This is a genomic window from Cellulosilyticum ruminicola JCM 14822, from assembly GCF_001311925.1.
Lineage (GTDB): Bacteria > Bacillota > Clostridia > Lachnospirales > Cellulosilyticaceae > Cellulosilyticum > Cellulosilyticum ruminicola.
In genome coordinates, this window is sequence record NZ_BBCG01000029.1 from 1 (window position 1) to 44561 (window position 44561).

The 44561-nt window shown below is 32.7% G+C and carries 39 protein-coding genes, 5 pseudogenes and 3 riboswitches; of the genes and pseudogenes, 5 read left to right on the forward strand and 39 right to left on the reverse strand.

The window, feature by feature from the left end; translation table 11 throughout:
- Nucleotides 1-150 precede the first annotated feature (150 nt).
- The gene (locus JCM14822_RS10675) at nt 151-747 is read right to left on the reverse strand and encodes a M23 family metallopeptidase (protein WP_054742231.1); all 597 of its coding nucleotides are present in this window, start codon (nt 745-747) and stop codon (nt 151-153) included.
- 332 nt (nt 748-1079) lie between these two features.
- Here JCM14822_RS10675 and JCM14822_RS10680 point away from each other — a divergent pair, with 332 nt between their 5' ends.
- Nucleotides 1080-1358, forward strand: coding sequence for a putative ABC transporter permease (locus tag JCM14822_RS10680; protein ID WP_157047722.1), 279 nt, complete (start codon nt 1080-1082; stop codon nt 1356-1358).
- Between the two features lie 94 nt (nt 1359-1452).
- On the forward strand, nt 1453-2124 hold the full coding sequence (locus JCM14822_RS10685) for a TraX family protein (RefSeq protein ID WP_054742233.1): 672 nt from the start codon (nt 1453-1455) through the stop codon (nt 2122-2124).
- 77 nt (nt 2125-2201) lie between these two features.
- Here the strand turns inward: JCM14822_RS10685 and JCM14822_RS10690 are convergent, their stop codons facing one another.
- The 30 genes and pseudogenes from JCM14822_RS10690 to JCM14822_RS10835 all read right to left on the reverse strand — a co-directional run bounded on the left by JCM14822_RS10690 (nt 2202) and on the right by JCM14822_RS10835 (nt 30108).
- Nucleotides 2202-3548 (reverse strand): MATE family efflux transporter, encoded by a 1347-nt coding sequence (locus JCM14822_RS10690; RefSeq protein ID WP_157047723.1) that lies wholly within the window; start codon nt 3546-3548, stop codon nt 2202-2204.
- A 25-nt stretch (nt 3549-3573) separates the two neighbouring features.
- Entirely contained in the window at nt 3574-5277 is a 1704-nt protein-coding gene (locus tag JCM14822_RS10695) for an ABC-ATPase domain-containing protein (RefSeq protein ID WP_054742236.1), read from the reverse strand.
- 177 nt (nt 5278-5454) lie between these two features.
- Nucleotides 5455-6903: a glycogen synthase GlgA gene (gene glgA, locus JCM14822_RS10700; protein ID WP_054742238.1), complete on the reverse strand. Its 1449-nt coding sequence runs from the start codon at nt 6901-6903 to the stop codon at nt 5455-5457.
- Between the two features lie 251 nt (nt 6904-7154).
- On the reverse strand, nt 7155-8243 hold the full coding sequence (locus JCM14822_RS10705) for a BMP family lipoprotein (protein WP_054742239.1): 1089 nt from the start codon (nt 8241-8243) through the stop codon (nt 7155-7157).
- A gap of 237 nt (nt 8244-8480) precedes the next feature.
- Entirely contained in the window at nt 8481-9350 is an 870-nt protein-coding gene (nudC, locus tag JCM14822_RS10710; RefSeq protein WP_054742240.1) for an NAD(+) diphosphatase, read from the reverse strand.
- 95 nt (nt 9351-9445) lie between these two features.
- A complete protein-coding gene (locus tag JCM14822_RS10715; protein ID WP_054742241.1) occupies nt 9446-10381 on the reverse strand; it encodes a magnesium transporter CorA family protein in 936 nt (311 codons plus the stop codon).
- A gap of 41 nt (nt 10382-10422) precedes the next feature.
- Nucleotides 10423-11388 carry a bifunctional folylpolyglutamate synthase/dihydrofolate synthase gene (locus JCM14822_RS10720; protein WP_172674810.1) on the reverse strand — a complete coding sequence of 322 codons (966 nt, stop codon included), beginning with the start codon at nt 11386-11388 and terminating at the stop codon, nt 10423-10425.
- Nucleotides 11389-11402: 14 nt separating this feature from the next.
- Entirely contained in the window at nt 11403-11690 is a 288-nt protein-coding gene (locus JCM14822_RS10725; protein ID WP_054742244.1) for a folylpolyglutamate synthase/dihydrofolate synthase family protein, read from the reverse strand.
- A 99-nt stretch (nt 11691-11789) separates the two neighbouring features.
- The gene (locus JCM14822_RS10730; RefSeq protein ID WP_054742246.1) at nt 11790-12560 is read right to left on the reverse strand and encodes a folate family ECF transporter S component; all 771 of its coding nucleotides are present in this window, start codon (nt 12558-12560) and stop codon (nt 11790-11792) included.
- Nucleotides 12561-12639: 79 nt separating this feature from the next.
- A riboswitch (THF riboswitch) is annotated at nt 12640-12735 on the reverse strand.
- A gap of 131 nt (nt 12736-12866) precedes the next feature.
- Nucleotides 12867-13331: pseudogene (locus JCM14822_RS10735) on the reverse strand (hypothetical protein); the annotation flags it as partial.
- Between the two features lie 422 nt (nt 13332-13753).
- Complete coding sequence (locus JCM14822_RS10740) at nt 13754-14329, reverse strand: hypothetical protein (protein ID WP_054742251.1); 576 nt, start codon at nt 14327-14329, stop codon at nt 13754-13756.
- Nucleotides 14330-14347: 18 nt separating this feature from the next.
- A complete protein-coding gene (locus JCM14822_RS10745) occupies nt 14348-14773 on the reverse strand; it encodes a DUF3021 family protein (RefSeq protein WP_054742253.1) in 426 nt (141 codons plus the stop codon).
- Nucleotides 14774-14797: 24 nt separating this feature from the next.
- Nucleotides 14798-15235, reverse strand: coding sequence for a LytTR family DNA-binding domain-containing protein (locus JCM14822_RS10750; RefSeq protein ID WP_054742255.1), 438 nt, complete (start codon nt 15233-15235; stop codon nt 14798-14800).
- Between the two features lie 8 nt (nt 15236-15243).
- Nucleotides 15244-16158 (reverse strand): ABC transporter permease, encoded by a 915-nt coding sequence (locus tag JCM14822_RS10755; protein WP_054742257.1) that lies wholly within the window; start codon nt 16156-16158, stop codon nt 15244-15246.
- A gap of 11 nt (nt 16159-16169) precedes the next feature.
- On the reverse strand, nt 16170-17084 hold the full coding sequence (locus JCM14822_RS10760; RefSeq protein WP_054742259.1) for an ABC transporter ATP-binding protein: 915 nt from the start codon (nt 17082-17084) through the stop codon (nt 16170-16172).
- A gap of 150 nt (nt 17085-17234) precedes the next feature.
- The gene (locus tag JCM14822_RS10765) at nt 17235-17747 is read right to left on the reverse strand and encodes a class I SAM-dependent methyltransferase (RefSeq protein ID WP_083461390.1); all 513 of its coding nucleotides are present in this window, start codon (nt 17745-17747) and stop codon (nt 17235-17237) included.
- Nucleotides 17707-18003 (reverse strand): class I SAM-dependent methyltransferase, encoded by a 297-nt coding sequence (locus JCM14822_RS10770; RefSeq protein WP_054742263.1) that lies wholly within the window; start codon nt 18001-18003, stop codon nt 17707-17709. The genes JCM14822_RS10765 and JCM14822_RS10770 overlap by 41 nt, the downstream gene beginning before the upstream one ends.
- Nucleotides 18004-18121: 118 nt before the next feature.
- Nucleotides 18122-18762 (reverse strand): annotated as a pseudogene (locus tag JCM14822_RS10775) (nitroreductase family protein).
- Nucleotides 18763-18793: 31 nt separating this feature from the next.
- A pseudogene (locus tag JCM14822_RS10780) lies at nt 18794-19953 on the reverse strand (iron-containing alcohol dehydrogenase).
- Nucleotides 19954-20029: 76 nt separating this feature from the next.
- A complete protein-coding gene (locus tag JCM14822_RS10785; RefSeq protein WP_054742265.1) occupies nt 20030-21139 on the reverse strand; it encodes an SGNH/GDSL hydrolase family protein in 1110 nt (369 codons plus the stop codon).
- A gap of 57 nt (nt 21140-21196) precedes the next feature.
- On the reverse strand, nt 21197-22312 hold the full coding sequence (locus JCM14822_RS10790) for an Mbeg1-like protein (RefSeq protein ID WP_054742267.1): 1116 nt from the start codon (nt 22310-22312) through the stop codon (nt 21197-21199).
- A 398-nt stretch (nt 22313-22710) separates the two neighbouring features.
- The gene (thiH, locus tag JCM14822_RS10795) at nt 22711-23874 is read right to left on the reverse strand and encodes a 2-iminoacetate synthase ThiH (protein ID WP_054742269.1); all 1164 of its coding nucleotides are present in this window, start codon (nt 23872-23874) and stop codon (nt 22711-22713) included.
- Nucleotides 23875-23957: 83 nt separating this feature from the next.
- Nucleotides 23958-24746, reverse strand: a complete 789-nt coding sequence (locus JCM14822_RS10800; protein ID WP_054742271.1) for a thiazole synthase — start codon at nt 24744-24746, stop codon at nt 23958-23960.
- 119 nt (nt 24747-24865) lie between these two features.
- Entirely contained in the window at nt 24866-25624 is a 759-nt protein-coding gene (gene thiF, locus JCM14822_RS10805; RefSeq protein ID WP_330377461.1) for a sulfur carrier protein ThiS adenylyltransferase ThiF, read from the reverse strand.
- Between the two features lie 21 nt (nt 25625-25645).
- On the reverse strand, nt 25646-25840 hold the full coding sequence (thiS, locus tag JCM14822_RS10810; protein WP_054742273.1) for a sulfur carrier protein ThiS: 195 nt from the start codon (nt 25838-25840) through the stop codon (nt 25646-25648).
- 192 nt (nt 25841-26032) lie between these two features.
- Nucleotides 26033-27207 (reverse strand): annotated as a pseudogene (locus JCM14822_RS10815) (phosphoribosylaminoimidazolecarboxamide formyltransferase).
- A gap of 391 nt (nt 27208-27598) precedes the next feature.
- Nucleotides 27599-28312, reverse strand: coding sequence for an IMP cyclohydrolase (locus tag JCM14822_RS10820; RefSeq protein WP_054742275.1), 714 nt, complete (start codon nt 28310-28312; stop codon nt 27599-27601).
- 115 nt (nt 28313-28427) lie between these two features.
- Nucleotides 28428-28509: riboswitch (ZMP/ZTP riboswitch) on the reverse strand.
- A 92-nt stretch (nt 28510-28601) separates the two neighbouring features.
- Nucleotides 28602-28913: an AzlD domain-containing protein gene (locus JCM14822_RS10825; protein WP_054742277.1), complete on the reverse strand. Its 312-nt coding sequence runs from the start codon at nt 28911-28913 to the stop codon at nt 28602-28604.
- Nucleotides 28903-29628, reverse strand: coding sequence for an AzlC family ABC transporter permease (locus JCM14822_RS10830; protein WP_054742282.1), 726 nt, complete (start codon nt 29626-29628; stop codon nt 28903-28905). Before JCM14822_RS10830 ends, JCM14822_RS10825 begins: the two co-directional genes overlap by 11 nt.
- An 81-nt stretch (nt 29629-29709) precedes the next feature.
- Nucleotides 29710-30108, reverse strand: a complete 399-nt coding sequence (locus tag JCM14822_RS10835) for a hypothetical protein (protein ID WP_054742283.1) — start codon at nt 30106-30108, stop codon at nt 29710-29712.
- Nucleotides 30109-30342: 234 nt separating this feature from the next.
- On the opposite strand from JCM14822_RS10835, the gene JCM14822_RS19350 reads away from it, so the two are divergent.
- A complete protein-coding gene (locus JCM14822_RS19350; RefSeq protein ID WP_172674811.1) occupies nt 30343-30705 on the forward strand; it encodes an MATE family efflux transporter in 363 nt (120 codons plus the stop codon).
- Between the two features lie 51 nt (nt 30706-30756).
- Nucleotides 30757-30990: an MATE family efflux transporter gene (locus JCM14822_RS10845; RefSeq protein ID WP_054742286.1), complete on the forward strand. Its 234-nt coding sequence runs from the start codon at nt 30757-30759 to the stop codon at nt 30988-30990.
- Between the two features lie 135 nt (nt 30991-31125).
- On the opposite strand, the gene JCM14822_RS23890 is transcribed toward JCM14822_RS10845, so the two are convergent.
- From JCM14822_RS23890 to JCM14822_RS10875, 7 genes and pseudogenes are all read right to left on the reverse strand, one after another.
- Nucleotides 31126-31647 (reverse strand): hypothetical protein, encoded by a 522-nt coding sequence (locus JCM14822_RS23890; protein WP_330377464.1) that lies wholly within the window; start codon nt 31645-31647, stop codon nt 31126-31128.
- Nucleotides 31648-31682: 35 nt separating this feature from the next.
- Nucleotides 31683-32369: a hypothetical protein gene (locus tag JCM14822_RS23895; RefSeq protein ID WP_330377465.1), complete on the reverse strand. Its 687-nt coding sequence runs from the start codon at nt 32367-32369 to the stop codon at nt 31683-31685.
- 150 nt (nt 32370-32519) lie between these two features.
- Nucleotides 32520-34649 (reverse strand): RICIN domain-containing protein, encoded by a 2130-nt coding sequence (locus JCM14822_RS10855; protein WP_054742288.1) that lies wholly within the window; start codon nt 34647-34649, stop codon nt 32520-32522.
- 205 nt (nt 34650-34854) lie between these two features.
- Nucleotides 34855-37356 (reverse strand): beta-xylosidase family glycoside hydrolase, encoded by a 2502-nt coding sequence (locus JCM14822_RS19355; protein WP_083461392.1) that lies wholly within the window; start codon nt 37354-37356, stop codon nt 34855-34857.
- A gap of 297 nt (nt 37357-37653) precedes the next feature.
- Nucleotides 37654-38246: pseudogene (locus JCM14822_RS24530) on the reverse strand (helix-turn-helix domain-containing protein).
- A 239-nt stretch (nt 38247-38485) separates the two neighbouring features.
- Complete coding sequence (locus JCM14822_RS10870) at nt 38486-39577, reverse strand: BMP family lipoprotein (protein WP_054742290.1); 1092 nt, start codon at nt 39575-39577, stop codon at nt 38486-38488.
- A 98-nt stretch (nt 39578-39675) separates the two neighbouring features.
- Nucleotides 39676-39777, reverse strand: a riboswitch (purine riboswitch).
- Nucleotides 39778-40023: 246 nt separating this feature from the next.
- Nucleotides 40024-41409, reverse strand: coding sequence for an MATE family efflux transporter (locus tag JCM14822_RS10875; protein ID WP_054742296.1), 1386 nt, complete (start codon nt 41407-41409; stop codon nt 40024-40026).
- Between the two features lie 252 nt (nt 41410-41661).
- On the opposite strand from JCM14822_RS10875, the gene JCM14822_RS10880 reads away from it, so the two are divergent.
- Nucleotides 41662-41961 carry a ferritin-like domain-containing protein gene (locus JCM14822_RS10880; protein WP_172674812.1) on the forward strand — a complete coding sequence of 100 codons (300 nt, stop codon included), beginning with the start codon at nt 41662-41664 and terminating at the stop codon, nt 41959-41961.
- A 156-nt stretch (nt 41962-42117) separates the two neighbouring features.
- Here JCM14822_RS10880 and JCM14822_RS10885 read toward each other — a convergent pair whose 3' ends face one another.
- Nucleotides 42118-43974 (reverse strand): polysaccharide biosynthesis protein, encoded by a 1857-nt coding sequence (locus JCM14822_RS10885; RefSeq protein ID WP_054742299.1) that lies wholly within the window; start codon nt 43972-43974, stop codon nt 42118-42120.
- Between the last annotated feature and the right edge of the window lie 587 nt (nt 43975-44561).

Sequence of the window (44561 nt, forward strand, 5' to 3'; positions counted from 1 at the left end):
GAAGCTTATTCTACTTGTAAATTTAACTAGCACAACTCGTTAATTTATAGCTTTTCTTAAGCTATTTCTCTATCATAAACTATCTTTTTCTAGAAGTCTAGGGGTAATTCCTTTTTTTCTACTTTTTTTACTAGGAATTATTTTTTTGTATTATGATTGTACAACAATAAATGGCTCATCTAATTTAATTAAGGATACGCTTTTATCTACGTATTGTTTATTCTCTATAATAAATCTAGGATCTAATGGTATACCATTAACGCGGTATTCTAGATGTAAGTGTGGCGCACTGCTATCTCCTGTGTTTCCTGAAAAGCCTATGATTTGTCCTTGTTTGACATTATTCCCTAAATTAACAGCATATGCGTCTAAATGCATATACCAAGTCTGAGAACCATCTGCATGTACTAACATGATAATGTTTCCACCACCTGCATTAATGCCCTTTGAATCTGGTGCTGCTTTAATAACTTTTCCATCCGCCGCTGCATATACAGGAGTCCCTATTGGCATTTTTAAATCAATCCCTTGATGACTATAGCTTGTCCTATCTTGATCAAATGGTGCAGTTAATTCTGCTTCCACCTTTATAGGACTTATAAACTTAATCTCTTCTTTAGCTTTCTCTACATTTGGGCTTACTGTAACTGCTGACGATGTACTTTGCGTTATATTTGCTGCATAGATCATACCTGGCACTGCTGCTACAATCAACATACCACATAAATGCTTTTTCCATTGTTTCATCTTTTTTCCTCCTCGTTTCTCTTATGTCCTGCTACACCTTATAGCCCTTTATATAAAATGCTATATTTAATGCCTCTGCTTCTATAGTTTTTCTATAGAACATTTATCTACTATGGACTCTCTTATATGTTATCGACATTCTTATACATAAGTTCAAGTTTTATAGCGCATAAATCTTATATTTGGGCACATAATAAATTTACTTGAACACTAAAATTTACAGGAAAGGACTTTTATATGAGATAACTAGGAAAATATCTTGTACTTTTTTGTATTGGTGGTATAAGCTATTTACTTATTGAAATTCTTTATCGTGGCCTACCCATTGGACTATGGGAATTTTAGATGGAATCTATTTTATATTGATTGGCCTTATTAATAATATATTTAGTTTTGATTTCTCTTCTATTTTACAAATGCTGATCTCAGCCTTCATTATTACAATACTAGAATTTTTAAGTGGCATGCTTTTAAATATTTATCTTGGGCTTCATATTTTGGATTATAGCCATTTACCTTGTAATATTTTAGGACAAGTTTGTTTATCATTCTTTGTTATTTGGTTCTTCCTTTCTCCTATTGCTATTTTAGCTGATGATTTTATTAGGTAGAAACTCTTTCATGAAGATAAACTTCATTACCATTTTTATACATTTTTATATCTAGTACTGTATAATATGAATATAATTTAATAGGAGGTGTACTATGCATACACAAAAAATTAGTTTAAGCGGTAGTAATTTAAAAATCATTGCTATTACAACAATGCTTATTGATCATATTGGTGCTGTTTTATTTCCTACATGTTATCTCTTACGTTGTATAGGACGTCTTGCATTTCCTATATTTTGTTTTTTACTTGTAGAAGGTTTTCTTCATACTCACAATGTTAGAAATTATGCTATTCGTCTAGGTATTTTTGCATTTATATCAGAAATTCCTTTCAATTTAGCTATATCTGAAAGAATTTTTAATTTTTCTCATCAAAATGTATTTTTCACACTACTTATTGGACTCCTCGTACTTATAGGGTTGGATAAGTTTAAATATAAAAATTGGATGCAATACTTCATCTTTGTATCTGGCATGATTATTGCAGAATTGGCAAGAGTAGACTATGGATGTTTTGGTGTTATTTTTATTATATTATTTTACCTTTATCATAAACATCATAAGCTCCTTCCTCTAACTATCAGCTTTTTCTTTTTCAGCTTTCTTGCAAATCCTATGGAATCCCTTGCTACCTTAGCGATTCTTCCAATTGCCTGCTACAATGGCAAACGTGGTCTATCTCTTAAATATGTATTTTATGCTTTTTATCCAACTCACTTATTTATACTTTATCTCATTGCACACCTTTTACATATTTACTCATGATGATATAAGATATGTAAAAGGCAAAAGAAGGTTTCGCAAAAAATATTATTTTGCGAAACCTTCTTTTGATTATTGTATTATCTGGTAACATGACAAAGCCATTTCTTTCCTTTATAACGATAGTAGGTTAATGGTAATTTAATAATCTCATCACACATTAATAGTATGTATACAATTGTAACTGGCCATTTAAACACAAATGCAGCAATAGATCCTAGTAAAATAGAACCTCCCCACATAGTAGTCACATCTAAAATGAGTCCAAACTTTGTATCTCCTCCTGCTCTAAACACACCTACAACTAAAGTTGTATTAATGGATTGAGCAAATGTAAAATAGGTCATTACAAACATCATCATTGATAAGTAATTAACTGCTTCCGGTGATAATGTTAATACATTCATTACAATAGGTCTTATAATTAAAACAATAGCTGCACCTAAAAGGCCTGCATAAATACTTAGTTTTAAAAATCTCTTACCATATTCTTCTGCTAACTTCTCATTATTTTCACCAATTGTTTTACCAATGATAATAGCTGTAGCATTGGCTATACCAAAGGCCATAACCATGGCCAATTGTCTTGTAACTTGAGCCACTGAATTAGCTGCTACTACAGAACTTCCTATATGTCCTATAATAACTGCATTCATAGAACATGCTGCTCCCCAAAAAAGTTCATTGGCGATAACTGGTGAAGCATACTTTAAGAAATCTTTAAATAAAAGAGCATCTCTTACAAATAAGTCTTTAGGTTCAAAAGTAATGACTTTATTAATGTATTTTGCATAAGCAATTACAATGATTAACTCTACAATACGTGTTATTAGTGTCGCAATAGCTGCCCCTTTAATTCCTAAAGTAGGAAAAGGCCCTAACCCAAATATTAAAAGTGCGTTAAGAGCTACATTTAATACTAATGAATTAGAATAAACAACTGTTGAAATAAGTACCCTCTCAATACTACGTACAATATTAAGATAAACCATGGTAATTGCAATCGGTATATATGAAAAAGCAATAATTCTTAAATACTGAATTCCTTCATCTATAACTGCCTCTTCATTTGAAAAAATTTGCATAACTGGCCTTGTAAATAATAGTACAATTACAGTAAAAATTAAACTTACGATTAGGGAAATGCGCATTGCAATTCCCATAATCTTTTCAATCGTCTGAGTATCCTGCTTCCCCCAATATTGAGCTGTTAAAACAGCTGCTCCTGACGTAATCCCAAAGAAAATAAGTGATAGAATAAACTGTACTTGTCCAGCTAAAGATGAAGCTGAAAGTACGTTTTCTCCTACCTTTCCTAACATCATAACATCTGCTGAGGTAATCGCTGTATTAATGAGATTCTGCACAGCCATAGGCATGACTAATGCAAATACCATCTTATAAAATGATTTATTTGCTTGCTTCATAGTTTTCTCCATTTATATCTAGTTTTTATTTTATGCGTAATTTACGATAACGATTAATCATACAACATACTTCATAAGCTCTTGGCATAGCTAAGTTACCTGAATAACCACTGCAACTTGAAAGTACTGTAATACCTTCTTTTTTGACTTTTGCTTCAAATATGCTGACACATTCTTCTAAGGTGTGATTGTCATCTATAATATTCTTTACCATATAATCCAAAATGGCACCTAAAGCATTAGTTTGATTTATTTCTACAAGTTGTTCCACATAACTTAAATCAATATTTTCATCTCCGTAAGAGATTGTATCTAGACTTCTCACCTTAATCTTAGAATCTTTATCTCCTTTTGGAAAACTATTTTTCATAAGGATACGATGTGTAATCTCACCAAAAGCTTTATCATTTTGAGCAGCTCTTGTTTCTCCTATTTCGCTAGCAATCTCTTTTGCTCTAGCTGTTACATCCTCTAAATGATAAGAATCTAACATAATGATATGCTCTGCTACATCAAAATAATCCCCACTACCACCTACAACCATAATTGTAGAGACATCTTTTTGTAATTTAAGTTGTGCCACTTTATCAATAAACGGTGTAATAGGTTCTTTTTCTTTGGCAACTAATTTTTGCATACGACCATCACGAATCATAAAGTTAGTGGCTGATGTATCTTCATCAATAAGTAATACTTTACTTCCTGCTTCTAAAGCCTCCATCACATTTGTAGCTTGTGATGTACTTCCACTGGCATTTTCTGTACTAAATTTCACTGTATCCTTACCATTCGGTAAGTTATTAATAAATGGACTGATATTTACTTTAGCTACACTTCTGCCATCTTCTGCACGAATTTTCATAGCATCGTCTCTTGTAATAACAAGTTCTCTACCATCACTTGGAATATGATTATATACCCCTTTTTCAATAGCTTGTAATAAAGTAGATTTTCCGTGATATCCCCCACCTACAATTAATGTAATACCTTTTGGAATACCTAATCCTTTTACTTTTCCTCTATAAGGTAAGTTCATTTCTACTTCTAAGTGAACTGGACTCCTAAATGGTACACCTTTTTTAAGTGGCAGCTCCGATATACCACTTTTTCTAGGTAATATAGACCCATTTGCAATAAAGGTTATTAAATCTCTATTTATAAGTTCCTTGCGTATAAATGCTTGATCTTCCATAAGTTCTACTTGTGCTTGTAACTTACTGCCATCTATATTTTTATAATAAAGAGAAGCTTCTACAATTTTAGGTAAAGCCTCACATAAAATATAAGCTGCTGCCTTTCCTAACACTCTTCTTCCTGCTGCTGGAAGACCCACTTCACATCTTAACTCAATTTGCTTAGCATCAATCATTACTGATGTACGCTCAAGGATTTGTGTACTTGGACGTGCAATGCATATCATCCCACTCTTCCCAGAACCTCTTACTCCATTGTAAAGCTTCTCTATATTTTCAGCGAAAACTCTTGTTAGAAAATCTGCTGCTGCAATACATTTATTTTTAGAATCAATAAATGTATTTGGAACCCCTGCCACATTTATTGGCATAAATACACGCACCTTAGATGGACTAGCAAAAGGATCTCCTTGTACATGTTGTATTTCTATTACATAATCTTTAAAGCTATAACTCCCCTTAATTTCTTTATAAGCACCATAACTTTTTCCATCTAGACTCATAAGCAGCCTTTGTAAATCTTTATTGTTCTTCATCTTTTCACCTACTAATTTTTATATTCTTATTAAGCATAATATATATTAATTAAAACTTCAAATGCATAGCTTATAAAGCTACTGCCCTACTTATTTTTAGTCATAAAAAAGGGGTGTCGCAAGATTTTAATAATAATTTTGCAGCATCCCCTTATTTATATAGTCTAGATTCTCTTCTTACCAGATGAGCCTATCATATAATTCCTCATACTTTTTAGCTGATATATGCCATGAGAAGTTAGCCCTCATACCGCGATGTACAATACCGCGCCATGCCTCTTGATTTTCATAATAAATCTTCTTAGCATAATTAATGATGCCTAACATTTCATGAGCATTATAGTTAGCAAATGAGAAACCTGTACCTGTATTTTCTACTTCATTATACGCTTGTACAGTATCTTTTAAACCACCTGTTTCTCTGACAATAGGTACTGTACCATAACGTAATGACATAAGTTGTGACAAACCACATGGTTCAAACCTAGATGGCATTAAAAATGCATCAGCTGCTGCATAAAGTTTATGCGCTAAATCATCTGAGTAATAGATATTGGCAGATACATTTTGAGGTTTAATCCACTGATAATGTTTAAACATATTTTCATATTGTCCTTCTCCCGTACCAAGGACTACGAGTTGTGTATTGTCATCACAGATTTGATTCATTACCCAGTCTACAAGATCCAGACCTTTTTGATCTGTAAGCCTTGAGATAATTGCTAACATGAATTTATTTTTATCTACAGGTAAGCCTAGTTGTTTTTGAAGTGCTAACTTATTTTGTACCTTAAGTGTATCTACAGTGCTGATATCATAGTTTTTATAAATATGTGCATCCTTTTCAGGATTATATTCATCATAATCAATACCATTTAAGATACCACATAATGAATTGTTTCTCGCTCTAAGAAGTCCGTCTAAACCTTCCCCATAGTAAGGCATCTGGATTTCTCTAGCATATGTATCACTTACTGTTGTAATGTAGTCTGAATAAACAAGACCACCTTTTAACATATTGGCGTCCTTATTAAACTCTAATTTATCTGGTGTAAATAAGTCTGCTGGTAATCCACTGATTCCCCTTATAGTTTTCAAATCCCATATACCTTGGAATTTTAAGTTATGAATGGTCATAATTGTTTTAATTCCCCAGAAGAATGGATTACTTGCAAAAATTGTTTTTAAATAAACAGGTACTAATGCTGATTGCCAATCATGACAATGAATAATATCTGGTTTAAAATCAATGACAGGTAAGATTGCAAGTACTGCCTTGCAGAAGAATGTGAACTTTTCAATATCAAAGCGTGTGGTACCATAAGGCGCCCAACCGCTAAAGTAGTATTCATTATCTACAAAGTAAAAAGTAACTCCTTCATATTCCGTGGTCATAATTCCTACATGTAATTTTTCCTTTTGCCAGCCAATATCCATATAGAAATGATGCCTATATGTAAAACTATTACGGTACTGCGCTGGAATGCAAGTATAATATGGCATAATAACACGTACATCATATTTTTCTTTATCAAACATTTTAGGAAGTGTTCCCACTACATCAGCTAACCCTCCAGTTTTTATAAAGGGTACACATTCTGAAGCTACAAATAATACTTTTTTCATTTTCTTCCCCCATTTCCTATAAACATTGGTTTTTCATATTAATTATTATACTAATTTATTTTATAATTTTCAATTTTTACCACCATGCAAATTAACAGAAATTTTAAATTTTATTTCATTTTAAATTAGTAAATAATTATATTTAGTATGAGCGAGACATATCATATTATTTATTCTTAATACATTTTTCTCGGCTTAGAAAAATGTAAAAAAGGTGTAACGCAAATTGTTACACCTTTTTAATTTATCTATTATACAGTTCCATCAACTACGATTTCACCAGTTTTTACTTTGTTATATACTTCATTTACTACAATGATTGTTTCTTCACTTAAGTTTGGATTTTCAGCTGGGATTCCTACACCATCATTTGCGATTGAAAATACAATTACTTCACCACCTTGGAAGTTTCCATTAACTTGTGCTACAATCATATCATGTGTTGCTTGATCTAAATATTTAATAGCTGATGTTAAGACTACAGATTGTTTAGTATCTTCATTGTAAATACCATCTGTATATTGATCTGAATCTACACCAATAACCCATACTTCTTGTCCATTACTAGTTCTTTGTTTAGCTTCTGTAATTGCACCAATACCTGTACCACCTGCTGCTGTGAAAATTACTTTTACACCACGGTCATACATTTGAGCTGCAATTTGTTGTCCTGCTGCTTTGTCATCGAATGTTCCTTGGTATACAGAGTTTTCATCTTTAAATGAAATATTTGTACCTAAGTTTGTATTTGCGTAGTCAATACCTTGTCTAAATCCTTTTTCAAATCTTTGTACAGCTGGAAGTGCCATACCTCCTAAGAATCCAAATTCACCATCTTTGATTTGTGTTGCTGCTGCTACACCTGCAATGAAACTTGCTTCTTGTTCAGCAAATGTAATTGATACTGTTTTGTCACCAATTTTTGTTGTTCCTTGTCCATCATTTGGTTCTCCATCTAAGATTACAAAGCTTGCATCTGTGTATTTATCTTGTGCTTTGAATAATGCTGTTTCAAAGTAGTAACCTGGTAACATAATGCTTTTGAATCCAGCATCATAAAGGTTACCGATTTCTTTTGTATAATCTGCTTCAGTTTCACCAGCAGGTTTTAAATATTTACAATTCTTAACAGTTCCAGAGATTCCTTCCCATGTTCCTTGGTTGAATGAACGGTCATCAATTGTACCTTTTCCAACAACCATACCAACCTTAAGGTCTGTATCTAATTTTTCAAATTTTGATGTAGTTTCAGTTTGACCACCATTTGCACTACCACCACATCCTGCTAATACGCTCATTGCTAAAATACTGCTAAGTCCTAATGCTAAAAATTTCTTCATATTCTACTCCCTGATTCTTATTTTATTTAACCACCAAATTTTTCCGTTTTCAGGCTAAACCTTCTATATAATAATTTAATTTTCAAAAAAACACAATACGAATGCAAAATGTTTATATAGTAAAATTTTTTCCTATTTAAACTAAAATTATCCAATATTTAATCATTCATTTAACAATCATATCCAGGTAATTTTTAACATATAATATCTTAGCATCATATTCATTTTGTTTAATTTCTATTTTCTGCTTCCAGCTATGGTATTGTCAATGCCTATTAGACGATTAATAATTTCTCTTGCAGTTGTAATTGGTAATGGCAATACAGGTGGCAATTTTTCTTTGTTATACCAACCCGCATCTAAAATCTCTTTTTCATCTACAGTGATTTCCCCACTCTCATATTCTGCTGTAAAACCTAGCATTAATGAATCTCCTGTAGACCAAGGTTTACTACTCACATATTGAATATTTTTTACCTTAACCCCTACTTCTTCATATACTTCTCTTTTCACTGCTGCTTCAAGGGTTTCTCCTTGTTCTACGAACCCTGCAATAATACTATATAATCCTTCTGCAAAATTTGCATTATGCGCTAATAAAATCTCTTCTCCTTTTGTTACTCCTACAATAATTGCTGGAGAGATTCTAGGATACTCAATGCGCCCACACTTCTTACACACCTTTGCTCTTTCGTCTTCCTTACGCGTATATAAGTTGCCACATCTCCCACAATATTTCGTATTATTATCCCATTCTAAAAGTTGCATTGCTTTAATAGCTACAAAGTAGATTTCTTGATTTAATTCCCATAACTGACTTTTAAGCGGTATGAGCCTATATTCACTTTCAAATCCCCTTAAATCTTTAACATTTATACAGATACAAATTTGCCCTTTCAATTCACCTAAATAATAACTTTCTGCTAAATTAATATTTAATTTTTCTACTGTTTCATAAATAGGCATTTGAAGTTTATCTTCATTATTTTTTATTAATACTTTTCTATCACTATAAATAAAATAAATGGCTTCTTTTAATTCTTCCTTAGTTACCTCACTTTTGAATTCAGGCCAAAAGTTTATATAATCTCTATATCCTTCGTTCATCTAATCCCCTCTATTCTTTAGTGTTTATATATTATTTCATTATACACCCCAAAAAGCAATATTAGGGATTCCTAATATCACTTTTTATATGCTATTTAAAGTAACTTTTTCTTTTTAAACCATTTCATACAAATCATAACCACAATGATACTGCCTAAAATCATAGTCGGATAACCATATTCCCATTTTAATTCTGGCATATATTCAAAGTTCATGCCATACCACCCCGTAATCAGTGTTAAGGGTAAAAACAAGGTCGTCATAATCGTTAAAATCTCCATGATTTTATTTTGTTTAATATCAACTTGCGTTTGATAGACTTCTCGTATTTGAATGGCATATTCTCTTAGAAACTTTGTGTTACCTTGAAGATTTATAACTCGCTCATTAAAAAGCTCAAATAATCTCATCCCGTCTTCTTCAAAAAATTCACTTTCATTTTCTTTTAGCTTTCGCCCGATTTCTAAAAGCTGTAAATAATAATGATGCCATGTGGCAATTTCTTTGCGAAAGGCCATCATTTTATGGTTAAAATTTGGACTTCCGCCATTTACAATACTATCTTCTACCTTTCTAAGCTTATTTTCAAATTCATATAGATAAATATAATCCTTATCAATAAGCGCTTCTAAAAATGTATATAAAAAACTTTCAATACAAGGCTTCTTCCAAACTTTAACCTTTGCTATTTGTGCCAATATATGTGCTACAAATTCTTCGTGTTCTATAAAAGTAACCTTTTTCTTTTCTATAATGAAAAAAAACACACGTCTTTTATGCACATCATTTTTTGTAGGAATCATAAAACTTCCCCATAAATAATCTATGCCTTCTATAATCTTTGAGCAGTCAATACGCTCAAAATCTCTAATCTCTTCTATTAAGAAATCTCCTACTCGCTTTTGCCATTCCTGCATAGAAATAACTTCTATATAACCTCTTGCCTTACTATATTCTATCTCATCTTGAGGCATCTTTTCTCTTACAATGAGCCTTTCTTGAATCTCATAAATCATCTTTTTATCACCCATCTTATTGTGCCTCATTCAGGCTAGAAATATAAACAACTTATTTAGCAATTTTCTTTAAGTTCTCCAATCATATAAAGTGAGCCAAAGCCTATGACTTGGCTATCTTCATGTGATTTTGCTACTTCTAATGCTTTTTCTTTCGCTTCATGTACATTATTTACAATATATACTTCTTTACCATAAGCTCTTATTTTATCACCTAAACACTGCGCTGTCATAGCTCTTGGATTATGTGGCAACGTAACAACTAAGGTATCAAAGCATGGTATAATCACCTCTAGCATTTCTTCTACTTCTTTATCTTTTAACATACCTACAATGCCTATTGTATAACGTTTTTTTAAAGCATTAATTGTATTTCTGAGGGCCATAATACCATCTACATTATGTGCCCCATCGATAAAGAATAAAGGTTCATCTCCGATTTTTTCAAAGCGTCCTTCCCACTTTGTTTCAAGTAAAGCCTTCTTAATAAGTACCTTATCCATTGTAATACCCATCTCTTGTAATTTCTCAATGACTGCTAAAGCAATTGTACAGTTATAAGCTTGATGACCACCAATTAAACTTATTGCATAGTCTTCATCTTGTAATTTAAAAGCCGTACCCTTTTCAGAAACGCTTTCTACAATTGCTTGATCACAAGGGGCTACTATAAGCTGAGCTTCTTTTTCCTTACAAACCTTTTTAAATACCTCTAAAACTTCTGGTCCTTGAGTCCCCGTAATGACTAAACCTTCTTGCTTAATAATCCCTGCTTTTTGTGTTGCAATACTTGTAAGGGTATCTCCTAAAAAGTCTTTATGGTCAATAGAGATTTTAGTAATAACAGATACAAGAGATTTTTTAATTACATTAGTGCCATCTAAAGCGCCACCTAAACCTACTTCTAAAACAACGAAATCTACTTGTTGTTCATAGAAATATGTAAATGCTACACCTACCATAATTTCAAAATAAGAAGGTTCATGTCCTTCTTCTCTGAGTTTTGCCCCAATTTCAGTCACTTTTTTTACACGGGTCAAAAATCTGAAGTACTAATATCCACATTATTGATGCGGATATTCTCTCTAGGTGTGATTAAGTATGGTGAATTAAAGACGCCTACCTTATAACCATTTTCTTTTAAAGCATTACTAATAAATGCACTTGTTGATCCTTTACCATTTGTGCCACCTATATGAATAATTTTTAAATGGGCTTCTGGATTTCCAAGAGCATTCATAAGACGTGTAATATTATCAAGACCTAAACGTATACCTCCCCCATTAAATGCTTCTAAATATTCTAATGCTAACTTTTCTTCCATTCTTAATTCTCCTCTTCTCTATCCTATACTTATACATAAAGGGAGCATACACCTTTACTTAACTACTAACAGTTAGTAAAGACCTCTACTCCCTCCTTCTTATACTAAATATTTATTTCTTAAATTAACTGGAATCACCTTTATAATGAGATAAACAAGCATAACTTGTAATGGAATATCAATAAGCGTTTTAAAAACACGTACCATTACTGATGCTACCACTGGAATATTATAAAGCTGACTGAGCCATATTGGTGTACAAATAAGTTGAACTACAATATAATTTAAAATCTTAACAAAGATAATCTTATCAATAGAATAAACACTATCTCCATCTGTAAACTTATTTTGTACATACATTGTAAGACCTACTAAAGTAATGAAAATCACTACCATAATTACACTTAATACAATATTTGTTGGTGTGCCCATAAATGAACCTAATTCTTCAATTTCATGAATACCAATAAAGTTAATATAAACAATTGCACCTACTGCTGCAACTAACCCTAAAATAAAGTTAATCCTATTAAATGATGCGGTAATTCCTTTCTTTCTAATCTGTGAGAAAATAATTCCTGGAATAAGTCCTACTAATATAGAATTAATCGTAAAACCTGGATGATATGGTGCACCACCACTTGAAAACATAAAGCCAATAATATCACTTAAGAAACCTGCTATAGCGCCATATGCACCACCAAATAAACTACCTGCTAAAAATATTGGAATACCTGTGACAGAAAACCTTACAGAAGGGAATCCAAGAAGTGGGATATAAAAAACAAGTCCACTTAAAGCAATACTAATTGCAGCAAAAATGGCTGTTGCCGCCATAGGAAAAAGATTTGTTTTGTTACTTTTTTGCATAAAAATGCCTCCTTAAAAAAATTAATAAGGAGCCGGTTTTCACGAAAAACAACGTTATTATAAATTGATATAATAATATTGCAGTGAATGCGAGTAATGAACCGCAACCTAAGGTTTTCGTCTATGTTCAACATTCCGTAACAATAGCACTTAACGCTCAATACTCTACCCTGCTCTGTAATCACATTATAGCATACTATACATTAATAAGCCTATGTTCATGTTATATAAACATTCTACATTTTTCACGTCTCTCATCAGCATATAGCCCTATAAATAAAATCCTTTATGTAATCCTCTACTTATTTATTCAAAATATTTCTTCAATTCATTCGCTAGATCAAGAAGTTCTTTTACATATTCACTAGCTTCCTCTGATAATTTTGTACTCTTAACAGCCATTGTTGTTACTTCTTCAGAACTCGCCGTTGTCTCTTCACTTACAGCAGATATATCATGAATTCCTTCCACAATACCATTATTTCCATCTACAATAATGTCCATTTTCTTATTAATGCCTTCAGTTTTATCATATAGTACATTAATTACTTCAATCATTTTATCAAAGGTTGCTCTTGTATCTATAATTAATTTACCTTGTTCTATAGCAACTTTGCTTAGCTCAGCTACATTTTGAACCACATTCTCTGTACATGTTTGTAGTTCTTTAATAATCGTTGTAATATTGGCTGTAGCATCTTTACTTTGAAATGCTAACTTACCTACTTCTCCTGCCCTAGCACTTTCAATAGAAATATTTAAAGCTAATAAGTTTGTTCTGAAATAGAGGTAATTATTTCAACAATCTCATTAATTTGCTTTGACTTCTCTTTGAATTCTACCATAACATCTTTAGTTGCTTTACTAATTTCATTAGTTATTTTTGCCTTCTTATCAAGGTCACTTACAAGTGTTGTCCCATTTTTAAAGTAATCCTTTGATTCTTCAAATACACGCTTCAGATAATATACTCAGTACTATAGCACATATCAGTCCTATCGTTACTGTTAATTTGTTAAGTTTAATAATTGTTTGTTCTCCCATAATTTCTCCTTATATCTTAAACTTAATAAATAATATCGGTTTTACATAAATTCTTTTTATATTCTAATTTTGTTATTTTTATCAAACATCTCTATCTCTATCTTTTTTTAGTTTTCTTCATTTTTAAAGCTTTTTTTATATTACTTTATTTAGTTATTTAATTCATTAAAAAAGTTTCCTACAATATTTACATCTTTCTTGAACTGTTTTAGGAGCTGCTCATAGTTTTCCGGTTTAGACATAAGGGCTATATCTATACCAAGTGCAGTTTTATACATCCCCTTAAAAACCTGCTCTGCACTGATTACTGCTTCTAAGAATTTATCTTCTGGCAAAATAGTATAAAGCTGTTCCAGCTGTTCCAGTGTAGTCACAATACTATAACTAAAGGTTTTCACAATGCCTTCATCTATTTGTTTTGTAAGCTCAATATATGAAAAAACATGATTATAAAGTGACACTAATGCCTGGGGTGAAATATTTCTAAATTCCACGCGCAAATAGTCCTTCTTAGGCTTTCTAAATCTACGTTTAATTTCTGGCTTCTCTACAACATAATAATTATTAAAACTTGTAAAATACGTTTTATAATCACTTTCCAGAATATTAAAGTAAGGTTTAAATCCCTTAAAATAATGTACATTGCCATTGAAACCATACCATGCATTAATGATCTCTCCTTTTTTCATCCCCTTATAACTTTTAATACAAATAGCCTTTACCATAGCCCCTCCTCAAATGTTTTATTTCTTCTTTTTTTGATATTCTGCTAATTTTTTATTCATTTCATTTGCCAATTTCTGGCCCTTATATACAGAGATACACCAAACTACTATAAATACTATTGCTACTAAGAAACTTAATATAATTATTCTTCCCCAATCCTGTAAATCAAACCACTCAAATACAATGCCACAACCTATTACAATCATATTAACATAGATATAGTTTATTACAGCTAGTATAACTGTCTGTTTTTTAGATAACTCTTTATTAGGATAAATAATACTGCCTAATGTACATAAAAAGGCACATACAATAAGCTGCCACAATATCCTAGCTAAACTTCCCAGACTTCCTCCTGAAGCACTTAGAAATATGGCTGATGAAATTAAAATCCCTGTTGCAATATTAGGAAATAGTGATGCTAAATATTTGATACGTTGCATTTTTTCCTCCTTATAAACTTAGATTTAAAGTCCTAATTTCTTCTTTAGTTCACTGACATATTGTCTAGAAATAATTACCTTTTCCCCATTATATAACAATGCTTCAAATCTACCATTAAAAGCCGGTGTTAAGCTTTTAATCTTACTTAAATTAATAATAGAAGACTTGGAGGATCTGAAAAAATCAGTTCCCTCAAAGTCTTTTTCTAACTCATAAAGTTTAACTTTCATTTCATATACTTCTTGCTCCCCATAAGCAAACACCTTATTATCGACTGTATCAAAATAGTAAATTTCTTTAGGATCTAGCATAACAATACTGCCATCTTTAAAAGCCATCATTCTTTTACTACCCATTTTCACACTATAAATAAGCTGTAAAAGTTCCTTGTCAATATTTTTGCACTTTATAATGATTGTATCTTCCTCATCATCCTTACAATCCTCTATTATAATTCTCACCTGTAACTCTACCCCTCATAAACTTTATTTTTTCTGATTATTAAGATACTTAGTATTAAGGCTATTATACCACATCCTATAATGAATGCTATTTGCCACAAAGTATTTGCCTTATGATTACCTACTTGTATAGTAATTCCCATAGCTTTCTTACATTCTTCTATAACTTCTACAGGCATCCCCTCAAAAGTTTTCTCTATAGCTTTTCTCGTACATACTACTCTCAACATAGCTGTACCATGTAGAACTGGTAAACATTTTAATACGCTTTGCACCCCCTCTGGTAACATCCCCATACTCAAATAAATACCACCTGCAAAACCTACTAATGTGCTAATAACTGTATTTAATCCGCTCCAAGCACTATTGCTATGGACAAATAAAGCTACTAAAAACATGATGCATGCTGATGCAAATACATTGACTACTATAAGTCCTATAGTTCTTAAAGTATCTCCCAACGTTAAAAGCTCTCCGCCACCTAACTTAATATACACCTCTCCTATAGCTAAAGTAATGCTACACATAATAGTACCTACAACAAGTGCTGATATAACATATCCCATAGCTATTTTTATGCGGCTTACAGGTGCTACATAAAAGCTATTTAGTTTATTCTCCTCCTCGTCCCTTACCATAAAACCAATCATCATTACAGTAACCGTTACTGCATTGACCACTAAAATACCTGCTAATGTCCAAGTTTGTATAAAGTATAATGCATTAGCCTTATCTAATTCATAATTTCTATTGGTACCATATTGCTTTAAAACATCCACTATATTTTTACTATTAGATTCTCCCAAAAATGCTACCATCAGTAAAATAACAATCATCATAGATAAAAGTGAAAAAAACACTGCACTTCGATCTCTTATATAAAGCAAAATATTTCTTTTTACTAGGTTTCTTACAGTTCCCATTTTGCTCCCCCTTAGCCTACTAAAACCTTACCAGTTACCTTTAAAAACACATCATCCATAGACCCTTGAACCACCTCAAAACCACTTATTTCTTGCCTAAAATCAGCTACTAAATCAATGGCTGCCAATGTGTTACTTAGTTTAATCTTTAAACTCTTATCTTCTACTTCAAACTCTATTTTTTTATCCTTTAATAGTGTTTCTATCTTTCCTAACTCTTTAGGTATTAATCTCAAACTATCATTTGCAAAATCTTCTTTTAACGAAAAAGGTGTACCATATTGTTTTAGCTTTCCACTATCCATAATGGCAATATGTGTCGCTGTAGCTGCCTCCTCCATATAATGAGTAGTTAAAAATACTGTCATCTGCATTTCTTCTCTAAGCTTTTTAACACACTCCCATACATCCTTTCTAGTAGCTGGGTCAAGTCCTGTAGTTGGTTCATCTAAAAATAATATTTCCGGCTTATGCATTAAAGCTCTTGCAATTTCACAGCGTCTTTTCTGCCCTCCTGAAAGTCTCTTAAAACGTCTATTTAATATATCCTCAAGTCCTAAAAGCTCTATAACTTCATTCATTTGCTGTTTGAGACATTTTCTACTACTTTCATATAAGCTGCCGCGTATCATGAGATTTTCTGCTACAGTTAATTTATCATCTAAACTATTTTCCTGATAAACTACCCCTATCAATCTTCTAATAGCTTCATCTTCTTTTCCTAGCTTATAGCCTCCTAAATAAACTTCGCCTTCTGTTGGTTTTAATAATGTACAAAGCATATTAATCGTAGTTGATTTACCTGCTCCATTGACTCCTAAAAATCCAAAGAGTTCACCTTTTTCTACGTTAAAGCTTATATCATCTACTGCCTTTACTGTCTTATAATATTTCTTCAAATGATTTACCTCTATAATTTCACTCATATCCTCTCCCCTTTCTAGCTCTTCTTGTTAATTACACTATATGCCTTTAATTTTTTTATTCAATAATCCTCCTAGTAAGTTGCATAATCCATATTTCAAGTTGCAAAAACAGCAGATAAGTTGCGCACCTATCTGCTGTCTTATTTTGATTTATCGCTTTTCAAAAGTTAAATTTAGTACGTTTTGAGTGATATAAATATACTGATTATCTTCTGTAACATATACCTTATATTTCTCTATAATCTCCTTTGAATGTCTTTTTATAAGTTCCTTATAACCACTTTCATTAATCCTTGGAAAACATATTGGTGTTTCAAATGCTGCCTTTAGCTCCATATTCACCTGAGCTGCTAACTCTATAAACTCTCCTTTTGTATAATACTTAATATGTCCATCTTTTTTCATCTGCATATATTGATCTACAAACCTTTCGTTATCTTCTTTACAAGGCGTAGGGTCTGCTATAAAAAGCTGTCCCTTAGGCTTTAAAATGCGTCCTATTTCTTTAAAGGTTTCCTCAATCTTTGGGAAGTGATGTAATGCATACCTTGTCACCACATAATTAAAGCTTCCCTCTTCAAAAGGAAAATGAATACCATCATAGGTTACAAAACTTATATTTTTAAGTCCTTTTTGAATAGCTGCCTCCTGCCTCCTTATCAGCTTCTAATGTCTCCCCCACTATATCTAATCCTACAACTTCACACCCTGTAAACTGCTTAGCTATTTCAAAGGCTAAATAGCCACTTCCAGTTCCTAAGTCTAATATTTTGCTGCCAGGTTTTATATTTAATGCTCCTAATATTTGTCTTAAATGTGCATCATTTTGAGTTTGTTTATTATATAAACTTCCTTCTTTAAAGCTTTGCTCAAACCCCTTACGTGTGGCATCTATACTACTTTTAATATTTTCCTCCATATTATATATCCCCCTATTTTATAAAAAGGCGGATAGTCTCCTTATTAATCTCTACTTAAATAAATGATTAATTATGAATTCTATCCGCCTAGTAAATCATCTAGCTTATAAATAAACTCTATATAAATGTTACGACATCTTCTAATGGTTTACGTCTTGGTTGCTTTGGTGTTTCATCTTGTGGTACACCTAATGCAATAATTGACATCATTGAGTATTCTGGTTTATTAAATCCAATAATCTCTTCAATCTCGCTTTTCGCATGAGCTGGTCCTGTCATATAACATGTCCCATAACCCATATTAGCTGCTGCTAATAAAAGTTTTCTACTGCTGCCCCTATTCCTTGTGCTGCTGATTGTGGTGAACGTAATACTTCAAGTACATCTTCACTTACATTATTGGCCATTAAAACTTTTTCTTCAATCATATCATATGGTTTAGAATAAACAACAACTGCTACTGTTCCCCTTTGGAAAGTTACATAATATGGTAAGAATTTCATATATTTCTTTTGTTCTTCTTCTGTTTCCATCATATTAGCAATAGCCGTATGACTTTTGGCAACTACATCTGCCATTTGTTTGATTTTTTCCTGATCTTGTACAACTACGAAATGCCAGTTTTGTTGATGTTTTGGTGATGGTGCATAAGTTGCAGCTTCTAACATTTTTAAAATATCCTCTTTTGGTACTGGAGCATCTTTAAAATCTCTAATGCTTTTTCTTTTATAAATAAAATCTAACTCTGACATATTCATCTCCTATTATCTTTCTATTAACTTAATTATTCTACTTGCACATTTTAAGAATGTTTAAAACATCTTCTTTATTAAGTGGTACATAAGCATTTTGAAGATCACCAATTCTTACAGCTTTTTCAGCCATAGCTTCAAAATGGGTTTCATCAATACCAAGCTCTGTAAGCGTCATAGGCAAGTGGCAGCTTCTAAAGAAGTTTTCTGTAGCATCAATAGCTTTATTAGCATAAGCCATTTTATCAGCTTCTTCTGGCAGATGCCATACATTCTTAGCATACTCTATAAATTTATCTACTGTGTCCTCACTTAAGATATAACGCATCCATCTTGGTGTCACAATAGCCAGACCTACACCATGTGTAATATCATAAAAAGCACTTAACTCATGTTCTATTGGATGGCAAGTCCATGGGCCTGATTTACCTGCACCCACAAGTCCATTAAGGCTAAAGTACTTGCCCACATTAAATTAGCTCTTGCTTCATAATTTGTAGGTTCTTCTAAAGCTATAGGACAATATTTGATGCATGTTTCTAATAGATTTTCTGCTAATCTATTTTGAATAAATGTATCTGTTTCTTTTTTAAAATAGTTTTCGAAAATATGAGACATAATGTCAGCTGTACCTGCTGCTGTTTGGCGAGCTGGTAAAGTATATAAATACTCTGGGTCTAAAATAGATGCTTGTGGAATCATCTTCATAGATGCTGTGCCTAACTTTTCATTAAGCTCCATATTTGAAATAACAGCATTTTTATTCATTTCTGAACCTGTAGCTGCTAATGTAAGTACAGTTACAATTGGTAATACTTCTGTGATTTTGCTAGGGTCTGCAACAATATCCCATGCATCGCCTTCATAATAATATCCAGCCCCAATAGCCTTAGAGCAGTCAATAACACTACCTCCGCCAATGGCTAAAATCACTTCTACATTATACTTGCGGCAAAGCTGCACCCCTTCTCTAACTGTTTCAATTTTAGGATTAGGATCTACGCCTGGTAATTCAATAATATTACAATCTGAAAGTAAACTTTTTGCTTTATCATATATGCCATTCTTTTTAATACTTCCTCCACCATATACAAGCAATACGTTTTTCCCATGTTTACGAATAGCTTCTGGTAAGTTTTCAATCATACCTTTACCGAAATAAATCTTTGTATAAGCATTAAAAATAAAGTTGTCCATATTTCCTCCACTATTTCTTATTATTTTTATTTTAATTTATTTTATCATTAGATAGGTACTTCCTACAACTAATTATTTAAGAGTTCAAAAGTTTACTTAAATACTCTTTAAGTACCTTGGCTGCTGCTTCATGTGCTTTAATGCCTGGATGACATCTTGCGCCTACTGTTTCATCTGTTGTATCTGGTAATCTTAAATAACTTACAGCTTCATCATGGGTTTGCTCCTTATATTCTTTAATAGCCACTAAAATAGTCTCTTCCATAGGTATCCCTATCATCCCATATACCCATACAATCTGTGATTTTGGATTACATGTTCTAAGTTGTCTTAAGAAAGCTGTCATGGCATTTTGAATGGCATTTAAGTCTTCTTGATTATAAGTACCATCTGCATTTAGGCGGTTTTTATATACTTTGCCCGTTACTTCATCTTTCCACTCAGGAGAATTGAAAGCACCACTATCATTTGTACCTAAATTGATTACAATGGCATCGGGCTGCCAACTTGCAAAATCATACTTTTCATATGCACCTAAAGCCTTATTCTTCTCACCATTTAAAACGCCACATACCCTATCATAATAAAGCGGTAAGGCGCTATAAGGATTGTTATCCCATCCTGAAAGTACGCCCCAGCCACTTTGAGAAATAATATGATAATCTGCATTTAAAGCATTAGCTGTCATAACTGCATAGTTATTAGAGGTGCTAAACCACATTGAAATCCAATCTTGTTCTTGTAATGCGCCTATACTCCCTTCTCCTGAAGTAATGCTATCACCAATGAACTCAATTTTACACTTCTTATCCTCTAACTGCTCAAATGTCCCATCTGTTTTAAAGCGATGAATCTGTATGCAGTGAGCTGAATCTACTGGCATAGCCTGCACTTCTTTTAAAACTTTCACATTTTTAATTACTTCTGAATTCATATTTCTAAAAAGACAAATCCATTTTCTTCCCTTTTCAAGCATTTGTCTTGATATATAAGCTCCATTAATGACTACACTAATCCAAGGTTCATATATGTCATAGTCTGCTTCAATCTCTATCCAAAGTTCACCACCCTTAACATTACATTCAATCCCGCTTCCTGTCCAAAATAGTGTAAGCGGCATTCTATTTTTTGTAGTTCTTCCTAAAATTCTTAAATTTGAAACCTCGTTTACCCCAAAATTTTTCATCTCTCTGCTCCTTTATATCAATATGAATGTTATGAAATATCGTAACTGATTTAAATACTAACCTTGCCTTTGTGTAATGGCCTGCACATAATACTTGGAATATTCTCCTGCGAGAAACATAATGGTCTTAGTCACCATATCTTTCGTTTTTTCATCCATAGTATTTAAAGTCTTTAATATCACACTTATATTTTTAATCTTTTCTACCATTAATTCATTTACAGTTCTAGCGCCTGTTGCTTCTAAAGCTTCAAAAACAGTTTCTATAAACTTTTGCTTCTCATTTGCTTCTAACTTACCTAATAAAGCTGTAAGTGAATCATTTAACCTTTTACTATTCTCACTAATACCTTCTAAATAAATGAGGCTATTTCCCATGACTTCCCATTCCATAATGTCATGTTGTAAGATGCCTTTATTCCCACTTTTAATCACCAGATATTCTTCTTCATGCTCTAATAGCATGCCTACCACAGAAGATTCTGGCACAATGGTTTTAATCTTATGAAGCATTTCTCTATAATTTTTACTTTCAATTATTTCTTTATTAAAACCTGGGCCATCATTATTATAAATCTTAAGAATACGACGCTTGAGCCTTGAATGGCACATAATGCCTGCATACATAGCGAGATTACCTCCCTTTGAATGCCCTCCTAAACGTATAATTCTTCTACTTCGCTTAGTTGTTTCCTCTAAATAAGCTAGTGCATCTATTTGTGCTGGCACAGGTGTAATATACGTCATTTTTAAATCTTCTTTCCAGCCCACCAAAGTATCATCAGTGCCTCTATAGGAAATATAAGTTGTACCATCTCCTAATAAAATATGCAGTGCTGCAAATTGTTTTTCATCTGTATAATCTATCGTACTTACATATTTGCACAAACCTATATGCCTAAATCTTTCAGTAGCCGCTACTTTCTTTAATATAAAAGGCACTAACTTAGTGGATATGGTCTGTACTTTTAATTCTTCTTCTGAATACATTTTAAAAAACAGCTTACTCGCATCTTCTAGTGTGATAATATCACGGTACATAGGTCCTGGTACAATTCCATCAAAGTTAATATATGAGACTAATGATAATATTAAGTTATCAATTTCGTTAAAAGGTGCTTGTGCAAATGTTAAGTCGCCACGCCATATTAAATAATCTACTATATTGGCCATAGCACTCCCCCCTATTGCAACTTATTATATTTCCCCTATTCACGATTATTATACTACAGTTCAAATGAAATGTAGTCTGATAAATAAATTATTTCATATAGCTTCTAAAAATATCTCATCATAAGGCTTATCAACTGTTACAATATATTCTTTTTCATGTTCATGCTCTGCTGCCAATATACTATGGGCCAAATCTCCGTCATTTGTTCTAAAGTTCTCTGCATCCCTTTATTTATTATGGCATAAACACCTTCAAAAGAGGATCGCCACGCAAAAAAGAACTACCTTGAAATTATCCCTAACTCCCGATAGTCCTCTTTTATTATTTATATATTACCAATCCCAGTAATTCATACACTATATTTATTATTTATCAAATTAAAACAGTTAATCTTTCTCTATACAAATACATATTCATTTGTTACAGGTTGTAATCCTCTAGATTTAATAGCTGCATAAACCTCTTCAAAGCTGCGGTTATCTGCTATCTCAAATTGATTATCACCTTTATCTGCAATCTCTTCTTCCGTATGACTGCCTATACCTGTACTTACCCCAGCAGATATTTTTGTGGCTGCAAGGCCAATCACATTATCTCTAAACTCTGCACGTTCTCTAGTAGATATTGTGATACTTGCAAATGGCATAAATAAACGATAAGCTATGATGACCTGTAAAAGCTGCATCTCATGAACATCTTTAGGATTAATTTGAGCATTATTAATGATTGGTCTTAATCTTGGACAAGAAAAGGCTATCTCTGCATGAGGATATTTTCTTTGAATAAGATAAGCATGCATTCCTGTAGCAAAGGCATCTTTTCTAAAATCATCAAGCCCTAATAAAGCAGCAAAGCCTACGCCTCTCATCCCACCTTTAAGGGCACGTTCCTGAGCACACATACGATATGGAAAAACACGTTTATGTCCTGCCAGATGTAATGTTTCATATTTATCCGCATTATAAGTTTCTTGAAATACGGTAACAAAGTCTGCCCCACATTCATGTAAATAGGCATATTCATCACTATTCATTGGATAAACTTCAAGTCCTACCATTTTAAAGTATTTACGTGCAATTTTGCAGGCTTCTCCTATGTATTTAACATCACTCATCTTTCGGCTTTCCCCTGTTAGCATCAAAATCTCTTCAATGCCTGTTGCCGCAATAGCAGCCATTTCCTTTTCCATCTCCTGTACATTAAGCTTAGCACGTTTAATTTTGTTATGGCAGTTAAAACCACAGTAAATACAATAATTTTCACAGTAATTGGCTAGATATAGTGGTGTAAACATATACACACTATTTCCAAAGTGCTTTCTTGTCTCCTTTTGTGCTGCTTGTGCCATTTCTTCTAAAAAAGGCATAGCCGCCGGTGAAAGAAGGGCTGCAAAATCCCTTGGGTTACGCATCTCCTTCTCTAAAGCTCTCTTTACATCTTCTGCCGTATAACTATTATAATCATAGGCATTCATTGCCTTAATTACTTCTTCCATAATACCTGGTTCTAAAACTTCCATGCCTTCCATATATGCCATATGATCTGTTCTTGTTTCACTCATATTATTTATAGCAGTTGCTGTATTTTTACTGCTTTCTCCCTTCTACTTTTCTCTTTAACCCTATTTTTACTTCTAGTCTCTAATTAATCTTGTAAAAAACCAGTTAAAGGAGAGGAAGCACTTGCCCCACTTGCTAAAACACGACCAAGTCCAGAAAGATAAGCAAGTCTTCCTGCTTCTATGGCATTTTTAAAGGCTCTTGCCATCATTGTAATATTGCCGGCTGTAGCTATAGCCGTATTGGCCATAATAGCTGCTGCCCCCATTTCCATAGCTTCACAAGCCTGACTAGGTGCACCAATCCCTGCATCTACAATAATTGGCAGGTCTATTTCATTAATTAAAATCTTGATAAATTCCTTTGTACAAAGTCCTCTATTTGAACCAATAGGTGAAGCTAGAGGCATAATTGCTGCTGCTCCTGCATTTACTAAATCTCTTGCTACATTTAAATCTGGATACATATAAGGCATGACAATGAAGCCTTCTTTTGCTAAAAGCTCTGTAGCTTTAATAGTCTCTGTATTATCAGGTAATAAATATTTGCTATCTCTCATAATCTCAATTTTTACAAAATCCCCACAGCCTACTTCTCTTGCAAGTCTTGCAATACGTACAGCTTCTTTAGCATTTCTAGCTCCTGATGTATTTGGTAAAAGGGTGACATCTTTAGGAATATAATCTAAAATATTTTCCCCACTTCCAGTATTGGCTCGGCGTACTGCCATAGTCACCATTTGTGCCCCTGCATCTTCTATAGCCGCTTTAATCAGTTCTAAACTATATTTCCCTGAACCTAATATAAATCTAGACTCAAATTCATGCCCACCAATTACTAATTTGTCTAATCCATTTACTTTCTTTTCATCCATGCCTATTCTCCTTATCTCTATTTTCTATTTATAACTAGTCGTAACATCTGTTTATTAAACTTCTTCTATATTTAAAATAAGCCTTAAAATCATATTAGCTTGATGCCCTGCACAAATGCTTACTCTAGGCGCCATAAGCCCCATTCCTGCTTTGCCCCATTATAGAGGTCCCCACAAATATAAAGGCGCTTATTAATCTTCTTAGTCTGAATCTCATTACTACTTTCATAACCAGCCATCCCAGAAGCTGCTACAATTTTAATATCTCCTCGCGCCTCTAATAAAGCGTTAACAATCATTGCTTTAGCTTCTGGCTTATCAAAAGCTTCACAGACTATTTCCTCCTCTTTAAAAAGGTCTAACACATTTTCTTGTGTTACTTTAAAGGTATCGATTTCCACAGTGATATAAGGATTAATTTCTTGAATCTCTTGTTTTAAAGCTTCTGTTTTATACATACCTAAATGCTTAATCTTATACATCTGACGATTTAAATTACTTGGTTCTACAATATCAAAGTCAACTAAATGTAAATGCCCTACACCAGTTCTTGCAAGTTCTATAGCAATATGAGATCCTAGCCCCCCAAGTCCTGCAATAGCGACTTTGGCTTTCTTAACCTTTTCATGAACACTTGGCGTATGTCTTGCACACATTAACGCTTCTAGTTCTTCCTTGCTAGGCATCTCTCCTTTTACAATAAAGGCCACTTCGTCCCCTTCATCAAGCTTTAAGTCTTCATCTGTTTGGAACCCATTATAAATTGTAATAAGTGGCCCCTTAATTGCTCGAGTTGCTCCATATAGGAATTCTTCTTTAAGTGTCCATAAAGACTTACTTTTTACCTCTTGCTGTTTACCATTTATGCTTACTTTCAAATTAATGCCCCCTAACTTTTATCAGCCTCCACCTACAAAGTGAATAATTTCAATTTTATCTTCATCACATAGATAAGTTGTCTCATAAGTACGTTTAGACACAATCTCCTCATTAATTTCAACAGCTACAGTTTCTAAGCGATAACCCGCTGTCTTTAAAAATTCTAAAACTGTTACTTTTTTATACTCTTGTTTTTCACCATTTACTGTAATCATTTTTTCACCCCCAAAGCTTTAAATTTAATTAAAAAGCAAAAAAGGCCGCACGAAAGAATACTACACCCGCGGTGGTGTACCCCTTCATGCGACCTTTGTCACACTCTTATTCAATAAGCATTTGCCTACTGGTCTTAAATGTTATATGCAATTTTTAATTACTAATATTATAGTCAATTATTTGCGTATTGTCTAGTGGTGGAATAAACGAATACCTGTAAAGCACATTGCCATATTGTGTTTATTACATGTATCAATAACTTGATCATCACGAATAGAACCACCTGGTTGTGCTACATATTTTACACCACTCTTATAAGCACGTTCAATATTATCACCAAATGGGAAGAAAGCATCTGAACCTAAAGCTACTTCTGTCATACCATCAAGCCATGCACGTTTTTCTTCTTTTGTGAATACTGCTGGTTTAACTTTGAAGATTTTTTCCCATTCGCCATCAGCTAAAACGTCCATATAATCTTCTCCAATGTACAGGTCAATTGCATTATCTCTATCCATACGACGAATAGAATCTACGAATTGTAAACCGAGTACTTGTGGAGATTGACGAAGATACCAGTTATCAGCTTTACTTCCTGCAAGACGTGTACAGTGGATACGAGATTGTTGACCAGCACCAATACCAATCGCTTGACCGCCTTTAGCGAAACATACTGAGTTAGATTGTGTATATTTTAATGTGATTAAAGAAATGATAAGGTCAATTTTAGCAAGCTCTGGAATTTCTTTGTTTTCTGTTACCATATTGCTAATGAATTCTTTATCAATTTTAAGTTCATTACGTCCTTGTTCAAAAGTAATACCAAATACTTCTTTATGTTCAATAGGTACTGGTTTATAATTTTCATCGATTTTAATAATGTTGTAAGTACCTTTTTTCTTAGCTTTTAAGATTTCTAAAGCTTCTGCTGTATATCCTGGAGCAATGACACCATCAGATACTTCTCTACCAATGATTTTAGCAGTACTTTCATCACATACATCTGATAAAGCAATGAAATCACCAAATGAAGACATTCTATCGGCACCTCTAGCTCTTGCATAAGCACTAGCAAGTGGAGAAAGTTCTCCAAGATCATCTACCCAATAAATTTTGCTTTCAACTTCACTAAGAGGTAATCCAACAGCAGCCCCAGCAGGAGATACATGTTTAAAAGAAGTAGCAGCAGGAAGCCCTGTAGCTTCTTTTAATTCCTTAACAAGCTGCCAACATTGAAAGCATCAAGGAAGTTAATATAACCAGGTTTACCATTTAAAACTTCAATAGGTAAATCTCCATCATTCATAAAAATTCTAGATGGTTTTTGATTTGGGTTACAACCATATTTTAATTCTAATTCTTTCATGTAAAAATCCTCCATATCACTTATATGTTATTAACTCACGAACATCTCTATTTCCAAATCACACAAATACTCATTTTTTCTTCATCAAATTATACGTTTTTCAAATCTTACTCTTTCGTTTCTCATATAACTCACTATTCAAACATTCTCGTTCATCTCAAATTCACTACTCCAATTAGAAAAGTGGCTTCATTCACTTCTCACATCCACTCTAGCTAGCATTTGTGCCGTGGGCTCGCTGCTGCAACCGACCTCTCGTGGGGTGTGGTTAAGTGATTACATTTTATCTAACATTCAATCGAAGGGAGTGTTAAGGAAAATGTAATATGCCACTTAACCATGCTCCTCAATGACTAATCTACGGTTACCCACCCACCGGCACAACCCAATACTATTTATTTTTATTAATGATACGTGTTTCATATTCGCCACTTTCAATATCAATATATCTTACGAATAAAGAAACTTTATTTTCTTCATTTAAACTTTCCCATAACATATTTGTGAACTCATCGATTTCTTTATCGATTGCTACAAGTTTTGGTTCTCCTTCGAAGCTTGGAAGTGGATTTTCATTGCATTTATAAGTGTGGATGAAACGTCCTTCTCCAGCTTTTACATTATCATATGTAAATGTATAACGATTACAACAAGATGGATCACCGTTATTGCTCTTTAAAATAGACATTGCATAATCATATTTTCCGTTTTCAATATGCATAATACCTGAAATTCTAGGTGTATAGTTAGGACCATCTGGTTCAAATTCACGTGTTTTAAGTGCTGCTTCAAATGTAAATTCTTTGTCCATAAGTTCATAAATTGTGTCTGTTTGGTCACCATTTGTTACGATTGTACGATTGCCAAGTACACGTACTGGTGCATAAATGATTAAACTTGGATCACTTAATTTAGATGGGTCAAATGCTTCTGTACGGATGCCTTCACCTTCTGTAACAAAAACGCGATTTCTACTGTTTTCACTTCTACCCATGATAAAGTAAGCTGTTACTGCTTTTTTGCCATCAGCTGATCTACCAATTACAATACCTCTACCTGGATATGGGTTTGCTTTTAATTCTTGTTCTAATGCGATCATTTTCATTCTCCTTTTAATCATTCTTAATATGCATTTCCTTATTAAGTGATATACCTAGGTTGTTTCTTTCAAAGAGCTGCAAATAAGTATACGAAAAGCCGACAACCTGGATACCCTAAATAAATGGTGCCCAGGCGGTCGGCTTCTAATAATCTGTACTCCCTGTGGGTACTCCCACTTATCCGCCAGTCATACAGAACATACTTTTAAAATACACTATTTCACTTTGATTTGCAACTACTTTTATTAAAAAATATGCAATTATTAATAATCTTATGTTAAGACAAGTTATATTCTATAACCCTAAAATTCTTTCCACGATAAATACAACCATGCAGCCACTTGCAGCTACCATTAATAAACTTTTTTCTAAAAAAGCCATAATCAGTGCTACGCCAAATCCAATCCCTGCTGAAATAGGACTTTCCGTAGATGTTAAAATTGTTGGAAAGGTCATAGCTGCTAATGTGGCATAGGGTACATAAAATAAAAATGACTTAATATAAGTATTTGTAATCTCTTTTCGAATGAGTGTTAAAGGTAACATTCGAATCAAGTAAGTTACTCCTGCCATCACAAATATATATAAGTAAACATTATGCTGCATGTGCTGTTTCCTCCTTATATTCTTCATTTACTGGGAAAAGCCAAGCAGCTATACCAGCGATTATTAAAGTTAAAATTATAATTCTAAAGCCAAATGAAATTTCTTTTAAATAAGGTAATATACTAAATAATACGCTGCCTATCATGCTTATTATGACTACACCGCATATCACTTTATTTGTTTTAGAAGGTGGTATGATAATCGCTAAAAACATGCCATATAAAGCAATTCCTAATGCACTACTGATACTTGCTGGTAGAAACTTTCCTGATACTACCCCTAAGAATGTGCCTAGTACCCATCCAAATACAGAAATCACAATTAATCCATAAGAATAATAAGGACTAATCTTTTCCTCTCTACTCACAGATACTCCAAAAATTTCATCTGTTACTCCATAGGCTACAAGTAATCTATGCCCAAGTCCTGCACTCGAATCCAGCTTTTGCGAAAGTGAACAAGACATTAATGAATATCTTAAATTTAAGATAATCTGCGTACAAATTACTTCATAATACCCTGCTCCTATAGCAATTAAATTAAGCCCACCAAATTGTCCCGCTGAAGTAACATTGGTAATAGACAATAAGACAGCTTGAAAAGTACTAAGTCCCATTTCCTTAGCAACCATCCCAAATGCAAAAGATACTGCGAAATATCCCAAACAAATAGGCACACCATCTTTTAAACCATTTTTTAAATAACTCTTCTTCATATATCTACTCCTATCTAAAATATAAGCTATAAAAAAGACCATGGTTTACACCATAGTCTTTTATACCACAAACTCTCACCCTTAGTCCTCTTTTAAAAGCTTTACTAAAAGTACACCCCCATCTGGAATTTGTAAGCTCAGTACATCATCTACACTAATCTCTTCCGATGTAAGTACGCAATATGCTATGTACTTACCTTCTAATTTCATAGCTGATAACGGAATTTCAACAGATGTCTCCTCTGCTTTTTTGTTAAAACAGCTTAAATATGTTCCTGTTTTATCACTACTATATAATAAAATTACATCTTCAGTTTCAAAGAACATCTTTGTATCTTGTGTAATTTCAAAAGCCTTTAATATGAGTTGTTCTTTAATAGATGGTGCTTTGCCACCTGCTTTGAAGTACTCTTCAATTTCTTGTGTTGTAACATTATCCCTAATAATGCTTGCTACCTTAGGCACAATAATAGTCTTCATTTTATGACCTCCATTCTAGTACGAGCTTTTACTTTTCTGCTTATATTATATCATTTTTTAGCATAAAAAAATAGATTTACCATTAAATTATCTTTACATTTATGTACTATTCTACAAATTGACGCATATTCTTTTTGTATGCTACCATATACTATAATTTTATTCATAAGGAGATTGAATCTATGCGTACATATCATGATGATAAACTTGCCACTAGGCAGGCTCATACTTAGCATGGCTATTTCTGTCGCTATTACCCAAATCGTTAACGTTTTATACAACATCGTAGACCGTATGTACATTGGACATATTCTAGAAGTAGTCACCAAGGCTTTAACAGGCGTTGGGATTTGTTTTCCTATTTTAATGCTTGTTTCAGCTTTTAGTTCTTTTATAGGCGGTGGCGGTACACTACTAGCAGCAATTGAACTTGGTAAAGGCAATCGCAAAGAAGCTGAAAAGGTCTTAGGTAATAGTTCTATACTTCTATGTTTTATTTCCATTACTTTAATGACCTTTTTATGCTTTACAAAGCCCCTATTCTCTATGCTTTTGGAGCAAGTGATGAAACCGTTCCTTATGCCCTTGATTATCTAAGTATTTATTTATGGGGGGTACACTTTTATCCTAATTTCTGTAGGACTCAATATGTTCATTACTTGTCAAGGACAAGCTAAAATTGCCATGCTTTCTGTTTTAATTGGTGCAGTTATTAATATTATTTTAGACCCAATCTTTATTTTTATCATGCATCTAGGCGTTAAAGAGGCAACTTTAGCAACTGTTATTTCTCAATGCTGTAGTGCAATATGGGTAATTAAATCTTCTTCTCCCCTTATCATTACACCTTCAATTTCAGTGCAATCTTTACACTTCAATTAGCAAAGTCACTTAATTAACTTTTCTCTTTTTAAGCCTATATGTGATCAAAGAAAGCTAGGGTAGTGGTTGGGTGAAGGCTACCTGTGGAGTAATTTGCGCTCCTCCACTACCCTAACGGCCCCTTTGCATCTCCTCTTATATAGGTCGTCTTCCTACATTTGTATTATCACATTTTCTATCTCGTAAAAGCTCAATAGGATTTTCTTTATCTTCATAACGATAATCCATTTGTTTTTTATCTATATAATCTGCAATGACTTTATGACCTGGTTCTTCTGCTACATTTTTATTCACTATATCTTGGAAATTAAAGAATAGGGCTGTTTGAGGCAATTCTCCGATATTAATATATTCATCTTCTACAGAAGTAAGTTGTACTGTATCTCTTAAGATATTACGTACATATTCTTTATTTTCATGGAGTTTTAGAAGTTCTGGGAAATTGCCATCTGGTATAACTTGTTGCCACTCTTTGCCTTCGTATTGTTTGAGAAGATCAGCTGCTTGGTGTAAATGTGTGATTTCTTCACAAAAATGTTCTTCCCATATTTTTTTAATATAAAGGTCTGTTTCATCTTCATAACAAGAATAATATAAATAACACTCTGTATACTCATGATTTAATAAATTTTCCAACCATGTAAGTTTAGGATCCATTAAACTGCCATAATGACTTACATGCTCTTCTTCTACTAGGCAATTTCTTGATATAAGTTTCTGCCAATATCTGTATCATAGAAACCTGCCACATTCATATAATAATTCATTGTTTGCTGTTCTGCTGCTGTAATGATACCTACATTAAGTTTTGTAATAGGTGCAGCTTTGCAATAATCTACATAAGCTCGAATATTATCTGTTGGATAACGATGGTGGGCAATAGTTGGTCTTCCTGGTGTAATCTCTGTATAATGTCCCACTAAGTTTTCAGCCTTAATGCCACGTTCCATTTCTAGCAAATCCGAATAACGATAGAGATGATCAAAATCTTCAAGTAGTGCAAAATCTAATGCCATTTTTACATGTTTATCAGGTTCCCTTTTAGCAAGAGCTGCAGTTAAATCAACTGCTAACTGTTCATAACTTATAGTTGTTTCAAGAATTGTTTCATCCCTTGGTTTAAGTGTAGCTATAATTTTTTGTTGTTGTTGCTCACTTCTTCTTGTAGCTACAATAGCACGCCTTAAATCATTATTAGTGCAATGACGGGAAAATTGATGTGAAAACCATACAGCTTCAAATTCTGTACCATTCATTAAAATAATACGTGTCTTTGTATATGGGTCTACTTCATTTTTGTTATAAGGTTTTGGATAAATGCTGCACCAATCCTTAAATAATTTATTTAACTTCATTGGTTTTTCTAAAAAGGGATTCATAAATATTCTCTCACTTTCTTTCTAGTTTTGCATCCTTTAAATTAAACAATATTATTAGTATGATTATTTTTATAAATCTCATGCATCCTTATTCACTAACATATAAAAAAGGGATATTGCAAAATAAACTTCTGCAATATCCCTTAATGCTCATGGAATATTATTGTTATTTATTGATACGTTGCTTATTGTTACACTAGCAGGACCACTTCCTAATTGTCCACCTAATGTACAGCTTTCACCTGGAGCTAAACTTGCTTGCCAGCTTGGTGGAGTAACTGTATATGTGTTACCACTTTGATTTGCAATTGTCCCATTCCAGATAGCTGTAATTGGTCTATCTGTTGTAAATGTACATGTCCAGTTATTTAATGTGCTATTTGTTGTATTTGTAATTGTAATCTCAGCTGTAGCACCTGAGCCCCAATCTGATACAACTTTTACAGCAACTGCATTATCACTAACTGGTTTAGTTTCTGTTGTTGTTCCTTCTTGTATATTTTTATCATCGCAGCTTTCTAATACCCATGTCTGATTAGATGCACCACTATAAGCATATTCTAATACATTAGCACCGTCATTTATTGCTCTCTGCTCTACATCTAATCCTTTTGTATCGCTTGAACATCTTGTTAAAATACCATATACTCCATTTTGTGCTGTGCTAACTAATTTATATTGTTGAGCTGTTGCACCATTAGCTGAGTATACTTGCATATTTGTACCATTTTCATCTTTGCCATAAGTTACATCTAACATAAATCCTGTACCATTTTTAAGTGTCACATAACCATTATCTACATTAGTTAAGTACCATTTTTGTCCTGCTACACCTGTTCCAGTACTGATTTCTACATTTTGACCATTTGCACCTTTATTATCTTTTACTTGAAGATATTTTTGTGCATTTGTATTTTTGATATAGTACCAACCATCTTTAACTGTAGCACTTTGTACTGGTGTTGGAGTTTGAATTGGAGTAACTGTTCCTGTTTGTGATTCTGTTCCTAATGAACAAACAAATGTTGATACACTATTTGCAGGAAGTTGTGCCCAGAAACCATTTCCTGATGTTTCAAGATTAGCTGTTTTAGCTAAGTTTTCATTAGCTGAAGTTCTGTAACGATCTACAGTAGCAATATTACCGCCACTTACATTGAATTTTTGAGTAACTGCTGATGAACCTTTATTGATAGCTACAATAACAGCTTTATCATCACCTTTATAAGCAGATACTAAAACATTAGTGTCTGGATTCTTTGTTGCATCAACTCTTACATATCCTGGACGGATGAATTTAGAATATTGTGCCATAGCATAACCACGTTTAGTAACTGCTCCATTTTCATTCATAAGGCTATAGCTTCTACGAATATACCACCATACGTAAGCTTGGAAATTTCCTTCTACTAATGCATTATGAATATTCGTTGAAACTTGTACTGCTTCTGGCCAACGGTCAGCTGAGTTTGCATCACTATTTGGAACATATACTTCTGTCATCCAAAGTTCTTTACCAGCTCCTTTTTGTTGGAAAAGAGGGTATGGCATTTGAGATACTTGTGTACCATAGAAGTGTGCACCTAAAATATCCATATTTGAAAGTGCTTTTGCATCATTTAAGATAGGGTCTGACATATTTTTCAAGTATTGGAATGATTCTGGTGCAATAACACGACAGTTAATTGAATCTGCATAGTTTTTCATGAAATTAAGAATTTCTTGTGGTGTCCACCATGTCCATTCATCTGCATAATCTGGCTCATTTTGAACAGAAATAGCATATAAGTTAACACCATTATTTTTCATATATGTAACGAAATCATTAAGGTGTTGCGCATATGCACCATATTGACTATATTTAAGTCTTTTTTGATTAGGTTTACCATTACGTGTGAATGTCTCTACCATACTACTTGGTGGATTCCAAGGTGAAGCAAATATGATTGCTCCTTTTTGTGCAGCTGCTTTAGCTGTTGCTACTTCTTTAGACCAGTTATTTTTGTTTTCATCCACATGGATTCTTAAAATAGAAAGGCCTAATTGATTAGTTCCATTTCCAAATGCTGTCTCACGTTGTCCTGATGTTAAATCTGATATCCAAACAGGATGATTCATTCCCCCAAAGCCACGAATCACTTGTTTTTGTGATGATAAATTAACATTAACATCACTTGCTGCAAAGAGGTCAATAGACGGTATCATGGTAATAACCATTGCAAGCGCCATTAACCATACAAGAATTTTACTAAAAGTACTTTTTCTTGTGCATGTAAACATAATTTCCATCCCCTTTACTTTTATTTTATATAAAATATTAAGCATTTAATATAATACTTAATATTATATATAACATATTTTATTAATTTTTTCAATATTTGAATTTAATTAAATAATTTCAATTAATAATTATGTATATTTTTTTGTTCTTTTTTGTTTTTTATTTAATTATACTAACATCTTATGTATCCCTTGTATGCTACAACTATTTTAAAGAAACATTTGTAACTTTAACATCTCCATCACCATTACTTAATTGACAACCAAATGTATAACTTTCATCTTTTGCCAAATTTGCCTTCCATGCTGGATTTGTAACAGTATATGTATTTCCTTCCTTACTTACAAGTTCCACATTCCAAATAGATGTAATTGGACGATCTGTTGTAAAAGTACAAGTCCAACCATTTAAATCTTTTCCTGTTGTATTTGTAAGCGTAATATCTCCTACAGCACCACTTCCCCAATCTGAGGTTACTTTCACACTTAAAGTTTCTCCTTGGCTTGGTTTTTGCTCCTCACTAGGATTTGGATTAACTACTTCACTACCGCTTCCTGATACTTCGCAATTTTCTAAAGTCCATATCTGATTTGAGGCTCCATTATATTGATACTGAATAACATTAGCCCCATCTGTTACGCCTCTTCCTTCTACATCCAATCCTCTTACATCTGTTGATGCTTTTGTTACAATACCATAAACATTAGCCTTATCAGTAGGCAATAATTTAAATTGTTGTGCATCCATTCCATTTGGTGAATAAACTTGAATATTAGTCATATCTTCATCTTTTCCATATACTAAATCAAGTGCATAATCATGACCATTTTTTAATGTAAAGTAGCCATTACCTACATTAGTTAAATACCATTTTTGACCTGTACTACCTGTGCCCGTGCCGATTTCTACATTAACACCATTTCCACCTTTATCCCCTGCTACTTGAAGATACTTTCCTGAACCTGTATTTTTAATATAATACCAACCATCTTTTAATGTGGCATAGTTTGTACTTGGTGTTACTACTACTGGTGGCTTTGTTTCTTCTTTTTCTGTATTTGCACCTTTTAATTCATCTGATACTCTAAAGTAATCAAAATCTACATAACCACCCGTTGTTTTGGTAGCATAATTAAAGAGTCCAAAACGATATCCCATAAAGTGGTCTAATGTATATTCCATGCTTAAACTATTTCCAATTTTCTTCCAATTCTCACCATCTACACTATAATAGAAATTAGCACGATTACCACCTTCAAAATTAAAATCAATTTTAAAATAAACCTTATTTGAATTTAAATTTACACTTTCTATTTCCTGTGGTATTGAATTATTTGAAGCATTTACCATAACAATTTTCTTTACACCATTTTCCATCTTAATGCCTACATAACCATATTTATAAGAAAATGCTGCGAGACCTGCTACGTCTCCATTTTTCATATTACTTACATCCACAGCTACTTTTCCTGAACATGTTGGTCCATATGTTCTTTGTGTCAAAGTATTTCTTGCACTTGTAAGTGAATTGGTAATACCACTTGTTTTAAGCCTTAAACAACCTGGTTTTTCTTTTAAAGACCAACTATTATTATCAGGATTATGGTTCCATTGCCATACAAGATCTAATCCTGATTTATATGTCTTTCCACTATCTCCATTAAATTCATCTGATTTTACAATCACTTTTTCACTACTTATACTTGCTGGTTTATTCATTGTCTTTTGTACCCTGCCGTTAGTTCCCATCATAGGCCAACCATTTACCCAATTTACCGGAACTAATATTGGGCAACGTCCAACTGGTCCATGATCTTGGAATAATAATCCATACCATTGGCCATCTTCAGTATCCACAATGCCACCTTGAGCGACACCGCCTACATTATCAAAATTATCTTGTAAAACAATTCTTGATTCCCAAGGGCCATTTAAAGATTTACTACGACTTACATATTGACTACGAGGTTTGCCACTTGGCCACGCAATATTAAACACATAATAATAGCCATTTACTTTAATAGCTTGTGTTCCCTCAAACAAACTATTTCCTACTAAATTTTTTCCACTAAATAATAAACCACTTGCTCCACCCATTTTAATACCTGTGGCATCTGAGTTTAATTCTATGTATCTAATATCTGAACTACCATATAACATATACACTTTACCATTATCATCAAATAATAATGACATATCATGGTAGCAACCATTTATCTCAAATTTCGTCCATTCACCATTTTCAATGTCTTTTGTTTGATAAATATATGTCTTGCCAGTTGTATAAGACATGAAACTTATGTAATAAATTCCTTTATTATATTTTAAACTAGCTGCCCAAGAACCCTTTCCATACATGTTTTTACCATTTTGTAAATTAGTATCTTCTTTACTTGCTAAAGTATCATATACATAATTTACAACTTCCCAGTTAACAAGATCCTTAGATTTCATAATTGGACATCCTGGTGATAAATGCATTGTAGTACTTGCCATATAATACGTATCTCCTACACGAATGATACTATCATCAGGAACATCCGCATAAATCACTGGATTTGTAAATGTACCATTTCCATTATCTGAAGATGCTGATGCCCACACTGTTTCACTTTCTACTCCCATTCCTATTGCAAGACAAATTCCTAAACATCCTGTCTTAACGACACGCCATTTTTTTCCCCTTAACATTTTACTTAATTTCACATTCTTCTCCCCCTTCTTAAGTGCCAAACTACTTTAACTTTTATTAAAAATACTATACACCATCTTATTTTTTATAAATATAAAACGTATAAGATGAATAATTATTATGTATTTCTTGTATTAGTTTAGCATACTTAATTTTATCATCTATACAATTTTAACAGTTTTTTATAAAAAAATATTCTTTATTTGTAATCTTATTTTTTGTAAAAATACTATAAAAATTACTAATACTATCATATAAAACAAGTACAAAAAATGATACCTAAAATAATTTAGATATCACCCTCTTGTACTTTACTTTATTCTAATGTCTTGTTTCCAAAATCCATCATTATTACAATAAAAATAAAGTGTCCCTCTTTGCATTTTAGGAAATCTTACAGCAGGACTTTGTTCTGGATAAAGTTTGATAATTAGCACACGTTCACTGCAAACATAAGCTGCAAATGAAATATAATGTGCTTTTGTCATATCATGATCAAATGTAACATAATAATCATCCTCTATTTCCTCTATTTCTAATGCATGTGCTTCATCTACTTTTTGTGCTTCAAGTGGTATAAGCTTTCTGCCACAACATGAAATTTCACCTTCACCTGTGCTATTAATAATATTGCCACAGTTAGGGCATACATAAAATTTAATTCTTCTCATATTTCCTCCATCTACTTCATTAGGCTTTAAATCTCCTAGTAATATCTTTTCTACATTTACGCCTAATACATTTGAAAGTTCACTAAGCAGAGATACATCTGGACATCCTAGTCCACGCTCCCATTTCGAAATGTTTTATCACTAATTCCCATTGCATCTGCCACTTGTTTTTGTGTCATATTCTTTTCTTTGCGTAAACTATAAATTAATTTACCTACCTTTATGCAATCCATCTTAGTTTCCCTCCCTTATATGTAGCATAACTTGTAAATACCATTTATACAATAAACGCTCCGTAGAGTTTATATGATTAAAGTTCCTGCTATAGTTACAGCAATACTTAATTTATCAATTAAATACTATTTCTAAATTATACTATACTTACTATTCTCCTTAAAACTTAAATATATTTATATCTCATAAAATTAAAAAAGTGCCGCAAGACTTTGCGGCACTTTCATTAATCTATCTATTATGCAATTAAACCTTCACCAGTTGCTGAAATTTTAATTTCACCATTTTGAACTTTTTCATATACTGTATTGATTGCATTAATTGTTTCTTCACTTAAGTTAGGATTTTCGCTTGGAAGACCTACACCATTATTTGCTAAACCATATTCTAATGTTTGTCCACCTGGGAAGTTTCCTTCAACATCAAGTTTGATGGTATCATATACAGCTACACCTACATTTTTAAGTGCAGATGTAAGAACTACTGAGTTTTGGCCTTCATAAATACCATCATTATATTGGTCAGCATCTACACCAATTACCCATACTTTTTGTCCTGCTGCTGCTCTTTCTCTAGCTTCTTTAATTACACCAGCACCAACGCCACCTGCTGCGCTAAAGATTACATCTACACCTCTGTCATACATTTGAGCAGCAAGTTGTTGTCCTGCAGCTGAATCTGTAAATGTTCCTTGATAAATAAAGTTTTTATCTTCTACTTTAATATTTGTTCCTAAATTTTCATTAGCGTATGCAATACCTTGTTGATATCCCCAGTTAAAGCTTTGAATAACATCACTTTCCATACCGCCGATGAAACCAGCATTTGCTTCTTTTAATTGAACTGCTGCTGCAACCCCTGCAAGGAATCCAGCTTCTTGTCCCTTGAATACAACTGCAACTGAATTATCAGCTACTTTTACATCACCTGATGCTGAATAAATAGTTGAGTCTGTAATAACAAATTTAGCATTTGGATATTTTGTTTGTGCTTCATACATTGGTGTTGCAAATTTATATCCAGATCCAACGATGAAATTAAATCCACCATCATAAAGGTTTCCGAGCTCTTTCATTAATTCTGGCTCTGTTGTACCAGTTGGTTTTAAGTATTTAGATTTAACACCAAAATCTTTCCCAGCTTTTTGGATTCCTTCCCATGTTAATTGGTTAAATGATCTATCATCAATTGAACCCATATCTGTTACCATACCAATTTTTACGTTAGATGTAGCGCCACTAGCATTTTCCGAACCTGCACTGCCACATCCTGTAAGGGCTGTTACTGCTACTAATGTTGCTGCTAATACTTTAGTTAGTTTCTTTTTCATGTGCTTATCTCCTATGTCGTCTCTGATGTCTTTAGAATATTTTCCTGCGTCATATAAGTTGCACCGTATCTCAATAGAAATAGTTTAAATACCTGCATTGGTACTGCCAAATCTATCGTAGTCAAATCATTTAAGGTGATTTGGTAGAAACTGTTGAACCATATTTTCAACGTTATACGATGTGCTTATTAATGTATTAATTATATTAATGGAAAGTAGACCTTTTGTCTATACTAAATTTAATGTTCTAATTTTAAATTTAAATATTTATTTTAAAATCTTCTAATTAATCACCTATGTTTACACCTGACAAATACTTTAATATCTCGGTCTTGCGCACCCTACTTTATTTACAGATTATATTCTTTATATAGGTTTTGCAGTTATTTGAAATATTATAATAAAAAAGTACTTTTACAATATAAAATCTGTAAAAGTACTTTTTATTATATGATACTATGTTCCGCCCATTTCCCACTTAAAAATCTAAGTGTAAATAAGATGCCTCTTATAGTCCAATCAGCAAACATGCCAATCCATACTGCAATTGGCCCAAAGCCCCAAACTTTACAGAGGTAAACGCATAGTGCTACCCTACAAAACCACATCGTTAAACTAGATAAAATCATAGAAAATTTCACATCTCCTGCTGCACGCATACCGTAAGCTGGAATAAATGATAATGCCCATGAAATTGGCTTCGTTATTGTAATGAAAACTACCATTTCAAAGCACATTCTAGCACTCTGTGCTTCCATTCTAGCAAGTGCTGTAACCGGCTTTGTAATAATTAATACAACTAAACAAGATATGATAATTGCAACTTCTGCATATCCTGTTAATTTTACTATGTAATATTTGGCTTCTTCTTTACGCCCTGCACCCATACATTGTCCTACAACTGTCATTAAACCTATACCTATACTTGCAGCTGCAATTCCATTTACATTTTCTAAAATATTGGTCATAGCCTGTGCTGCAATAGCTATTGTTCCTAATTCTGACACTGTAGATTGAATCATTAACTTACCAAATTGAAACATACCATTTTCAATACCAGAAGGCACCCCTATGGCTAAAATCGTCGCAATAAGCGTAAAATCAGGCCTGATTTTAAAATAGTCTTTTATTACAATAGCCTGCTTCGGCTTACGTAAAAAATAAAAGATTATAATAGCATTAAAAGCTCTTGATAATAATGTAGATAACGCTGCCCCTGCTACACCCATTTTAAATACAAAGATTAAAATCATATTCCCTATTATATTTAAGATATTAGATAAAATAGAAACCTTCATAGGAAATTTAGAATTACCACTAGCTCTATAAAAAGCTGAGCCTGCATTAAATAACGCCATAAATGGATAAGAAACAACTGAAATCAAGAAATAGATCATAGAGTTATCCATTACATCTGCTTCTATATTTCCAAAAATAATATGTAATAGTGGCTTCCTTGCTCCTATACCAATCAGCATCAAGCTAACTGAAATCACAAGCATCGCTAAAACCACTTGCCTTGCTGCCTTATTACATCTTTTCTCATCGCCTCTGCCTAAGCACTGCGAACATACAATAACTGCCCCTGCTGCCATGGCTGAAAACACTTGTAAAACTAATGCATTGATAGAATCTACTAGTGATACTGCTGAAATGGCTGCGCTGCCTACCGAACTTACCATCATTGTATCCGCCATACCCATAAATGAATTTAAAAGCTGTTCAACCATAATAGGGATTAATAATACCCACAGTGCTTTATTGGTAAACAGTTTATTATTGATATCAATTTGTGAAGCATCATAAAGCTTATTTCTAATTGCTGCTAACATGTTGTTCCTTCTTTCGCTAATTTTTATATTTATTAGTGTCCAATTGGACGACTCCTTAATATATTGTAGTAAAATTACTTTTAAGTGGGGCGCTGAGAGAATAAAATCTCAAAAATGTAATTATAACACAAAAAAATCACCAAAGTAACAATTATGCACCATGCCGTAATACAAAATCTTACACTGAAGATAAATCTAATAATCACTATGCTCATAAATCTAATTATGCAGAAAGCTGTCCTCGTAAAAAATATGATTCACCTTCAAAAACTTGGTGAACTCATTGTCCTTCTTGGTGGCAGACTTGATTTCAAAGCACGTAAACATGGCTGCGGTAAAAATTGGTCACCTAACTATGTTAAAGTACTTTACAATTATGATGAAATCATTAATGCAAATATTGAAGGCGAACATACTACTATTAGACAATATGAAGAACACATCAAATGTATTAAAGACTGTTATATCACAGATATCTTAAAGCGTATTGTTAAAGATGAAAAATACCATATCCGTTTTTTAAAAGATTTATTAAAACATAAATGTAATTAAGTTTTACATTTATGTTTTAATAAATTTGGCACACTCTAAAATATCCCCTTTAATGAGCCTTCACTCATTGCAGAGGGATATTTTTTATACATAAATTTAATTTATTATAACACTTTAATTTTATGTTATCATCTTTATTTTCTATATTTCTTGCACTTATTTACTTGCTGCAACTGTATCATATTCTAATTGCCTATAAGTTGGTACAATACTTTTTAATGCTTTTCGAACATCTTCTTTATTAACTATTACACTTTTTAATTCTTCTAAATAATTGCTTAATTGTTCAAAATCAATTTCTCCAGCTTTACCCACAAAAATCTTATCAGAACTTGTTTTGGTCAAACCTTCTTCTGCCATTAAAAGCTCTTCATAAAGTTTCTCTCCTGGTCTTAAACCAGTAAACTTAATCTTAATATCCTTATCAAGCTCAAGGCCTGAAAGTCTAATAAAGTTCTTAGCTAAATCTAAAATTTTAACTGGCTGCCCCATATCTAATACAAAGATCTCACCACCTGTTGCAAAAGAAGTAGCTTCTAAGATGAGTCTTACAGCTTCAGGAATTGTCATAAAGTAACGGATAATCTCTGGATGAGTAACTGTAATTGGTCCCCCTGCTGCAAGCTGTCTTTTAAACAAAGGAATAACACTGCCATTACTACCTAATACATTACCAAATCTTACAGCCACAAAGTCTGTGGTACTAGTTGTTTCATTAATAGATTGAATAATCATTTCACATAAACGTTTTGTAGCCCCCATTACATTGGTTGGATTAACTGCTTTATCTGTTGAAACAAGTACAAACTTACTTACATTATGTGCCACTGCACACTGTGCTACATTAAAAGTACCAAAAACATTATTTTTAATTGCTTCTTCTGGATTATCTTCCATAAGTGGTACATGTTTATGAGCTGCTGCATGGAATACAATGTTAGGTTTATAAGTTTCAAACACTTCATCAATTCTCTTGCGATCTCTTACAGATGCAATCACTACACGTATAATATCTCTAGGAATACCATTTTGTAAAAGTTCCATTTGTAAATCATAAGCATTATTTTCGTAAATATCTAAGATTACAAGTAAACGTGGTTTAAAACTTACAATCTGACGGCATAATTCGCTGCCAATACTTCCACCACCACCTGTTACTATAATCGTACGGCCTTTTAAGATTTGTCTTAACTTCTTATTGTTAAATTGAATTTCTTCCCTACCTAATAAATCTATTGGCTGTACATCTCTAATAATTGTACTAAACTGTTGAGGCTCATTTAAAAGTGCTTCTATTCCTGGGAAAATCTTAACTACTCGCCTAGTATTCTTACAAATTCTAATAATTTCATTTTTACGTGTATATGTGGCAGATGGAATAGCAATGATAATCTCATCAATCTCATATTCCTCTACAAGTTCTGCTACATCTTCTATTTTACCTCTAATTGGAATACCATTTAAAGTCAATCCTTGTTTTTCAAGATTATCATCTACACAAAGTACTATTCTTTCTTCTGTAATGCCTTTATTGACTTCAAAATCTTTTATAATAAATGTAGCAGCTTCACCTGCTCCCACTAACATAACACGTTTAGTAGCCTTTTCTCTACGTCTTATGCTATCTATCCTTTTATAAACACGATAACTTGAGCGAATTCCTCCTAAAAAAGCAAGTAATACTAATGGATAAATAAGATAAATTGATATTGGAAACATCTTTTGGCCAATTATTCCTAAAAGTATAAACAAAGCATCTCCTATATAGCATGCTATTGCTAGTACACACATCTCTCTAAAACTAATATAGTGCCACAAATTCTTATATACCTTTAAGATATAAAATGTTCCAAATAAAATAATAGTTAGCCCTAATGCACTTTTCATATACAATGACTTATATTCCGCTGAAATACTCCCATTAAAACCCAAAAATAATGTCACTATAAAAGCTACGTTAATCATTACTAAATCCATACCATACATTAGTTTCTTGTAAAAATGTCCTTTCATCTCTTTCCTCCCTACTCCTTTTAATGTCTCATTTATATACAAGTAATTTTTATTCTCTAACAAATCTATTTACTAATGTCCTAAAATATTCACCTTATTTATTTTTTGTCAAACTATTTGATAATAAAAAACAGGCATGATGCACACTTTTTGTGAATATCACACCTCAATAATTCTCCGATCCCTGTGCCTTTAATCTTTTTACGGGCTAATTTTGTTATTAATACCATCATAAACTGCATTCTCTGTAAAATATGTATATCTTTCCCCTTCATTTTTCCATCTCCACACCAAAAAATAAGTTGCATTTAAATAATACATCTTCTCATATCCCTTCTTTATTATTAACCCTTCTTATGTCTTTTCTTTCTCTAACCCTTTAGCTGTCCTTTAATAATGCCTTTAAAGTATTATTGTTTACTTGTTGATAATATTAATTCTTTATATTTTCTTTATTATATCATAATTTTGTCACCATATTAACTTTTAAATCCCAATTTTTATATAATAATTAATATTTTAACTCTAACTTAATATCAAGCAATTTTATATTATTTTAATATATTTTATTTATATTTAATTAAAAA

Excerpts from the sequence above, each read along its gene's own strand:
- JCM14822_RS10820 (WP_054742275.1), bottom strand. The coding sequence starts at position 28,312 with ATGAAAATGATCGCATTAGAACAAGAATTAAAAGCAAACCCATATCCA.
- JCM14822_RS10845 (WP_054742286.1), top strand. The coding sequence starts at position 30,757 with ATGTTCATTACTTGTCAAGGACAAGCTAAAATTGCCATGCTTTCTGTT.
- thiH (WP_054742269.1), bottom strand. The coding sequence starts at position 23,874 with ATGAGTGAAACAAGAACAGATCATATGGCATATATGGAAGGCATGGAA.
- JCM14822_RS10825 (WP_054742277.1), bottom strand. The coding sequence starts at position 28,913 with ATGCAGCATAATGTTTACTTATATATATTTGTGATGGCAGGAGTAACT.
- JCM14822_RS10680 (WP_157047722.1), top strand. The coding sequence starts at position 1,080 with ATGGGAATTTTAGATGGAATCTATTTTATATTGATTGGCCTTATTAAT.
- JCM14822_RS10760 (WP_054742259.1), bottom strand. The coding sequence starts at position 17,084 with ATGAGTGAAATTATAGAGGTAAATCATTTGAAGAAATATTATAAGACA.
- JCM14822_RS10740 (WP_054742251.1), bottom strand. The coding sequence starts at position 14,329 with ATGGTAAAGGCTATTTGTATTAAAAGTTATAAGGGGATGAAAAAAGGA.
- JCM14822_RS23890 (WP_330377464.1), bottom strand. The coding sequence starts at position 31,647 with ATGGATCCTAAACTTACATGGTTGGAAAATTTATTAAATCATGAGTAT.
- JCM14822_RS10675 (WP_054742231.1), bottom strand. The coding sequence starts at position 747 with ATGAAACAATGGAAAAAGCATTTATGTGGTATGTTGATTGTAGCAGCA.
- glgA (WP_054742238.1), bottom strand. The coding sequence starts at position 6,903 with ATGAAAAAAGTATTATTTGTAGCTTCAGAATGTGTACCCTTTATAAAA.
- JCM14822_RS10685 (WP_054742233.1), top strand. The coding sequence starts at position 1,453 with ATGCATACACAAAAAATTAGTTTAAGCGGTAGTAATTTAAAAATCATT.
- JCM14822_RS10715 (WP_054742241.1), bottom strand. The coding sequence starts at position 10,381 with ATGGGTGATAAAAAGATGATTTATGAGATTCAAGAAAGGCTCATTGTA.
- JCM14822_RS10870 (WP_054742290.1), bottom strand. The coding sequence starts at position 39,577 with ATGAAAAAGAAACTAACTAAAGTATTAGCAGCAACATTAGTAGCAGTA.
- JCM14822_RS10830 (WP_054742282.1), bottom strand. The coding sequence starts at position 29,628 with ATGAAGAAGAGTTATTTAAAAAATGGTTTAAAAGATGGTGTGCCTATT.
- JCM14822_RS10880 (WP_172674812.1), top strand. The coding sequence starts at position 41,662 with ATGATTCACCTTCAAAAACTTGGTGAACTCATTGTCCTTCTTGGTGGC.
- JCM14822_RS10730 (WP_054742246.1), bottom strand. The coding sequence starts at position 12,560 with ATGCAAAAAAGTAACAAAACAAATCTTTTTCCTATGGCGGCAACAGCC.
- JCM14822_RS10695 (WP_054742236.1), bottom strand. The coding sequence starts at position 5,277 with ATGAAGAACAATAAAGATTTACAAAGGCTGCTTATGAGTCTAGATGGA.
- nudC (WP_054742240.1), bottom strand. The coding sequence starts at position 9,350 with ATGAACGAAGGATATAGAGATTATATAAACTTTTGGCCTGAATTCAAA.
- JCM14822_RS10875 (WP_054742296.1), bottom strand. The coding sequence starts at position 41,409 with ATGTTAGCAGCAATTAGAAATAAGCTTTATGATGCTTCACAAATTGAT.
- JCM14822_RS10770 (WP_054742263.1), bottom strand. The coding sequence starts at position 18,003 with ATGGAGGAAAATATTAAAAGTAGTATAGATGCCACACGTAAGGGGTTT.
- thiS (WP_054742273.1), bottom strand. The coding sequence starts at position 25,840 with ATGATTACAGTAAATGGTGAAAAACAAGAGTATAAAAAAGTAACAGTT.
- JCM14822_RS23895 (WP_330377465.1), bottom strand. The coding sequence starts at position 32,369 with ATGAATCCCTTTTTAGAAAAACCAATGAAGTTAAATAAATTATTTAAG.
- JCM14822_RS10790 (WP_054742267.1), bottom strand. The coding sequence starts at position 22,312 with ATGGCCAATATAGTAGATTATTTAATATGGCGTGGCGACTTAACATTT.
- JCM14822_RS10855 (WP_054742288.1), bottom strand. The coding sequence starts at position 34,649 with ATGTTTACATGCACAAGAAAAAGTACTTTTAGTAAAATTCTTGTATGG.
- JCM14822_RS10705 (WP_054742239.1), bottom strand. The coding sequence starts at position 8,243 with ATGAAGAAATTTTTAGCATTAGGACTTAGCAGTATTTTAGCAATGAGC.
- JCM14822_RS10690 (WP_157047723.1), bottom strand. The coding sequence starts at position 3,548 with ATGAAGCAAGCAAATAAATCATTTTATAAGATGGTATTTGCATTAGTC.
- JCM14822_RS10755 (WP_054742257.1), bottom strand. The coding sequence starts at position 16,158 with ATGGGAACTGTAAGAAACCTAGTAAAAAGAAATATTTTGCTTTATATA.
- JCM14822_RS10800 (WP_054742271.1), bottom strand. The coding sequence starts at position 24,746 with ATGGATGAAAAGAAAGTAAATGGATTAGACAAATTAGTAATTGGTGGG.
- JCM14822_RS10785 (WP_054742265.1), bottom strand. The coding sequence starts at position 21,139 with ATGAAAAATTTTGGGGTAAACGAGGTTTCAAATTTAAGAATTTTAGGA.
- JCM14822_RS10885 (WP_054742299.1), bottom strand. The coding sequence starts at position 43,974 with ATGAAAGGACATTTTTACAAGAAACTAATGTATGGTATGGATTTAGTA.
- JCM14822_RS10835 (WP_054742283.1), bottom strand. The coding sequence starts at position 30,108 with ATGAAGACTATTATTGTGCCTAAGGTAGCAAGCATTATTAGGGATAAT.
- JCM14822_RS10745 (WP_054742253.1), bottom strand. The coding sequence starts at position 14,773 with ATGCAACGTATCAAATATTTAGCATCACTATTTCCTAATATTGCAACA.
- JCM14822_RS10725 (WP_054742244.1), bottom strand. The coding sequence starts at position 11,690 with ATGGAAGAAAAGTTAGCATTAGAATATTTAGAAGCATTTAATGGGGGA.
- JCM14822_RS19350 (WP_172674811.1), top strand. The coding sequence starts at position 30,343 with ATGGCTATTTCTGTCGCTATTACCCAAATCGTTAACGTTTTATACAAC.